At 30.5% G+C, this 57,671-nt stretch carries 43 protein-coding genes, 1 CRISPR repeat array, 1 riboswitch and 2 other annotated features (2 of these 47 running past the window's edge); of the genes, 6 read left to right on the plus strand and 37 right to left on the minus strand.

Annotated elements, in window-relative coordinates; all coding sequences use genetic code 11:
- Window positions 1–186, plus strand: the end of a protein-coding gene (locus AC4PG3_RS12300) for an IS256 family transposase (protein WP_492196920.1). It extends 1,035 nt beyond the left edge of the window; 186 of the gene's 1,221 nt are visible here — the last part of the coding sequence; the start codon falls outside the window, past its left edge; the stop codon is at window positions 184–186.
- A gap of 369 nt (window positions 187–555) precedes the next feature.
- Here AC4PG3_RS12300 and AC4PG3_RS12305 read toward each other — a convergent pair whose 3' ends face one another.
- From AC4PG3_RS12305 to AC4PG3_RS12365, 13 genes are all read right to left on the minus strand, one after another.
- Window positions 556–1,791: an anti-sigma factor domain-containing protein gene (locus tag AC4PG3_RS12305; protein WP_492196921.1), complete on the minus strand. Its 1,236-nt coding sequence runs from the start codon at window positions 1,789–1,791 to the stop codon at window positions 556–558.
- Window positions 1,784–2,458, minus strand: coding sequence for a hypothetical protein (locus tag AC4PG3_RS12310; protein ID WP_492196922.1), 675 nt, complete (start codon window positions 2,456–2,458; stop codon window positions 1,784–1,786). The genes AC4PG3_RS12305 and AC4PG3_RS12310 overlap by 8 nt, the downstream gene beginning before the upstream one ends.
- Before the next feature lie 317 nt (window positions 2,459–2,775).
- Window positions 2,776–5,325: direct repeats of the CRISPR family, unit length 36 nt; unit sequence GTTTTACAATAGCTTAAATCCTTAGAATACTAAAAC.
- A 23-nt stretch (window positions 5,326–5,348) separates the two neighbouring features.
- Entirely contained in the window at window positions 5,349–6,386 is a 1,038-nt protein-coding gene (gene csn2-St, locus AC4PG3_RS12315; protein WP_492196923.1) for a CRISPR-associated protein Csn2-St, read from the minus strand.
- Window positions 6,386–6,709 carry a CRISPR-associated endonuclease Cas2 gene (cas2, locus tag AC4PG3_RS12320; protein WP_492196924.1) on the minus strand — a complete coding sequence of 108 codons (324 nt, stop codon included), beginning with the start codon at window positions 6,707–6,709 and terminating at the stop codon, window positions 6,386–6,388. Before cas2 ends, csn2-St begins: the two co-directional genes overlap by 1 nt.
- 4 nt (window positions 6,710–6,713) lie before the next feature.
- On the minus strand, window positions 6,714–7,625 hold the full coding sequence (gene cas1, locus AC4PG3_RS12325) for a type II CRISPR-associated endonuclease Cas1 (RefSeq protein ID WP_492196925.1): 912 nt from the start codon (window positions 7,623–7,625) through the stop codon (window positions 6,714–6,716).
- 120 nt (window positions 7,626–7,745) lie between these two features.
- Window positions 7,746–11,036 (minus strand): type II CRISPR RNA-guided endonuclease Cas9, encoded by a 3,291-nt coding sequence (gene cas9 / locus AC4PG3_RS12330; RefSeq protein WP_492196926.1) that lies wholly within the window; start codon window positions 11,034–11,036, stop codon window positions 7,746–7,748.
- A 96-nt stretch (window positions 11,037–11,132) separates the two neighbouring features.
- Window positions 11,133–14,396: a type I restriction endonuclease subunit R gene (locus AC4PG3_RS12335; RefSeq protein WP_492196927.1), complete on the minus strand. Its 3,264-nt coding sequence runs from the start codon at window positions 14,394–14,396 to the stop codon at window positions 11,133–11,135.
- A 14-nt stretch (window positions 14,397–14,410) separates the two neighbouring features.
- Window positions 14,411–14,614 carry a hypothetical protein gene (locus AC4PG3_RS12340; protein ID WP_492196928.1) on the minus strand — a complete coding sequence of 68 codons (204 nt, stop codon included), beginning with the start codon at window positions 14,612–14,614 and terminating at the stop codon, window positions 14,411–14,413.
- A 93-nt stretch (window positions 14,615–14,707) separates the two neighbouring features.
- Window positions 14,708–16,054, minus strand: a complete 1,347-nt coding sequence (locus tag AC4PG3_RS12345; RefSeq protein WP_492196929.1) for a restriction endonuclease subunit S — start codon at window positions 16,052–16,054, stop codon at window positions 14,708–14,710.
- Between the two features lie 65 nt (window positions 16,055–16,119).
- The gene (locus tag AC4PG3_RS12350) at window positions 16,120–17,742 is read right to left on the minus strand and encodes a class I SAM-dependent DNA methyltransferase (protein WP_492196930.1); all 1,623 of its coding nucleotides are present in this window, start codon (window positions 17,740–17,742) and stop codon (window positions 16,120–16,122) included.
- A 75-nt stretch (window positions 17,743–17,817) separates the two neighbouring features.
- The gene (locus AC4PG3_RS12355) at window positions 17,818–18,411 is read right to left on the minus strand and encodes a helix-turn-helix domain-containing protein (RefSeq protein WP_492196931.1); all 594 of its coding nucleotides are present in this window, start codon (window positions 18,409–18,411) and stop codon (window positions 17,818–17,820) included.
- 156 nt (window positions 18,412–18,567) lie between these two features.
- Window positions 18,568–18,876 carry a DUF1801 domain-containing protein gene (locus AC4PG3_RS12360; protein ID WP_492196932.1) on the minus strand — a complete coding sequence of 103 codons (309 nt, stop codon included), beginning with the start codon at window positions 18,874–18,876 and terminating at the stop codon, window positions 18,568–18,570.
- A 163-nt stretch (window positions 18,877–19,039) separates the two neighbouring features.
- A complete protein-coding gene (locus AC4PG3_RS12365) occupies window positions 19,040–19,876 on the minus strand; it encodes a pirin family protein (protein WP_492196933.1) in 837 nt (278 codons plus the stop codon).
- Window positions 19,877–20,062: 186 nt separating this feature from the next.
- On the opposite strand from AC4PG3_RS12365, the gene AC4PG3_RS12370 reads away from it, so the two are divergent.
- Window positions 20,063–21,226, plus strand: a complete 1,164-nt coding sequence (locus AC4PG3_RS12370; protein ID WP_492196934.1) for a M20 family metallopeptidase — start codon at window positions 20,063–20,065, stop codon at window positions 21,224–21,226.
- 56 nt (window positions 21,227–21,282) lie between these two features.
- On the opposite strand, the gene AC4PG3_RS12375 is transcribed toward AC4PG3_RS12370, so the two are convergent.
- Window positions 21,283–23,055, minus strand: coding sequence for a sulfatase family protein (locus AC4PG3_RS12375; protein ID WP_492196935.1), 1,773 nt, complete (start codon window positions 23,053–23,055; stop codon window positions 21,283–21,285).
- 232 nt (window positions 23,056–23,287) lie between these two features.
- Here AC4PG3_RS12375 and AC4PG3_RS12380 point away from each other — a divergent pair, with 232 nt between their 5' ends.
- Together AC4PG3_RS12380 and AC4PG3_RS12385 are read left to right on the plus strand one after the other, a co-directional pair.
- Complete coding sequence (locus AC4PG3_RS12380; protein ID WP_492196936.1) at window positions 23,288–24,802, plus strand: AbgT family transporter; 1,515 nt, start codon at window positions 23,288–23,290, stop codon at window positions 24,800–24,802.
- Window positions 24,803–24,823: 21 nt separating this feature from the next.
- Window positions 24,824–26,005, plus strand: coding sequence for a M20 metallopeptidase family protein (locus AC4PG3_RS12385; protein ID WP_492196937.1), 1,182 nt, complete (start codon window positions 24,824–24,826; stop codon window positions 26,003–26,005).
- A gap of 45 nt (window positions 26,006–26,050) precedes the next feature.
- Here the strand turns inward: AC4PG3_RS12385 and AC4PG3_RS12390 are convergent, their stop codons facing one another.
- From AC4PG3_RS12390 to AC4PG3_RS12440, 11 genes are all read right to left on the minus strand, one after another.
- On the minus strand, window positions 26,051–27,298 hold the full coding sequence (locus AC4PG3_RS12390) for an amidohydrolase (protein WP_492196938.1): 1,248 nt from the start codon (window positions 27,296–27,298) through the stop codon (window positions 26,051–26,053).
- Window positions 27,299–27,361: 63 nt separating this feature from the next.
- On the minus strand, window positions 27,362–29,014 hold the full coding sequence (locus AC4PG3_RS12395; RefSeq protein WP_492196939.1) for a cobalamin B12-binding domain-containing protein: 1,653 nt from the start codon (window positions 29,012–29,014) through the stop codon (window positions 27,362–27,364).
- Window positions 29,014–30,132 (minus strand): NAD/NADP octopine/nopaline dehydrogenase family protein, encoded by a 1,119-nt coding sequence (locus AC4PG3_RS12400; RefSeq protein WP_492196940.1) that lies wholly within the window; start codon window positions 30,130–30,132, stop codon window positions 29,014–29,016. Before AC4PG3_RS12400 ends, AC4PG3_RS12395 begins: the two co-directional genes overlap by 1 nt.
- Before the next feature lie 98 nt (window positions 30,133–30,230).
- A riboswitch (cyclic di-AMP (ydaO/yuaA leader) is annotated at window positions 30,231–30,360 on the minus strand.
- 457 nt (window positions 30,361–30,817) lie between these two features.
- Entirely contained in the window at window positions 30,818–31,906 is a 1,089-nt protein-coding gene (locus AC4PG3_RS12405; RefSeq protein ID WP_492196941.1) for a dipeptide epimerase, read from the minus strand.
- A gap of 129 nt (window positions 31,907–32,035) precedes the next feature.
- Window positions 32,036–32,362 carry a DUF3870 domain-containing protein gene (locus AC4PG3_RS12410; RefSeq protein ID WP_492196942.1) on the minus strand — a complete coding sequence of 109 codons (327 nt, stop codon included), beginning with the start codon at window positions 32,360–32,362 and terminating at the stop codon, window positions 32,036–32,038.
- Window positions 32,363–32,390: 28 nt separating this feature from the next.
- Window positions 32,391–33,221: a serine hydrolase gene (locus AC4PG3_RS12415; protein ID WP_492196943.1), complete on the minus strand. Its 831-nt coding sequence runs from the start codon at window positions 33,219–33,221 to the stop codon at window positions 32,391–32,393.
- A 14-nt stretch (window positions 33,222–33,235) separates the two neighbouring features.
- Window positions 33,236–34,552, minus strand: coding sequence for a GntT/GntP/DsdX family permease (locus AC4PG3_RS12420; RefSeq protein WP_492196944.1), 1,317 nt, complete (start codon window positions 34,550–34,552; stop codon window positions 33,236–33,238).
- 133 nt (window positions 34,553–34,685) lie between these two features.
- Entirely contained in the window at window positions 34,686–36,260 is a 1,575-nt protein-coding gene (locus tag AC4PG3_RS12425) for an N-acyl-D-amino-acid deacylase family protein (RefSeq protein WP_492196945.1), read from the minus strand.
- A 129-nt stretch (window positions 36,261–36,389) separates the two neighbouring features.
- The gene (locus AC4PG3_RS12430) at window positions 36,390–37,913 is read right to left on the minus strand and encodes a copper amine oxidase N-terminal domain-containing protein (protein WP_492196946.1); all 1,524 of its coding nucleotides are present in this window, start codon (window positions 37,911–37,913) and stop codon (window positions 36,390–36,392) included.
- 592 nt (window positions 37,914–38,505) lie between these two features.
- Entirely contained in the window at window positions 38,506–39,462 is a 957-nt protein-coding gene (locus AC4PG3_RS12435; protein WP_492196947.1) for a threonine ammonia-lyase, read from the minus strand.
- A gap of 10 nt (window positions 39,463–39,472) precedes the next feature.
- Window positions 39,473–40,837, minus strand: a complete 1,365-nt coding sequence (locus AC4PG3_RS12440; protein ID WP_492196948.1) for a YjiH family protein — start codon at window positions 40,835–40,837, stop codon at window positions 39,473–39,475.
- Window positions 40,838–40,923: 86 nt separating this feature from the next.
- Window positions 40,924–41,163, minus strand: a binding site (T-box leader).
- 142 nt (window positions 41,164–41,305) lie between these two features.
- Between AC4PG3_RS12440 and AC4PG3_RS12445 the strand changes: the two genes are divergently transcribed.
- Window positions 41,306–42,646, plus strand: coding sequence for an ISNCY family transposase (locus tag AC4PG3_RS12445; protein ID WP_492196949.1), 1,341 nt, complete (start codon window positions 41,306–41,308; stop codon window positions 42,644–42,646).
- Between the two features lie 351 nt (window positions 42,647–42,997).
- On the opposite strand, the gene AC4PG3_RS12450 is transcribed toward AC4PG3_RS12445, so the two are convergent.
- Both AC4PG3_RS12450 and AC4PG3_RS12455 read right to left on the minus strand, forming a co-directional pair.
- On the minus strand, window positions 42,998–45,589 hold the full coding sequence (locus AC4PG3_RS12450; protein ID WP_492196950.1) for an FtsX-like permease family protein: 2,592 nt from the start codon (window positions 45,587–45,589) through the stop codon (window positions 42,998–43,000).
- Window positions 45,576–46,268: an ABC transporter ATP-binding protein gene (locus tag AC4PG3_RS12455; protein WP_492196951.1), complete on the minus strand. Its 693-nt coding sequence runs from the start codon at window positions 46,266–46,268 to the stop codon at window positions 45,576–45,578. Before AC4PG3_RS12455 ends, AC4PG3_RS12450 begins: the two co-directional genes overlap by 14 nt.
- A gap of 174 nt (window positions 46,269–46,442) precedes the next feature.
- Here AC4PG3_RS12455 and AC4PG3_RS12460 point away from each other — a divergent pair, with 174 nt between their 5' ends.
- The gene (locus tag AC4PG3_RS12460) at window positions 46,443–46,640 is read left to right on the plus strand and encodes a DUF378 domain-containing protein (protein ID WP_492196952.1); all 198 of its coding nucleotides are present in this window, start codon (window positions 46,443–46,445) and stop codon (window positions 46,638–46,640) included.
- 69 nt (window positions 46,641–46,709) lie between these two features.
- On the opposite strand, the gene AC4PG3_RS12465 is transcribed toward AC4PG3_RS12460, so the two are convergent.
- From AC4PG3_RS12465 to AC4PG3_RS12510, 10 genes are all read right to left on the minus strand, one after another.
- Window positions 46,710–47,654 (minus strand): IS3 family transposase, encoded by a 945-nt coding sequence (locus AC4PG3_RS12465; RefSeq protein WP_492198188.1) that lies wholly within the window; start codon window positions 47,652–47,654, stop codon window positions 46,710–46,712.
- Window positions 47,567–48,103 carry a helix-turn-helix domain-containing protein gene (locus AC4PG3_RS12470; protein ID WP_492196023.1) on the minus strand — a complete coding sequence of 179 codons (537 nt, stop codon included), beginning with the start codon at window positions 48,101–48,103 and terminating at the stop codon, window positions 47,567–47,569. Before AC4PG3_RS12470 ends, AC4PG3_RS12465 begins: the two co-directional genes overlap by 88 nt.
- Window positions 48,104–48,168: 65 nt before the next feature.
- A complete protein-coding gene (gatB, locus tag AC4PG3_RS12475; RefSeq protein WP_492196953.1) occupies window positions 48,169–49,593 on the minus strand; it encodes an Asp-tRNA(Asn)/Glu-tRNA(Gln) amidotransferase subunit GatB in 1,425 nt (474 codons plus the stop codon).
- Window positions 49,593–50,909, minus strand: a complete 1,317-nt coding sequence (locus AC4PG3_RS12480) for an amidase family protein (RefSeq protein ID WP_492196954.1) — start codon at window positions 50,907–50,909, stop codon at window positions 49,593–49,595. Before AC4PG3_RS12480 ends, gatB begins: the two co-directional genes overlap by 1 nt.
- A gap of 14 nt (window positions 50,910–50,923) precedes the next feature.
- On the minus strand, window positions 50,924–53,020 hold the full coding sequence (aspS, locus tag AC4PG3_RS12485) for an aspartate--tRNA ligase (protein WP_492196955.1): 2,097 nt from the start codon (window positions 53,018–53,020) through the stop codon (window positions 50,924–50,926).
- A gap of 47 nt (window positions 53,021–53,067) precedes the next feature.
- Window positions 53,068–53,318 (minus strand) — a binding site (T-box leader).
- 44 nt (window positions 53,319–53,362) lie between these two features.
- Complete coding sequence (locus AC4PG3_RS12490) at window positions 53,363–54,589, minus strand: HAMP domain-containing sensor histidine kinase (RefSeq protein ID WP_492196956.1); 1,227 nt, start codon at window positions 54,587–54,589, stop codon at window positions 53,363–53,365.
- Complete coding sequence (locus tag AC4PG3_RS12495) at window positions 54,589–55,281, minus strand: response regulator transcription factor (RefSeq protein WP_492196957.1); 693 nt, start codon at window positions 55,279–55,281, stop codon at window positions 54,589–54,591. Before AC4PG3_RS12495 ends, AC4PG3_RS12490 begins: the two co-directional genes overlap by 1 nt.
- A gap of 64 nt (window positions 55,282–55,345) precedes the next feature.
- Window positions 55,346–56,740, minus strand: a complete 1,395-nt coding sequence (locus AC4PG3_RS12500; protein ID WP_492196958.1) for an MATE family efflux transporter — start codon at window positions 56,738–56,740, stop codon at window positions 55,346–55,348.
- 69 nt (window positions 56,741–56,809) lie between these two features.
- Complete coding sequence (locus tag AC4PG3_RS12505) at window positions 56,810–57,142, minus strand: P-II family nitrogen regulator (protein WP_492196959.1); 333 nt, start codon at window positions 57,140–57,142, stop codon at window positions 56,810–56,812.
- A gap of 46 nt (window positions 57,143–57,188) precedes the next feature.
- On the minus strand, window positions 57,189–57,671 hold the 3' portion of the coding sequence (locus AC4PG3_RS12510; RefSeq protein WP_492196960.1) for a DUF1538 domain-containing protein. The gene runs 219 nt beyond the window's last position; only the last 483 of its 702 coding nucleotides appear in the window; its start codon lies off the right edge, out of view — the gene reads right to left on this strand; it ends in the stop codon at window positions 57,189–57,191.

Genomic DNA, 57,671 nt, shown 5'->3' on the forward strand with positions numbered 1-57,671 from the left:
AGACAGCTAAGAAAAGTAACCAAGACTAAAACTATGTTTCCATCTGATCAAGCTCTAGAAAAAATACTTTACCTAGCTAGTCAAAATACTATGAAAAAATGGACTCAAAGATATAAAAAATGGGATTTAATCATAAATCAGTTATCTATATTCTTTGAAGAACGAGTAAATATCTATCTTTCATAGAATTATATTAGTTCATGTATGAAAACCTTCTAAACTTGGAATTATGGGCCTTAAAATAGCCTGTAAGGCTGGTTTAAAGCCCATAATTACAAGTGAAAATAAAAAATCTTTTTGCAAAGGTAAGTCCAATATATGTTTACAAAAAGTCATAACATCACTTATATAAAATTATTGCCAAAACTATTGATTTTAATGCATAAAATAAAATAGTCTTGGCAAAGATAAAATTAAGATATTAATTTGTAAATTTTATCCATCTTAATATTTCGTGTCAGTTTAGAGATAAGTAGTTCTCTCTGAAGCACAAAGTTATTTACATTCTCTAACTAGGAAGCATTTTTTATATGAACTATTTCACAGTCTCAATATCTATTCGTCATCGTCGTCATAATCGTCATCATCTTGATCTTTATCTTCTTGTTTCTCTCTTCTCTCTTCTTCTTTTTCTCTTTTTTCTTCTTCTTTCTCTCTTAATTTTTCTTCTATCTCTTCTCTTTTCTCTCTAGCTTTTTCTTTAACTTCTTCTTGTCTTTCTTTTTCATCGTCGTCATCATCGTCATCGTCATCATCGTCATCATCGTCATCATCGTCATCGTCGCCGTAGTTGGCATCATATATATCTTCTATTACATCTTCTATTACATCTTCTATTTCATCTACCAAGTCCTCCATATCATCAAATAAATCTTCTGAATTTCCGCCCTTAATATTAGCTATTTTATCAGCTTCTTCTAATAGATCATCTAAATCCACATTTAAATTTCCTTTTTCTTTAATTTTAACTAATTCTTTTACTAATTTATCTAATTTGTCCCTTGTATTTAGAATTATATCGCCATTTTCCTCAAATATTTGTATATTTCTTTCATCCTCAAAGAATTTTTGTATTGATTCATAGTCATTTTCATCTACCTTATCTCTTAAAGCTTGAATTCCAAGAGGTATATTTTTATGCTCTTCACCTTTGTATGCTTCTTTCCTTATTTCCTTATATATTTCTTTTGTTATCCCATTCATTGCTATATTAACTTTTTTAAGAACTTTACTATTATCTGCTTTTGTCTGAATTTGTTTTTGTATTGTTTTATTTACTCCATTTTCATCGTCATCATTTTTAATTTTTTTATCTAAAACAACTGTAGTCACTAAAACATATGATGATTTATCCTCTTTTATAAATCCTTTTTCCTCTGCATGTTCTACTATAGCCTCTACAGCATCTTCTACTTCCATGCCTTTAAGATTTAAATCTTTTAAAGTTTTTCCATCTTCATTTAATGCATTTACCTTAATTACTTTGTAGTTTTCATCTAATCTTAATTCTATACTTGGATTTATATCTATTGTTGCTACTGCATATGCTTTATCACTAAAACTATATGATGCAAATACCGCTGAGAATATTAATGCTATTGCTACTGCTATTGCCATATATTTGTTTATACCTATTGCTTTTTTCTTTGTTTCCATTATTATATCCTCCTTAATGGCTATGATTTTTTTTCCCTCTTCCATAGCCCCTTTATTCTTTATTTTATAAAATTTCCCCTCTGATAAGATAATACTATGATTTTTCTTCACTTTAATTATTACGCCTTTAATCATTTGAGGTCCCCCCTAAGTTCATAAATTCCATGATATTAGATAAATTTTCATTAAAAACAATAATTACAGATATTAGAAAATTCCTGTGATATTTTAATTTCTTTTTTGTTGTTCTAAACTTTAGAATTATATCTGCCATAGGCAATTTCTTTGTTTTATATAGTTTATTTACTATTGGCTTTTCCTTTGAGATATTTTTGCCTAATTCTATATTTTCTTTTCTTGTTTTTTTATGAGTTGGAGATTCTTCTACTAGATTCTCAATATCTATATTAAATTGTTCTAATACTCTATTGAATTTATCTACTTCTTCTTTAAGTTGATTTTCTTCAAATTCAACTATCTCTCCAAATTCTTCATTTTCTTCAATAGGTACATTATATTCATAGTAGTCATTTTTTTTCAAAAAATCCTTTATCCTACTCCTAATAACTAAGGATGCCAAATTCGCAAATGAACCTTTATCTCTTTCATATCTATCAATAGCTTCATTAAATGCAACAAGTCCAACGGATAATTCTAGACTATTTTCATATGATACGTATCTTCCTGTTACTTTAGATATTTCTTTTATTATAAATGGCATATATTCTTCTATAAGTTTAGATCTAGAAATATTATCCTTACTTTTCCTAGATTCTATAAGTTTTTTATCTAATACTTCCATGGAACCTACCTCTCTTTTAATTTTTTTACAATTAAAATTGATTTTGAAATTTAAAATATTTGGTTTAGCTAATCCATTTCCCGGTTTCATTATAGTATACGAAAAAGATAATGGATTTTGGTACCTGATATGTAAAATTGTGTAAAAATATTTTTTATTTGTGTTAAATTCTATATTATATGAAGAAGTGGTGGGTGTAAAGTATGGAGGATTTTATGTAAGCAAACATATAAAAACTGAAGATCAGTAAATATATGACCTTCAGTTTTTATATTAATAAAATATTGTATTAGATTTGAAACAAAGATAATACAATGGCTTTACAATAGCTTGAGTCTTTAGAATACTAAAATAATAGAAACATACTAGAATGTAACTTAACTGTTTTACAATAGCTTAAATCCTTAGAATACTAAAACGATTTGAGCCTATAAGATACATAGAAGTATGTTTTACAATAGCTTAAATCCTTAGAATACTAAAACTTCCAATGGTTACATCAATTTTACTACCCGGTTTTACAATAGCTTAAATCCTTAGAATACTAAAACTAGTTCTTAATAAAACCGTTTCAGAAAATAGTTTTACAATAGCTTAAATCCTTAGAATACTAAAACATATACGTTCTATACATAATATAAGCTACAGTTTTACAATAGCTTAAATCCTTAGAATACTAAAACTGACCTGCTATTTGTGCTGCATAAAAAGCTGTTTTACAATAGCTTAAATCCTTAGAATACTAAAACAGTTTGGGTAATGCTAATTACACCATATTAGTTTTACAATAGCTTAAATCCTTAGAATACTAAAACTAAAAGCACCTACCTAAGTAAGTGCTATGTGTTTTACAATAGCTTAAATCCTTAGAATACTAAAACTTTACATTAGAAGAAGTAGTATCTGGTGAGGTTTTACAATAGCTTAAATCCTTAGAATACTAAAACTAAAAGCACCTACCTAAGTAAGTGCTATGTGTTTTACAATAGCTTAAATCCTTAGAATACTAAAACGCCACTTTGTTTTTTAACGCTGGTGTATCTGTTTTACAATAGCTTAAATCCTTAGAATACTAAAACATATGCTGTCACTTCTCTTCCAAGGGGGTAAGTTTTACAATAGCTTAAATCCTTAGAATACTAAAACACTCCATCTTTCCATTATGACCCAATAATAGTTTTACAATAGCTTAAATCCTTAGAATACTAAAACGGTATACGAATTTCAGTAACAGTAGTTTTAGTTTTACAATAGCTTAAATCCTTAGAATACTAAAACGTATGAAGAATATACAAAATTTTTAAATATGTTTTACAATAGCTTAAATCCTTAGAATACTAAAACTTCCAACACTCACTGTCTAAGATAGAGATAGTTTTACAATAGCTTAAATCCTTAGAATACTAAAACGTATGAAGAATATACAAAATTTTTAAATATGTTTTACAATAGCTTAAATCCTTAGAATACTAAAACCTAGCGATTGATCGATAACTGCAGATATATGTTTTACAATAGCTTAAATCCTTAGAATACTAAAACCTAGATTTAATCTATTGTAAATTCTTTATAGGTTTTACAATAGCTTAAATCCTTAGAATACTAAAACATTAATAGGAGATGTATATCCGAGGCTTGGGTTTTACAATAGCTTAAATCCTTAGAATACTAAAACCCTGCTACAATGCTACCAGTGACAACTTCTGTTTTACAATAGCTTAAATCCTTAGAATACTAAAACTAACGGACTTGGAACCGTTTGACTTTGTCAAGTTTTACAATAGCTTAAATCCTTAGAATACTAAAACCGGCAGAGCATGATAGATTAACCAACTCTAGTTTTACAATAGCTTAAATCCTTAGAATACTAAAACAGGAAGCAGAAAGAGAAGTAGAAAACTACAGTTTTACAATAGCTTAAATCCTTAGAATACTAAAACAGGCGACTTCTGTATTTCATACTTCTACAAGTTTTACAATAGCTTAAATCCTTAGAATACTAAAACCCATTGTTAATATCCTATTTGCCATAGGGGAGTTTTACAATAGCTTAAATCCTTAGAATACTAAAACCATCTACTAATAGTTCTGCTTCCACCACCGGTTTTACAATAGCTTAAATCCTTAGAATACTAAAACCCTAATTCATGACTACAAATATATCTTCTTGTTTTACAATAGCTTAAATCCTTAGAATACTAAAACGTAAGACAGGTAATAACTCTAAGATATATAGTTTTACAATAGCTTAAATCCTTAGAATACTAAAACCATAGGAAACTAGAGCCTGAGGAGTTTGATGTTTTACAATAGCTTAAATCCTTAGAATACTAAAACGAACCTTCAACACCGTTAAGTTCTTCTGCAGTTTTACAATAGCTTAAATCCTTAGAATACTAAAACATCTCAAAACTTCATCTAACTCCATTCCTAGTTTTACAATAGCTTAAATCCTTAGAATACTAAAACCCCTCTACTTGCGAATATGTTTTCATATGTTGTTTTACAATAGCTTAAATCCTTAGAATACTAAAACTTACTGAGTCTATGGCCACATTAAAGGTTTGTTTTACAATAGCTTAAATCCTTAGAATACTAAAACCACTTTTATACCTCCTAATCTATAGTCAGGTTTTACAATAGCTTAAATCCTTAGAATACTAAAACTTAGCTCTAATGTTTTAGAATATTCTATAAAGGTTTTACAATAGCTTAAATCCTTAGAATACTAAAACAGGCTACATGATAACTTTTGCTAGAACCATGTTTTACAATAGCTTAAATCCTTAGAATACTAAAACTATAAACCGTATTATAATTAATTGGATATCGTTTTACAATAGCTTAAATCCTTAGAATACTAAAACCTCAAATACATTATAATGTATAACTAAAAACTAGTCAAAAACTTAGATTCAAGAGCTGATAATTTAGTATTTTCAACCTTTATAGGGTCTTGATCTAATAATTTTAAAAAAATTTGAAGTATAATTACTTCTTTTGATTTAGAATAAATTTTATCTTTATTATGAAAAGCCATTAATCTTAATAATGATTCTAATACCTCTTCTTTTACTGGAAGATTATTATCCGGATAATTTCTACAGATAGAATCATATGTTGTCTGAAAATCACCTAGGATTATTGTCTCATCATTTAATATATAGGTATTATTAAATATTTTATAATTTATCATAACCCCATTTTTACTTTTAGGAACTAACCAGACCTTAAAATTTGAATTTTCTTCTGATAAAGTATAGAGTTTATTTATAAAATAATTATACTCTTCTACCCCTAATCTAATATCTAAACTATCCATTATAAAAGTAATATCCTTTTTATTTTTTATCAATAATTCTATAATACTTAAAAATAAATTTATTAATTCTATCTCCTTTAACAACCACAATGGTTTTCTCATATATTCTTGATTTATAAAGTTAATTTCAATAAAGGAAGTAACTATTTTTTTAAAATCAATTCCAGCAAATTCTGTTACTATTGATAAATTATCTATTAAAACATCTTTTTCTATATGTTTATCTAATTCTACAGTTAGGCTTAATAAGCTTTCTTCAACTTGTTCTAATGATTTAGTTACAGATATCTCATCATTTAAAGAAAGTAGATATTCTACAATAACAGACCCCTTTTTTACTTGCAATTCATCAAAAATATCTTGAACGCTAGAAATTCTAATTACTTTCATATCTTTTTTATTTAATACTTTGCCTTCTCTTTTTACTTCTGGATAGTAACCTTCCATAGCTTCCATATCTACATCTGAAAACTTATACCCATTAAATATCTTTAAATATATATTTATAATTAATCTCTTAAATTCTTCATTATTCCCAACTATTTGAATGAAGTTTTCATCTTTAAACTCAAATAAATTGCTTCCCTTAAAACTAATTTCTATCATTATATCACCACTAAATCATCAGATTCTAATATCTTTACTCTTTCTTTATCACTACACGTAATCCATTCCATATCTTCAAATTGTTTTTCAGTTATATTTAATAATTTGATATCTCCCTTCCTAGGTGCGTGTATCTTTATTTTTCTATAAAATTTATTAGCAAAGCTTCTATCAGGACAAGTTCTTATATATACTGAGAATTGTAGCATTTCAAAGCCATTTTTCAATAGAAACTTTCTAAAATCTCTATACGCTCTTTTTTCATTGTCTGTAATAACTGGTAAATCAAATATACATATAATCCTCACTGCTACATACCTCATCTCTTTATCCTCCAATACTAAGAATGTTTAAATTTTCTATCATTGAATTTTTTTCTTCATCTGGATCTAAAATATCAACACATTGAAGAACAAATTTATTTATTATAGTTGAAATCTTCTGATATTTATTATTAAAAAAACACCTCTTAGAAAGTATACCAATTAAATGTGATCTAATTTCTTGAGTTAAAAATTCTACTTCTTCATTCTTTTCCAAAAAAGAAATTACATGAGTATCCACAAGCGGTCTAAAAATTTCCAATATATCATCTGCTAAACAAAAAGAATTATATTCATTTTTATGGAAAATCCCCAGTCCTGGATTATACCCATATCCTATTATAGACCTGGCTATATAGGCTCGTACTATTGCATATCCATAATTCATCATAGCATTTTCAATGCAATCACAATCTCTGTAAAATCCATTTCCAAATAATGTATTAAAATAAACTTTTGCAGCATGTCCCTCTCGATTTGATTCATCACCATTTTTTACTTCTTTTATATATCCTTGTAATTGTAAGTATCTCTCTTCATTCTTAGTATGATGATACATAACTTTACTTTGATTATGAATTTTATATTTTATTATTTGTTTCCACAATTCTTCTTTTTCATTTTCTTTCCATCTAATCTGTTTATTTATTATTTTTACAGTTCGACTATGCTGATTAAAAGGTAGATACATTCCTGAAGGCAAATGTTTTTTATCACAAATTACTAATACTACATTATAAGAAGAACAAGCTGATAATAATCTAGTTGTGATACTCGTCATCATACCATCAAGTACAATTATTCCTATATCACTCAATGGTAAGGTGTATCTATTTTCATCTTTATATATTTCAATATTATCTAAATATACTTTGAGATGATCTCCATCATCTATCATTAAATTGCGCCAAGACATATTTACACCTCCATTTAAAAACGAAAAAAGCCCCTTAACGGGGCGTATTCGGCCTAAAGCCTTATTTTAGTAGGCTCTAAGGACTTAAGCTATTGTGTAAATATTTACAATATTATGATACTACATATTGTTAATATTGTCAACCGTAAACTGAAATTTTAGCTTTTCGTCCTTAACTTGAAATACATTCCCCAATATATCTGTATGATACTTATTGAATTTTAAAATTTTATTTCCTATTGTAGGTTGAGTTTGTTTTTCAAACTTATCTTTTTCTATAGGTTTTATCTCTATTCTATTTGGATTATCTGACCTAGAGGATAAAAATCTATATCTCTTTTCAATACTAGGATTTTCTTTATATACTATCCCTATTATCTCATTTTTGTGTAAAGAAAATAGAAATTTATATGAATTATCTATTTTAAGATTATCCTTCATCTTATTATAAAATCCTGTTTCAATGATATATTTCCCTTTTTCATATTTTAAGTCATTATACTTAATTCCTATATTTTTATATTTACCTGTTTTTTCATTATAATATACATCTGTTCTAAAAGGATTTAAGGAAAGCAATACTACTTTTTTATTATCACTTAAGTCTTCTGTCTTCTCTATTTTAACTGCTTGTCCTACCTTTTTAGATAAATATTTTATATCTTTTATAATTGGACCATTACCTTTTTTAGAATATTTGGTTATATAACCATGTTCCATTCTATACGCTTCAAAAGGATTTGGCTTTTCTCCTTCATACTCTTCTATAATCTTAACTAACTTTTCAAATGTTTTAGAATCATGTTTTCTCATTAGTATCATACTATTTTTTAAGTCTTCATATTTATCTAAATCATCTTTAATTTTTTTTATTACTTTTTTAGATGTTAGATTATCATAGATATTCTTATACTTTTCTACTATATAGTCATCTCCATCAATATTTCTAGTAGAATATAATGTAGCATCTGATATTTTCCTATTAACCTTTGTATCAATTTTATGAGAATATTTTATTTTATTTCTAGCATTATTTAAATCTTTAATAAAAGATTTCCAAGGTAAATCATATACCCCTTTATCATATTCTTTATTGCTAACTACTTTCCAAAAAGATTTATCGTATGTTCCAATTTTTTGTAAAAATGGATTTCTTATAGTATCTTCACTTTGACCTAACATATAAGAAACTGCAACGATTGTAGCATCTACTCCATGATGATTATGTGATTCATCTCTGTTCTTTTCTATCCCCCATCTTTTTCTTACTTGATAGGTAAACTTCCCTCTTATGACATGAATCTTTGTATCTTTATTTTTTTCCTTCATATATTCCTGAAGTCCATTTAAGACTGCTTTAGAAGCATATCTTGTATCATTTAAATTCCTACTAATAAATTTTTGTCTGATTTCATATTTATTGATATCTTCTTCAAATGTAAGTAAGTCATGTTTTGTTTTGCTTATCTTTTTGAGTTTTAACAATTTTGCTGCTCTTTCTTTTATATCATTATAATTTATATTATTTGAATTAATAGAGAAAGCCCTAAAAGGGGTCTTTTGACCTTTAATTTGATTCGCACTATTATAGCACAAAACTTTATTATTCAAACTATCATCTAAAGATATTGATTTCGGTATAATATGATCTATTTCAAACTTATTTGGATTGTCTATTAGGTCTTGGATAGAAATAACTCTACCTGTATATATGCATCTTCCATCTTGTTGATACCACAATCTTATTTTTGTCATCATTCCTTTTTGCCTATATAGTTGCTCTTCAGTAAACCCATATTCACTTCTAGCTCTGTTAAGCGCTTCATTTTTTTCTTTTTCATTTTCTGCTTGAATTTTTTCCAATTTCTTTTTTTGTTCTTCTGGATTTGTGTCCCTTGGCATTTCAATTATAATTGCTTCCAAATCACCATATTTTTTTATTATAGCATTTATAATCTTTATACTTTGATTGATAGATCTTTTTACAACTGGATTATATATTTCTTCATCTAAGAATCCTAAAGGGATATATTTGTATTTATTGAAGCTCCCTTTAATACTTTTCTTAATTCCTCTTTCTATTAATAAATTCATTTGATTTTTAGTACCTTTATATAGTTCTTCTCTCATTTCTCTCATGATTTTTAATGAAAATGAATGCCATCTAGAGTACAAAGATTTGTTTTTTTGAAGAAATGTGAATAATAAATCTATTTCTTCATCTTTAAACTCCAAAAAATTATTATTACAATTTTTAACTAAAGATTTATAATCCATACTTTTACTTAATACTATAGCTAATTTATCCTTGTCATTTATGCTGAAATCTTCATAATCTATACTTGTATCTTTTAAAAAACTACTAATTTTTCTTTCAATTTCAAAGGTATGTCCAAAAGTCATATTTCCATCTTTATCTATACTAGCACCTTTTATCTCATTTTTATCTTCTATACCAGTAACTTTCTTAAAAATTTTTATTATAGTAGTTATACCTAAACGACTTAAATTTAATATTTGGTTTATAATTTCTCTTTTTTCATCTTCACTTAACTTTCTACCTTTTACAGTAAGATTATTTAGATCATTTAACAAATTGAATTCTTGAGCTGTAAAGGAAGATGATGGTGCTCTTTGTTCATCCTTATATATGCTGCATTTTCCTATTAATTCTTCAAAGATACTATCTATTGTTCTACCATCTGTTTTATATCTTCCATAATTTGTCCTGTTATTCTCATCACCAGGTCCTATATAAAATTCTCTTTTTCTTGTAAGTATGTCTATATATTTTTCTATAAAAATTTTATTTATTTGTTTATAGTATTTACTTTGTTCCTTCAATATCTGCTCAGCTTCTCTTTTATACGAACTTGTTGTAAATACATTAACTAAAGTTTCAATACTCTCATCTTCTTTTTCTATTTCTATTATACCTCTTACCTTACCATATTTATTTAACCTATCTAATTGGATTTCACAAGGAAACTTTTCTTTTAATAAATTTCTGTTTAAATTTAAAGAATCATTCGTTATTTTCCCTTCTTCTTCTACCTCATCTAAATATGAAATTCCTCTTCTCTTTGATAAGTGGTAAAGTGCTGCATATAGTTGGTACTTATCTAACTTTTGTCTTAATCCCTTTACTCTTAATTCATATGGATTTAATTCAAGTTCTTTAGGTGGAAAAAAATCATTATCTTTAAGAAGCTCATCTATTGATTGTAGACGATAATTTTTTCTTCTTAAGTTTCTTCTAGCTCCCCTAGATTCTCTTCTAGCTTTGTTATTATCAGCATCTGCAGACTCAAATATACGAACTCCCATATTTACAATTTTTTCAGTATCAGTATCTATTAAACAGTGTCCAACACTTGCAATACCAATATCTAAACCTAGTACTTTCCCCATAATCAAATCTCCCCCTTTTTAAATATTGTTCCATAATATCTGTTATCCTACATATACTTTAAGGTTCCTTTTTATATAAGGCTTTTTTTCTAAAAATCATCTTATCAAATAATCCTGTCCACTTTCAGCGACCATATCCTGCTCTATATATTCACTATATACATTTCCACACATCTTTTCCGCTTGTCTCATTACTATATCTAATGCACTTTTCCTTTGCTTTGGAGGATAATCGTATTTAGCAAGAAGTCTTTTAATTATTCTTCTCATTCCTGCTTGAGCACTTTTTCTCTTGCTCCAGTCAATAGTTATGTTTTTTCTAATAGCTATAGTCAATTCTTGAGCTATTTTTTTCAATGTTTCATCTTCCATAAATTCCCTTACTATCTCATCCGCCGTAAGTGCATCATAAAAAGCTATTTCATCCTCGTTTAAACCTAGATTATTTTCTTCCTCACTTTCTTTTTTAATTTCATGAGCCATTTTTATAAGTTCTTCTATTACCTCGGCATTTGTTATAGCTTGATTTCTATATTTATTTAGAGCCTTTTTTAACTTTTCTGAGAATTTTTCAGACTTTACTACATTTCTTTTTTCTACTGTCTTTATATGTCCCTCTAAAAGTTTTTTTAGCATTTCTACAGCTAGATTTTTATGTTTTATGAATTTTACTTCTTCTAAAAAATCCTCTGATAGTATAGAAACATCAGGAGTTTTAAGTCCCATAGCATCAAATACATCTATTACTTCTTCTGAAATGATAGATCTCTCTAGCATTTGACTAACCCTTGCCTCTATCTCTCTCTTTGATTTTTTAGGAGCGTTTTTTTCTTGTAGTTTCGATAAACTTGCCTTTACTGCTTTGAAATAGCTTACTTCAAGTGCATATAGCTTGCCTTCATCTGTAGCTGCACAAAGTGAGTGAGCCTTAGCAAGTTCTACTGATATATTTTTAAATTCTTTTTGTTCTTCCTCTGATTTTCCTAGTATAAAATCCATACCACCTGTTATAGACCTTATTCTTTCGACTTGAGAAGTTCCCATATATTTAGAATAATCATAACCATACATCATACCTTGAAGTATTTCCAATTTTTCCATCATAATTGAAATAGCGACTGATGTATCAATTCCTGTATTTTTTCTATCTGAATCAGTGTACTGTTTTAAAGCCTTTTTTAAACTTTCAAGAATACCTATATAGTCTACTACCGCTCCACCTGCTTTATCTTTAAATACTCTATTTACTCTTGCAATTGCCTGCATTAGATTGTGACCCTTCATCGGCTTATCTATATACATAGTATGCATAGAAGGAACATCAAATCCTGTAAGCCACATATCTCGAACTATTACTATTTTAAGTTCGTCACTATTGTCTTTCATTCTTTTAGCCAATGTATCTCTTCTTATTTTTCCACCTACATGCTTCTGCATCTTTTCATTATCTGCAGCGGAACCTGTCATTACTACTTTGATTTTCCCCTTATCTATATCGTGACTATGCCAATCTGGTCTAAGACTTATTATTTCATCATAAAGTTTTACACATATTCTTCTACTCATACATACAACCATAGCCTTACCATCTATAGTCTTAGATTTTTCCTCATAATGACTTACTATATCTTCAGCTAATCTTTTTATTCTATTAGGAGACCCTACTAGAGCTTCAAGTCTAGACCATTTTGCTTTGTTTTTCTCTCTTTCAAATTCTTCTAGGCCTTCTGTTACCTCTTCAAACTCACTATCTATTTTTTCTAATTCCTCTTGATCTGCTTCTAGTTTTATAATTCTATTTTCATAGTATATCTTTACAGTATTTTCATCTTCAACGGATCTTGTCATATCATATATATCAATATAGTTCCCAAAAACTAAAGGTGTAGATTTGTCTTCAAATTCAATAGGAGTACCTGTAAATCCTATAAATGAAGCATTGGGAAGTGTATCTCTCAGGTGTTTAGCATAACCATAGTTTACTTGACCTGTCTTTAAATCAGTTTTAGCTTCTAAACCATATTGAGATCTATGAGCTTCATCTGCAATTATGATTACATTTTTTCTATCTGTAAGAACTGGCATATCTCCATCTTCTGGCTTAAACTTCTGAATAGTTGTAAATATGATTCCACCAGATTCCCTATTATTCAATAAATCATATAATCCATTTAATTCTCTTGAATTTTCTCCTAATTGTTGTGACTTTTGAGTTTCACTAAGCTTTCTAACATTAGCTTGCTTTGGGGTTTGCCTTAATATGTCTTGTGATTTTGAAAATGTTTCAAATAATTGATTGTCCAAATCATTTCTATCTGTAATCACTACAATAGTTGGATTGTTTAATTCTTTGATTAAACTAGCTGTATAAAACACCATAGAAAAGCTTTTCCCCGACCCTTGCGTGTGCCATATAACCCCTATTTTTCTATCTCCTTTAGAGCTTGTTGACTTTTTAGTTTCTTCTATAGCTTTTTTAACTGCGAAGTATTGATGATATGCAGCTAAAATTTTGATAATAGTCTTTCTAGAGCCTATTTTTTCTCCATCTACACCTTTTTCATCTTCAAATGATTCTTGAAATAATAGAAAGTTTTTTATGATATCTAGTAATCTATCTTTCCTTAGCATACCATTAAACAAAACCTCATACTGCGGACTTGATAATGGCTCTATAGCCTTTCCATCTATGCTTCTCCAATTCATAAATCTTTCTTCATTAGATGTAATAGTACCAGCCTTGGCATTTATTCCATCAGATAATATGCAAAAAGCGTTGTAATTAAATAATGAAGGTATATCCTCTTTATATGTTTGAATCTGATTATAAGCTTCTTCTATACCTACATTTTCATCACTAGCTGATTTGAGTTCAATTACTACTAATGGAATACCATTGATAAATAAAACAAGATCTGGCCTTCTCTCTTCTTTTTCTAGTATAGTAAACTGGTTTACTACTAAAAATTCATTGTTATTTTTATTTCCGTCCTTATCATCAAAATCAACTATCTGAACCCTTTTAGTTCTTATATGTTCTTTATCCATATAGGAAACTTCTATTCCTTCTGTTAAAAGCTTGTGAAAATTTCTATTGTTCTCAGTTAGACTTGGACTGTTAAAAGAAATAATCTTTCTATATGCATCTTCTAGGGCTTCAGATGGAATTCCCTTATTTATTCTAAATAGTGCATCTCTCACTCTACCCTCTAATATTACTTCTCTATAGCCTTTTCTCTCTGCATATTCTCCATCCGGAGATATATCTGGACCAAATACATACTCGTATCCCATTTGTTCTAAAATCTCTATAGAAGCTTCTTCTAAAAAGTCTTCTGTGAAATTTTCATATAAACTCAAGTCCCCACCTCCTGTTATTTAAAAAGTTTCTTTAATACTTTAAATATATCAAATGAAGTCTTATTGTAAACTTTGTTATATGCATACTTCTTAGGATTTCTAACCCATCCATATCCTTTAGGCATCTTAAGCCCTGCTCTGTGTACTATTTGTCTTTTTAGACTAGTTCTTGCAGATATACGCTTTTTAAGACTAGGTTTTCTTGGTCCAAACTTCATAAAAAAATCACTCCTTTTTTTTGAATTTAGAATGGATAATTGAAAATTGAGAATTATTTTGTACTTTTATTCTCCATTCTACATTTTAAATTATCAATTATCTAACGGTACTCTTATTTCTCCTGACATTAGTTTTGGTAAAAGTGTGTCTCGAAGACTTTTGAGAGTTTTGTTTTCAAAGATATATTTCCTTTTAAAAAGACTATTGATTATTTTAGAAAACTTACTTTGAATTTTTTGAGAAGGTACTATAACATACTCTTTTTCTATAAACTGAGTTAACTGGAAATTGGCTATGCCAGTAGATTGTACTTGATGTGTTTCCATAATCCCTATATCATATAAATATTGTAAATAAAAATATAAAATTTTAGAGTTAAGTAGTTCACCTGTTCTTAATACTCTACAAAAATTTGAAAATGACAATTCATCTTCATATTCATTACAAAGACCTTGATCTATAAATATGGTTCTACCCGTAGGCCTTCCTTTAGTTCCTCCAGAAATTTCTAATACAATGTCCCCGTTTTTTAACTTCCGTTTTCCCCAACTGTTTTCTTTTATATATCTTATTGGAATGTCTGCTCGATTTCCACTGTATATATCAGGAAAATCAGCACCTCTTATACAATAACACTTCTTATTATATATATTATTTTCTTCAGCCTTTCCCCAATCACCCCCAATAACAAAATCAAGAACATCCTTTATTTTTACAACATCCCATCCCTTAGGTATCATTCCAAATTCACTTTCAACCATTTCTCCACCACTAGATTTATAAGGTTTTACATCTTCATTTAGAAATTCAAAGTCTACAAACCAGTGTTTGAAAATAGTTTGTGCTATTTCTTCTAGTTTTTTATTAATTCGATTGTTAATTTCTATTTTTTCATCTAGTGTTGAAAGAATGTTTACTATTGCTTTTTGTTCTTTAATAGGTGGAGTTGGTATTTTAAATGATTCTATCATTCCTTTAGTTAAAGCAGCACGGGTTGCTCCCATTTTAGCTAACGATAGCATATATGCTTGCATGTTATCACTGACTAAGTAATATTTAAGAAAATTAGGATTCAATATTTCAACATGAGATCTAATAATAGCAACATGCTGATTTACTCTACCTCCAATGTATTTTCCCGGTAGCATTGTGCATCTAGCTACTGAGTCACCTGTAATATTTAATAAAATATCATTCTTATATAATTTAACATTGTTTAATTTACTAGCACTTTCTTCATTTATATAAACTATTCCATCTTTTAAAAACTTACAATTATATATGTTTTGACTTCTTATAAAAGGAATTCCTGATTGTAAATAAACCTTCTTGCCTCCTCGTGGAGTAGCTCCACTACCTATCTTTTGGACAAGATCCTTTAATTCATAAACATTCCATTCTTCAGGTATTCTTCCTACTTCAGTTTCCTTAAATCCCACAACTCTCACCCACTTCTAAATCAAATTTAGAATTCCTCAATTCTTCATTCTCAATTCTCCATTCCCTAAACCTCATAACCTATACCTCCTAGATTCTTCTTTATCTCTTCCTCTAGGTCTCTAGATTTTTGAAACAACTCACTTAACTCACTTGTCAAAGTTTCCATCTTCTCTTCAAAAGGGATGCCATCATCTTCTACTTCTTCTATACCTACATATCTTCCTGGGGTAAGTACATAATCATGTTTTCTTATTTCATCTAATTTAGCACTATATGAGAACCCTTTTATATCTTCGTATTTATCTGTGTTATATTGAGGTTCAGGTTCGGCAACTAAAGGTAAATCATATTGCTGTGTTTGAGATAAAGATTCTTCACTTTGTTCAGAATGACAATCTTCTTGTTCATTTTCTAAACTTCTCCATTTATGATAAGTATCTGCTATTTTATCTATATCTTCATCACTTAATTCTCTATGCCTTCTATCTATCATTTCTCCTAAGTTTCTAGCATCTATAAATAATACTTCTTTTTCTCTAATTCTAAACTGTGGATTGTTTTTCTTATTTCTGTTTAATATCCACAGCGACACTGGTATTCCTGTGGAGTAAAACAATTTATCAGGTAATGCTACTATTGCGTCTACTCTGTCTTTTTCTAGTAAATTCTTTCTTATCTCCCCTTCATTTGATGTATTTGAGCTAAGAGAGCCATTTGCAAGTACTATCCCTGCTACTCCATTTGGAGATAAATGATACATCATATGTTGTATCCATGCATAGTTTGCATTTCCCTCTGGTGGAGTACCATATTGCCATCTTGCATCATCAGAAAGACTAGCTCCTCCCCAGTCACTTATATTGAAAGGTGGGTTTGCTAGGATATAATCCGCCTTAAGTGTCTTGTGTAAATCATTATGAAATGTATCTCCATGATTAGGCCCCAAGTCTGACTCTAGTCCTCTAATTGCAAGATTCATTTTACAAAGCTTCCATGTAGTAGAATTAAGCTCTTGTCCATATATTGATAGATTTTCTACTCTTCCCTGATGTTTTTTTACAAACTTTTCACTTTGTACAAACATACCTCCACTACCACAACAAGGGTCATATATTCTTCCTTTATAGGGTTCTATCATCTTTACAAGAGTTTTAACTACTGAAGTTGGAGTATAGAATTCTCCCCCACTTTTTCCTTCGCTGCTTGCAAATTGACCTAAGAAATATTCATATACTCTTCCTAGTAAATCTTTTTCTTCATTGCTATGAAGTTTAATTGTAGAGATAAGGTCTATTAGCTCCCCTAGTCTCCTCTTATCTAATTCTGGTCTGGCATATCTTTTATCTAATACTCCTTTTAGACTTGGATTTTCTTTTTCTATTGCTATCATGGAATCATCTATGTATTGTCCTATTTTAGGGTCTTTTGCATTATCTTTTATAAAATCCCATCTAGCTTCTTTTGGTACCCAAAATATATTTTCATATGTATATTCATCTCTATCCTCTTCAAATCCTGCTCCTTCTTCTACTAGTTCTTGATGTTTTGTTTCAAATTTATCAGAAATATATTTCAAGAATATTAATCCTAATACCACATGCTTATATTCAGATGCGTCCATGCTTCCTCTTAGTTTATCCGCTGATTTCCACAGTGTTTCTTCAAATCCTATCTTGGCTGTTGACATCTTTTTATCTCCTTTTATTTAATTTCAAATACAAGATTATTCATTACATTCAGAATGACAAAATTCTCTACAATTCTAAAAATTGTGATCGTCAAACACTTCAAATATTTCTTCTTCAAATTCATCTTGTCCTGGACTACTTGATATCCAATTTGGTAATAGATTGTAGTAATGGGCTAGGGCTTCAATTGTCTTATGAACTATTACTTCTTGTTGAGCATTTTCTAGTAGCTCCATCATTAGTCTATAAGTATCCATATATGGATTATTGTCTACTATATCTAACATTTCTTTAAATCTTGAAACTAGTTTTGCCTTTTCTATATCTCTTTCTATTGTATTTATTTCTTCTTTATCATATATAGGAACTTCCACAATATCGTTTATTTCTCCAACTTTAAATTCTCTTTCATGTTTTTTTATTATAGGCTTTAAGTCTCTTTTTAATTTTTCTTTTTGGATTTCAAGCTTTTCTATTTCTGTTAATTCTTTAATAAAATATTCTTTATTTAACCCAAATAACTCCTCTAAAACAGGAAAATATTTTTTAGGAATATTCTGTTTTCTCTTAATCCACATATTTATATTTTGTTTTTTTATACCTAATCTATCGGCTAATTCTATATGTTGCATATTATAAATACCTAGAATATATTCTAATCCTATCAAATATCCATCCTCCAAATCTACTATCTATTACCTTTGTTACTTATACTATACTTCATTTTATTGTCTTAGTCAATAAATGCTTTTAATTAGCTATAGTTATATTAAAGTTATCTAAATGAAAAAGATGCATCTCAGTGCATCTCCTCATTACAAATTTCATTTATTAACCTCATTTTCATATTTATCCACATAATCTTTAAGACTCATCTTTCTACATAGTTCTCCTATTAAATCATATGGTATGTTTTTTACATTTCTAAATCTAATACAGCTCTTTCCCATATCTAATTTTGTTTTCATATGTTTTGTATATTCTTTTTTAAACCATTCTAATACATCACAAAACATATATATTCCCATATGATAAATATCAATATGATTCTTTTGTGAACCAATACTTATAAATGGTAATGGCTCATTTGGAGTTACATAATACCTAGAAGGATAAATCCTAACAGGAAACAACTATGCTATCATATTATATAACATAGTTTCTTCAAAATCCTTTTTAATATTTTCACTTATAGTTACTCTTAATTTTCCAAGAGCGTCTTTTCTATCCTCAAGTAATTTATCCAAATACTCTTAAAGGGTTGGACCTTTGTATATCCTATAAGATTGTTCCAATCTATTTTATAAATTTATCTTCCTTTAGCTCTCTAAAGGCTAAATCTAACTCTTCTTTAGTATTCATAACTATAGGACCACCCCATGCTATAGGCTCATTTAAAGGTTTGCCCATTAAAAGGAAAATTCTTGCTTTCTTTTCTCCTGTATTTATCTTTATTTTTTCTCCTTCTTCATACAATACTCCCATAGGCGCAGAAATCATTTCTCCTTTTTCGATGTTGAAATCTGCTTCTCCTTCTACTAAGAAGGAAAATACCTTATATTCTCTTTGTGTTTCTAATATAAACTCATTATTTTCTTCAAGTTCTATATCTAAAAATGTTGGATCTGTTTCTACTACCTCTAATGGTCCTTTTTCTCCCTTATAATTCCCTGCTATTATATGGACTTTTTTCCCCTTTTCTTCATATACAGGTATTGTATCTTTTCTTATATCTCTATATTTTGGTTCAGTCATTTTATCTTTATTAGGAAGATTTAACCATATTTGAGTTCCCAACATTCTTTTTGAAGGTTTTGGCATCTCTTGATGAAGTATACCAGAGCCTGCTGTCATCCACTGACAGTCTCCATCATTTATAACTCCTTCATTTCCAATGCTATCACCATGCTCTATTTCACCTGATATAAGATAAGTAACTGTTTCTATTCCTCTATGTGGATGCCAAGGAAATCCTTTTATATAATCATCTGGATTCGTAGAGTCAAAAAAATCCATCATTAGGAATGGGTCCAATTCCTCTGCTTCAATTTTTCCAAAGACCCTTCTTAAACTTACCCCTGCTCCATCAGAAGTTTTCATACATTCAATATATCTTTTTATTTTTCTATGCATATTTTTCATCTCCTTTAAGTGTCTAAGTATTTTATACCCTGCTTTAGTTGGGTTATTCTTTTTAGATAATAAATTTGAAATAAGTACAATTTACTTAGAAATTTTATAATATATTTCCATACACATATACATTTTCCTAATTTTCTGATATACTTTAAAATAAAATTTATTAGCGGAGGAATAAAGATGAAAGTAAAAGAATTAGCAAAAAAATATCATGATTATGCTGTTAAAATGAGAAGAGAATTTCATATGAATCCTGAGCCAAGCATGAAAGAGTATAATACTCAAAAAAGAGTAATGGAAGAATTAGAAAAAATGGGACTAGACCCTATTAAATGTGGTGGAACTGGAGTAGTTGCTATTATAAAAGGAAAAGGTGAAGGAAAGACCATAGCTTTAAGAGCTGATATGGATGCACTTGAAGTTCCTGAATCAAATGATGTACCTTACAAATCTAAGGTTGATGGAATAATGCATGCTTGTGGTCATGATGCTCACACGGCTGGACTTTTAACAGCTGCAAAGATATTAATGGATAAAAAAAATGAATTTAACGGAAATGTTAAACTTCTTTTCCAACCAGGAGAGGAAGTTGCTCAAGGTGCACTTGCAATGATTAAAGATGGGGCTTTAGAAGGTGTTGATGGTGCTTTCGGAATCCATATCTGGAATGATTGTGAAGTTGGGAAGGTGTCTATAGAATCTGGCCCAAGAATGGCTTCAGCTGGTATGTTTAAAATATATGTAACAGGAAAAGGTGGACATGGATCTATGCCTCATCAAACTATAGATGCTACTGTAGTTACTTCTGCAATCCTTATAAACCTACAGACTATAGTTAGTAGAGAAATCTCTCCACTAGACCCTGCTGTTGTAACTGTAGGTATGATAAAATCAGGTACAAGATGGAATGTAATAGCAGGTGAAGGATATATGGAGGGAACTACTAGATGCTTTAGTAGAGAAGTAAATGAACAGTTTGAAGATCAGATTAGAAGAGTTGCAGAAAATACTGCTAAAAACTATAGAGCTGATGTTAAAGTAGAGTATACTCAAATGGTTATGCCTACAATAAATGATCCCCTAATGTCCGAAATCGGAGAAGGTGCAGTTAGAGAAATAGCAGGTGAAGATGGCTTAATTAAATTTGAAAAGACTACAGGGGGAGAAGACTTTGGATTCTTTGCAGATCATTGCCCAACTGCATTTGCATTTGTAGGTTCTAAAAACGAGGAAAAACTTCCATGCTACCCACATCACCATCCTAAATTCGATATAGATGAAGATGCTATGATTACATCTGCAAGCTTATATGCTCAGTATGCAATCGACTTTTTAAATAAATAAACCAAACCATAAAATCCATTAGTAAAAATAAGACTCTCTAAATTAGAGAGTCTTATTTACTTATAAATCAAATCAGGTGAGCAAAATGGACAATTGGGTTTTCCTGGAACATCACCACTAGATGGATATAGACGCTTTTGTCTACATTGTTCTTCTAACATATTGGCTAATACCACTTGAACAATTTTACTCTCAGGTGTTTGAAAATTAGAGTGGGCTAAATTTTTAGTTTCTAAGGGATCATTTGTTAGATTATACATTTCAAATTCATCTGAAGTAGGTTTAGTTTTAATACTTTTTAAACACCAACAGTATTCTACTCCATCAATAGGATATTTTGGACATTCTTCTACTGTAGTTTCATCTTCACACCCAGGAGAACTCCAGAATTGGGGATTATCAAAATATCTAGAATACTTCCATATTTCCTCTTTATTATTACTTCCTGTTTTCAATTTAGCAATAACAGTTTCAACATGATTCGGCTGAACTACAGACTGATAGGGTTCCCCTAAAACAGTATTTTGATCAAGACCTTTTGTTACATCATCATCAGTCATAAAATATATAGGCTCATTGATACCTTCAAACTCTCTATTGTGAACAATCATAGGAGATAAATCTCTCCCCACTAAAGGATGGACCTCTGTATGACTTCTTTTTAGCTCTTCTTGAACTTTTTTAGTATCTACATCAGCAAGACCAAGTATTGTAGGTAGAATGTCAACATGACTAGTTAATACATTTGTTTGCTTAGGTTTATTAAATAAATTAGGATTATGAATTATTAAAGGAACATGAATAGTTTCTTCATATGCTTGATACCATTTTTGATATAATCCTCCATGAGCTCCAAGCATCTCTCCATGATCAGATGTAAATATTACTATAGTGTTCTCATAAAAGGGTGAATTGACAAGAGCTTTTAAAACCTTATCCATTTCTCTATCTACTTGTAATTGTAGTGAATAGTACAGCCTACGATAAAATTCTGTGTCTATAAGTGGTTGTAGTGCTTTTGGATAAACTTCTCTATAACTTCTTTGAGCTATAGGCTTTGTATCTAGATTTTCATTAGAAGTGAGGGCTTTGGGAACCATAGGTACTGAATCATCAACCTTAAAATTAAATAAAGGGTCAAGTTTTGAAATTTCTCCATAAAGAGCAATATCATGAGGATTGACAAAGGAACAAACTATTGCCCAGGGTTTGTCATCTAAATTTCGAATTAAATTAACTACTTGGTGAGAATATACTTCATCCCGTCCATCTATACCAATTGCTGCAGACGATCCAGAATTATGTGGTTGACTTCCAAAGGGTTCTGGACCTATCCAATCATCAAAACCATATTCATTAAGCCGATTAGCATTAAGATATATTTTTTCTTTTTCCCCTTCTGGTAAGCCATTTACACTATTGTAGCTAAGAAAAGAATCATGGGTGTCGGGAATTAATATATCAGCTTGAGAAGCATGCCACTTTCCCTTCCAAAAAGTTTTATATCCTGCCTTAACTAAATAATCCCCAATTGTAGGCACTGTATTTCTATCTAACCAAAACATATCATTATCAAAGTCTCCTTTGGCTACTCCAGATGTTTGACTTACTCCATGTAAGGATGGATACTGTCCAGTATATAATGTGCCTCTACTTGGAGAACATGCAGTACTTCCAGTGTAGTGATTATTAAATTCTAAACCATTTTGCCTCAAGAAATTTTGTGCCTTTAGATATTTTCTACGCCAAGTTTTTATTTCTTCATTTTCATAAATAGGTGGAAATCTTTCTTCATCTACTATAATGATTAAAAAATTAGGCTTCTCCATTCCATCACCTTCTTAAAATAATATTTATGTTTTTATTATATGAATTCAAACTATAAATTGTTAGGTTGAATATTGTAAAATAACTTGAATTGAGTTATAATTTTATATGACAATCATTTGCAAAAATTTTCAAAATTATTGAAACTACAAGTAGAAGGTGGTGAATATTGTTTGTTTATGGCAAATATTGTTTATTTGTAGTTAAAATTAAATTAAAAGGAGGATTAATTTAATGAATTCAAAAACAAAAAGTCAAAACACAGGATTTTTAGCTTGGGTAGAAAGAGTGGGAAACAAACTTCCACATCCCTTTATAATGTTTGCTTGGTTAATAGCAATTGTTGCTGTAGTATCACTTATTGCCAACAAAACTGGACTATCAGTTGAAAATCCAACTACTGGTGAAATGGTACTAGCTAATAATTTGCTATCTGGTGAAGGCCTTAACTTTGCACTATCTACAGCCGTCAAAAACTTTACTGGCTTTGCTCCTTTAGGACTTGTACTTACTATGGCTTTAGGTATAGGCTTAGCTGAACAAGTTGGACTTATGTCTTCTTTTATGAGAAAGACAATTCTTGGAGCATCACCAAAGCTAATTACAATTATGATTATGTTAATTGGTATTAATGGTAATATAGCCTCTGATGCGGCAATAGTTATAATACCCGCTATATCTGCTATAATATTTTTATCTATTGGAAGAAACCCTCTAGCAGGTGTAGCTCTAGGCTATGCTGCTACTACAGCAGGATTTAGTGCAAACTTTTTTATAGCTGGTACAGATGCCCTTTTATCCGGTATTACAAATGAAGCTTCTAAAATAGTAGGAGCTCCTGAAATATCTGTTACTTCAAACTGGTATTTCATGATTGTATCTACTATTGTACTATCTATAATAGGTATGCTAGTTTCAGAAAAAATTGTAGAACCTAGATTAGGAGAATATAAAGGTAGTAAAGAAATAACTAGCGAAGAAGTATCACCTGAAGAAAATAAAGCTTTAAAAGCTGCTGGAATCGGATTACTTATATATGTAATTGTTGTGTTTATATTAGCTTTCCCCCAAACCAGTTTTCTAAGAAATCCTGAGACTGGATCTTTAATAAACAGATCACCACTTCTTAAAGGAATTATTCCACTGCTTTTAATCTTATTTATGGCAACTTCTATACCTTTTGGTATATCTATAGGTAAAATTAAATCTAGTGCAGATGTACCTAAATACATGACTATGGCTATCCAAGGAATGAGTTCATTTATAGTGTTAGCATTTATAATTGGTCAATTTATAGCCTACTTTAATTGGACAAACCTAGGTCTTATATTAGCAGTATCTGGTGCTAATATATTAGAGGCAACTGGATTTACAGGTATTCCTCTATTTATAGGTTTCATAATTCTTTGTTCTTTTGTAAACCTATTTATTGGTAGTGGTTCTGCTAAATGGGCATTACTTGCCCCTATATTTGTTCCAATGTTAGCTTTACTAAATTATAGTCCTGCACTTACTCAAATGCTTTATAGAATAGGAGATTCAACTACAAATATAATCTCACCACTGTTCCCTTATTTTCCAATAGTACTAGGATTATTAAATGAATATGATGAAGAAGCTGGAGTAGGTACTCTCTTATCACTTATGATTCCATATAGCCTTGTAATGCTTGCTGCATGGATTGTATTATCTGTAGTCTGGTACTTTACAGGAATGCCATTGGGACCAGGTGGAACTTTGTTCTTATAATAAGGAGGAAAAGACAAAATTATGAAGGAAAAATTAGACAAAATTATAGACAAACATTTAGATGACATTATTAAAATAAGAAGAGACATACATGCAAATCCTGAAATAGGTATGAAAGAAATTAGAACCAGTGGAATTGTAAAGAATGAACTTTTAAAACTTGGACTTGAAGTAGAAGATAAAGTAGGTAAGATGGGTGTAGTTGGTGTTTTGAAGGGTAAAGAAGAAGGAAAGACAATACTCTTAAGGGCTGATATGGATTGTCTACCTATGGATGAACTTACAGATTTAGATTTTAAATCAAAGGTTCCTGGAATGATGCATGCATGTGGCCATGATGTGCATACCTCTATATTGCTAGGTGTAGCTAGAGTATTAAGTGAATTAAAAGATAATATAAAAGGAAATGTAAAATTTGTATTTCAACCTGCAGAGGAGTCAAATCCTACAGGTGGAGCAAGATATATGATAGAAGATGGAGTTTTAGAAAATCCTAAAGTAGATGCTGCCATGGCACTTCATGTATGGAATGCTCCCCTTGGCAAAATCGCAGTTAGAAAAGATACTATGATGGCTCAATCTGATAGAATATATATTACAGTAAAAGGAAAGTCATCCCATGCATCTCAACCTCAAGCAGGTACAGATGCAATTGTAGCAGCAGGTCATATCATCACTGCTTTACAAACTATAATCAGTAGAAATGTGGACCCTATGGAAAATGCAGTAGTTACTGTGGGTACAATTCATGGAGGTAGTAGATACAATGTAGTCTGTGATAAGGTAGTTTTAGAAGGTACAGTTAGAACCTTTAAGCCTGAGATATCAGCACTCATGCCTGAGAGAATAAAAGAAATCGCAACAAATGTAGCAAAAGGACTAGGTTGTGAATGTGATGTAGAGTATATTAAAGGATATTCTGCAGTAATAAATGATAAAGACTTAGCTAATCAAGCTATAAATAGCTTTATAGATGTTTTAGGAGAGGAAAATGTTATAATTGCTGAAAACCCTGCATCTGGAGCTGAAGATTTTTCCGAGTTTACTAAAGTAGTCCCTTCTGTATATTATTGGTTGGGAATTGAATCAGATTTAAATAAGGGTAAAACTACTCTTCATAATCCAAATCTAATTATAGATGAAAGAAGTATACCAATAGGTATAAAAACAATGTCAGCTGCATCATTAGACTTCTTGAAATAGATAAAACCCCCATTTTCTTTGGGGGTTTTATCTATTTCATTATTTTCATTTTATTAAAAGTTTTATTGTGTTTGTTAAAGCATCAAAGGCCATATCAAGTGTTTCCTCTTCAAAGTCAAATTTATTATTGTGATGAGCTGCTGCTAGTGTGGTCCCAAATCCAAAATGTATAGACTTTCCACCTTTTTCTTCTACTCTATTCATCATATACGTTACATCTTCTGACCCACCTAGAGATCTTGCTATATCTATATTAAATCCTTTTTCTCTTAAGTCCTTTGCTATCATTTCTACAAACTCTTTATCATATTTATTGTAGGCAGGAGCACCTCCCTCTTCTACTATTTCATATTCTACATCAAAGGTCTTTGCAGAACCTTCCACAACATCTTTAACTTTTTTATCTAGTTCTTTAGTTATTTTTTCATTTTCTCCTCTAATCTCTATTTTCATAGTAGCTTCACTTGGAACTATATTTCTAGCTGTTCCTGCGTTTAAAATCCCCACATTTAATCTAGTCATTCCAGATGCAAATTGAGTTAGAGTATGAAGATTTAATGAACAACTCGCCGCAGCAAGTAAGGCATTTTTACCTAATTCTGGAGCTGCTCCAGCATGAGAAGATACACCTTTAAAGTTAATATCCATTTTAGAAGTAGATAAAAATCCTATAGTTCCAAGTCCTAATAATCCACTTTCTACTCCAAGACCTATATGTCCTGCAAGAAAATAGTCCACTTCATCTAATACCCCTTTTTCAACCATTCCTTTTGCTCCTCTTACCCCTTCTTCTGCAGGTTGAAATATCAATATAAACTTCCCCTTTAGATTATCTTTTTCTTCCATAATCCATTTAGCCATAGAAATCCCTATAGCTATATGCCCATCATGACCACAGGCATGCATAGCAAAATCATTTTCAGATCTAAAGTTTTCCCTATTTGGAATATGATCATTATCAAGAGATTCTTTTATTTCATTTGCATCTATATCAAATCTCATACCTATAGCGGGACCTTTTTTTCCAGTATCTAAAGTTGCCACAGCCCCAGTAAAGCCCTCTAGAATTTCAGATATATCATAGTCTACATCTATATCTAATTTATCTATATATTCTCTTCTCTGTTTTTCTGTAGGAAGTCCCATTCTATTTTCGCTATGGATTTCTTTTCCATATTTTATCTCATATCCATAGAATTTTAGGTAATTTATTATCTTGATGGTAGTTTGTATCTCTAACCAACCTGGTTCTGCTATTTTATGAAATTCTCTTCTCAAAGCCTTGATATCCATATAAATCCCCCTAATAAAAATAATAGTACGAATATTTAAATATCCATACTATTACTATATCACTTATTTATTTTTATTTCTCATCAATCTATGATTAGATAAAATCTTTTCTATTCTCTCTTTTTCAGGAATAATCCTAGCTTCTTTCTCATCATAAGGATAAAGAGCGCCACTAACCATTCTAGTTTTTAATTCTCCTCTTGCAATCTTGCTTCCCTTGAGTTGAGGAGCATCTAGTATGCCTATTCTTACTGCTTCTACCAAAGTATCTGGATCAGCTAATGGGTCTTGTACATCCCCTAGAGATTTGATAGCTTCTATTATGACTTTTGCATCTTGGATTAATTCTTTTTTCCTATTTTGTACATTTTCATCCTTAGTTAAGTCAATAGAACCTAAAAATTCATTTTTAAATATTCCCCTTACAATCTTACAAGACTCTATTACATCTTCTGCCTTAGCTGCATGGTGTGCCTCGCAGAATCCTACTACATGATAGATATGTGGCTTTATTGCCATAGCTAAATATGCTGATGCTGCCAATTGTCCCTTAGCTTGATCTAAATCTGCTGGGAAACTTGCAAGACCTGCCCTAGCTTGACGATAAACCTTAAAATTATCATCTACGAGACTTTCTATTAGCTCCACTTTTGCAAGCATCTTACCTAAGTCATTTTCAGGTGAAATATTTGCAGGTACATTGAACATAAACTGAGCTATATAGTCCTTTACACCCATCTTCTTAGCATTATACGCTACTATATATGCATCTGCAACTGCTATAGCATCATGGGCATCTCTAAGACTCCAATGATGAGGATCATTTACTTCTACTGGTATATTTCTACTTCCATGCCATTTCATTAAATTTTGATTTTCTATTATGGCATCCTTTAGCTTCCTAGGACCTCTCTTATCTAATTCTGAATACCAAAATAATGGTACTGCACACCAAGCATTATCTATACTATCTTTTAAAACCTGTGCAAATTTTTCAAGATTTTTAGTTCCACTATAGGATCTTAAAAGTGGATAATTCCCTCTTTCTGTAGCTTTAGAAAGAATTTTCAAATCCTCTTTCGTTCTTACTGGTACTCCTCCAGCTCCATCTAGACTTTTATCCATATTTTCTTGATCAAAGAAAAATTCTTGAGCATTTTGATCTGGAGCTACAGATATTATATCTAACACCTTTTTATCCGCAATTTTTTCTATAGCTTCTACTGTTTCTTCTATAGAATTAAGACCTAGATGATGTCTTAAAACTGGATAAGGATACTTTGAACTTATTCTATCAACTATATTTTTAGGATATTTTTCATCTTCAAGTCCCTCTTCTCCCTTTAGATAAGAGATGACTTCATCTATATCTTCATTTCCATAAAATATTTTAGTAAATATATCATATTTTTCTGCTACAATACTCGTGGGTTCAGTTCCACCAAATAACCATACTTTATCTTTTAATTCTTTATCCTTTTCTATTTTTGTCTTTAATTCTTTCAATATATTATTTAAAGGTTCAGGTGTTAATCTATAGGAAAGTCCTATTATATCTGGATCCTTTTCTTTAATTAATTCTATTAAATTATCTATACTTAAACCAATTCCTAGAAATTCAACCTCATATCCTTCATTTTCTGCTAAATTTAAATAGCTCATAACTCCTGCTACATGGACGCAATTTCCTATGGTAGCACCTATCATTTTTTTCATTAAACTACCTCCTCTAAATCTCGTTTAACTATAACACCATTTCTTGCAAGCATGTGCATTTCTGTAATAGAAAGCCCTTCTAGTCCTAATCTATCTGCAGTTCTTCCCTCTGTTCTAAAGTTTGCATTTGTCATTAATTCAGCTATATTTATAAGTGAAGTTATAGCTGGAGTGCTTAATCCTACAGCCTTTGCCATAGATTCCATAGGCACTAAGCTATATGGAACATCTTCATAAATATATCTTATAAATAGTCCTTTTGGAGCCTGTAAACCTCTATAGGCAGGATTATTTTGAACTGCTTGAAAAATAGAATTTCCCTCAGCGCCATAACTTTCGTATAGCCATTCTCTAGCAGAAATTGTGCTCACTTGAAGTATTTTTCCAAGTTCTATTCTTTCTCTATCTATTTTTTCTAAAAAATTACCTATTGATGGGGTTATTCCCTCTGTGTAGTACTCAAATGGTGCTCCTCTTTCTATATGTCCACTATTTAAAAGTGTGGGGCCTGGATGAAATATTGCACCGTAGTTGTTTATACTTGTTTCTAGTATATCTTTAGCAGATATGAATTGAGGATAAGCCTCGTTGATAAGTTGTAATACGTAGTTTGTCTTTGTGGCTGGTATTGCTGCTAAGCTTACTTCTTTTTTTGATTTATATATATGTGAATGGTTAGAACTCATAGCTCTTGCTGCATAGATAAATGTTTGAGCTTCTGCCACTATTATATTATTTCTTTTTCTTTCTCTTAATAAAGTTTCATATACTTCTAATGCTCCTCCAGTTCTTCCTGGGTTTAAGATTATAATTTGTCCATCTCTTAGATGTGGAGCCATTTGTTTTGCCATATTATAATGTCCCATAGCCGGTATAGTTATCATTATTATGTCTACATCTCTTATTGCTAATTCTATGTCGTCCGTAACTATATTTAATTTGCCAAAGCCATCTTCTTCTCCAGTTAAGTAAATAATCGGGTCTTTTATTAAAGATAAAAGCTTATCTCTGCTTCTATTATATAGGTTTACTGAATACCCGCACATAGCAAGATACCCGGCCATGGCAAGACCTCCATTTCCAGCACCTATAACACAATATTTAAGTTCTTTTTTCAATGCTATCATCCTCTCCAAATAAAATTTACTCTATATGCAAATCAAAATTTGGGGCAAAAAAAGAACCATGGAGTCCACAGTTCTGCTATTAGCATGATTACTCCCCTTTTGTTAACTTACGAGGTTAGCTGTCGGATTAGGACTAAGGGTATAGCCCTTCCTAGATTTAGGATTCATCCCTAATAATTGGGTCCCCCGCTTCTTTTCAGAATTCAGTATTATTTATTTTTCCATTTTAGAGTATAAATGTTCTTTATTAGTATATCATAGATCGACTTAGATTGTAAAGGGATAATATTTATTTTATTGCTTTTATCTGGAGAAGTCAAACATTTGTGACACAACCTCTAAAAATTTGCTCTAAACAATACTTTACTTTTCTAAATTGCTTAATGATTATTTTGTCAAATTTTAAAGAATTTAAGATTAAGACTATGAATTTAAAAACAGGATAGTTATGCCCTCAATATGTGTATATATTCCACAAATACTGAAGAACTTGTAAAAGACTTACATAGTATTTACTATAAATCCCACGCCTTTGAAGAGGTTGGACTTATAACAGAGTATAGTCATATAGAAGAAATTCTAGGAAATAATAGACCTTTATTATATTAATAAAAGAATACTCTTATTAGGCTTTAAAATTATTATAATTTTTACCCAAAAGAGCATTCTTTTTCATTTAAATATATCTAACACCATGAATTTGTTTAATTCCAAAACCTGGTTCATTGCTTAATATAATCTTTGATTCTTCAAAGATTGAACCTCCATCTATTGGATCTTCACTACATAAAATAGGTCCGTCTAAATCTATCTTTGTTATTATTTTCTTGGCAGCTGCAAGATGAACTGCAGCATTTACACTAACCTTTGCTTCAAGCATACATCCAATCATACACTCAATACCATATACTTCTGCAATATTACATATCTTTAGTGCATTGTGAATGCCACCTGTTTTCATTAGCTTAATATTTATATAATCCGCTGCTCGCATTTCCATGATTTTCATAGCATCCCTAGGGGAAAATACACTTTCATCTGCCATAACAGGAATACTTACATTGTCAGTTACTAACTTTAATCCTTCAAAATCTTGTCCTGGTACAGGTTGCTCTACTAATTCAATATTTAGTCCAGCATCCTCCATTTTTCTTAAAGTATATATTGCTTCTTTATAACTCCATCCCTGATTAGCATCAATTCTTAAATCTATATCATAACCTACAGCCTTTCTAATAGCCTTCATTCTTTCAATATCTTTTTTAGAATCATTACCTACTTTTATTTTTAAAGTTTTATATCCTCTGTTTATGGCATCTATACTATCTTTAGCCATCTCCTCTGGTTCGTTTACACTTATAGTTATATCTGTAATAATTTCTTTACGATATCCCCCCAATAATTTGTGTACAGGCGCATTATATAGCTGTCCATATAAATCATATATACCAATATCAATACCTGCTTTGGCGCTTGTATTTCCTACTATTGACTTATCTAATCTATCCATTATTCCCTCTATATTTTCTATATCCATTCCGATTAAAGCCTTTTTAATATGGCTTTCTATTGCTCCTATTATTGCTCCAGTTGTATCTCCAGTTATCACTCCTGTAGGTGGAACTTCACCATATCCTATATTTCCTGTATCAGTTTCTATTCTAATTATAATATCTTCTACACTATCTACAGTCCTTAAAGCAGTTTTAAATGGTGTCCTAAGAGGCACCGAGATATGTCCTATTTTAATATCTATAATTTTCATCTGTAAATCCTCCCTTTCAAAATAAAAATCCAGTAAAAGCGCACTATAAACTCGCTTCTACTGGATTTAAATCATGTAATATATTACTTAATTATCTTTCATAATATATTTATAAAATTTAAGCAGTATCTAATAATATTTGCTTTTAACTTCCCTATATTTCTTTAAAGCATCTTTGTAAGCTATTATTATGGCTTTTTGAGAAGTCCCAAAGTATCTTCTAAACACTTCTTCTTCTAATTCTTCCCTGTACCTATCAAATTTAAGCCCTACAAATATAGATGCAATAAACTCTTGTGTAATAGGTATCGTGGCTGAACATGAAAGATCTACTACTTCATCATTTTCAGTATCTACAACAAAACCTATGAAAAATATCTTAAATTGTTCTGTGATAGCATTTTCAGTACTAGTCTTTCCATGACCTATTACATAAACAGTATCTTTATGGTACATTTAATCACCTACATAATTTAAAATTAATTTAAGCATCTTTCATACCATCATATACTACCTTTGATAGATTTGCAATTATTTTAACTCCATCATTATCTGAAGAAAGATCACTTGTATATATAGCAAGTACATACCTTCTATTATTTGGTAAAATGAATATTCCAACATCATGTTGGGCCTTCCATAGTTCTCCAGTTTTATGAGCTACTATTACAGCTCCTTCTTCAACTACAGTACTATAAACTGCAGGATCATCAGGTTCTAGTGCTGGTATTAGGTATGGTAGCTTTTGATTTAATTGCTGTGCTTTCATTATATCCACTAGCATGTTAGATACTTCTTTTGAATACATTTCACCATTAGCTAACAAAGTTAACAGTTTACCCATATCATTTGGTGTAGTAAAATTATCTCTACCTAACTCAAGTGATTTTAAATCCATCATTTTTCTTTGCAATTTTGTATTTAACATACCTATATCATTACAAAACTTATTAACCTTATCTGCTCCCCCTACTAAATCAATTAATTGATTTGTAGCAGCGTTATCACTTAATATTATAGTTAATTTAGCTAAATCCATAACAGTAGGTTTGTAATTATTATCTAATTCCTTAATTACTCCAGAGCCACCTATCCTATTAACTTCATCCATTTCAACTTGATCATTTAAATTAATTATCCCTTGTTTTGCTTGAATTAATAAAAGTGCAACAAGAGGAATTTTTATAGTACTTGCAGCGGAAAATCTAGTCTCTGGGTTTATACATATCTTTTTACCAGTACTAAGATCTTCAAAATATAATCCTACTGTTCCCTCAAATTCACTAAGAATCGTAAATATATTTTTTTCCAACAATTAAATCCCCCCTTTTAGAGTATTAAAGATAAGACTACTATAAGTAACAACAATACAATTATGATAGCATAACCAAGTTTTAGCATTGATTTTACGTCTTTAGATTGTGCAAGTCCCATAGCTCCAAGCATATCTCCACCAGGATAAGCAAATGATGTAATTTGACTTCCAATTAATAATACAGCTGCCCAGAGTCCCATGTGAATACCTAAATCACTTGCCATAGCTCCAAATAGACCATTCATCAGTATTGATTGTGCAACTGCAGCACCGCTAACTCCAAATACACCGATCATACTTGTTACTAAAGCAAATATTATTTGACCACTACTTGAAATAAGTGGTTGTAATAAATCAAATAATGCATCAAACGCACCTGATTGTTCAACGAACATTAAAAATGGTTCAAACAATATGAACATTACAAATAGCCAAATTAATCTTGACATCCCCTCAAAAAAAGCATCTACAATGTCTCCTATCTTTAAACCCGCTGCAACGCCTGTAACAACAGCAACTGTTATCATTATTAAAACTGCATATGAAGCTCCACCTTTTGTTGCTATACCGTATATAATAAGCAGTAAAAATGTTATCAAAAATGCTGCTGTTGCTCTCTTAGTTTCAGTGGTTGCAACATACTCTTTATTAGTATCCTTATCATCAATAGAAAAGGAATATTTTCCTAATGTTTTTTTCTGAACATGCTTAGCCATAAAATAAGTAACTACCCACATACATATTGAAACAGGTAAACCAGCATATAATAATATTTTACCATAAGACATACCTGTTAACTCCATAAGAGTTACCATAGGAGGGCTAAAAGGTCCAAGGAAGAGTCCCGTTTGACCTGCACCCTGAAATATAAGCCCAAGGGTACTTGGTGTTATACCCATTGTAGCAATTAAAGGAATTACTATAGGTGCTATTATTGCATTAGCACCAGCCATAGTTCCTAGTAAGGTAACTAATAATGCTGATGTTGCCATAGTTCCAATTATAGCTTTTCTTTCAGTATTTATTCCAATTTTATCCATCATCAAATGAACCAGATTCTCTGCAACTCCAGCTTTATTTAAAACTGCACCTAGCCCTGAACCTAAAATTATAATAAACCCGATAAGAGCTAAAAATGATCCCATTGACCCTGCAATAACAGAACCTAACTCAAGAATAGGTTGTTTTACAATAATTGCTCCAATCAATACACATATTGCTACGTTTACAACTGGATTTGATTCCTCTCTAAAGGACAAAATAATGTAGATAATCAATGGTAATAACCCTAAAATTGGTGGTAAGTTGAAAATTAATTCGCTAGTTTCCATTTTTAAGTTCCCCCTTTATATTTTTAAAATTCATATTAATACACTAAATAACATATTAAATTTAATACTCACCTCCAATTATTAAATTTAATTTATTCTATTCATATATTAATATTCTATAGTAATGCATCAATTACAATATTCGCCCTGGTCTATTATTAGTAAGTTCTCCATTTAACACAACAGGTTCTCCCGATACTATCACATGATTTAATCCAATTGGCTTTTGAAATGGATTTTCATATGTAGCTATATCTTCGAATTTATCCCAGTCAAAAATTGTAATATCTGCATAGTTATCTTCTATAAGAGTACCAACTTTCTTTAAATTAAAATATTTAGCAGGTAATCCTGTAATTCTTTTAATAATGTTTTCTTTGTTACCAAATTTAAGATCCCTGCATAATTTTATAAATCTAGGAAAAGTGCCGAAACTCCTAGGATGGGGCACTCCATTACTATTCTTATTGGAGTAATCTAGTCCATAACCATCACTTCCAACAATTATGCTTTCCTGTGATAAAATATATTCAACATCCTCGTCAGCCATTGCAAAATACACTGCATTTACTTTGCCTTTTGTTTCATTTAGAATCTTAATTATTGTTTTAGCGGGAGTTAAATTCATTATCTGAGATAGTTCCGAAAGAAATAAACCCTCATATTCTGTCTTATTTCCATATGTATAAGAAATTTTAATTCTATCAGCACCACCTCTTTTGTTAACAAGCTCTGTGATTTGTGGTTCTATTTCATTAGATTTCCCATTCAATCTATCTAGCATTTTATTTATTCCTCCTTCATGTGCCCATGAAGGTACTAAAGCTGTAAGTGTAGTACTTGATGCATTATATGGATATTGATCACATGTAATATTAAGACCTCTACCATTAGCTGTTTCAATTAAGTCCAATAATTTCTTTGCTTTCCCCCAATTTTTCTTTCCTATGATCTTTAAATGAGATATATGAACATGAACTTTTGTAGCTTCTGCAATATCTACCATTTCTCTAATAGATTCAAATATATTCTCATTTTCATCTCTAATATGTGCGGTTAATATGCCATTATGTTTTTTTATAACTTTAGCTAATTCAATAAGCTCCTCTTTAAGGGCAAAACTCCCTGGAGGATATATAAGTCCCAAGGACATTCCCAATGCACCATTTTCTAATTCATAGTCTAGTAATTCTTTCATTATTTCAATTTCATTAGTAGTAGGGATTCTATCTTCAAAACCTAAAGCACAAATCCTTATTGTTCCATGACCAATCAAAACTCCACAGTTAATGGTATTTCTAACATCATTAAAAGTTATCTTATAATCATTAATATTTCTAATTTTAATTTTTGTTTTATCTACACCTACTAAAAGACCAGAACAATATTTCTCAAAAGGATCATAATAATCTTCTTCTGGTAGTGGAAATAAGGATATTCCACAATTGCCAATAACTTCTGTTGTTACTCCCTGAAAAACTTTGCTTTCTAATCTGTTATCAAGAATAAAATTAGTATCTGAATGAGTATGGGGATCTATGAAACCCGGAGATACTACTAAACCTTCAGCATCAATAATTTTTCTACCAACAATTCTTTTAGTACCTATATATTTAATCTTCTGTTCCTTTATTCCTATATTACTCATATAAGGACTAGTTCCAGTTCCATCAATAATTAACCCATTATTAATCACTAGATCATACATTGGAGCTCATCTCCTCTTTTATAAAAATAATTCATGTTAACATGTAAAGATAGATTTCGTAATTTTTTGAATTTCGTGATTAGTTAGCGTGTAAAAGGCCTATAAGAGTATTTTTATAGTACTCAATTCTTATTTATAAGATTTTATTTCTTTCTTAATTTCTTGAATAGATTTATCTGTCCAATCCTCAACATTTATTTCTATTTTCTCATCAGCAGCATCTATTAATTTATAAATTAAATTTAACTTTCCTGGAGTAATTCCAAGTTCAGTAGCTTTTTCAACCATATCATTGCCTTTAAATTTTATATTTTCATTAAAGAGATCCTTTAAAATTTCTTCCGCTGGCATTTCTGCATAACCATCAGGATCTAGTAATCCAGTTTCATCTAAATTCCATGAGAACTTCCCGGTATAATTATTTGGCATATCAGTGTAGATATCATAAGATTTAAATATTGCTGGATATCTACTGCTCCATTCAGAAAAATAACGTTCCATATATTCTTGTGCAAGAACATAAGCTTCACAGTCTTCACTTTCACCAATACCGCTTATTTGAACGCCACCTCCAGGATTGCCACTATAACTATCAGATGGTGTAGAGTGCAATATTACCAAACTACCATCATCACATACACCTAAACAAATCCAAACATGACCTGCCATACTAAAAATATCTCCTGGTTTAAAGTCATAGCTTGTAAAGTCTTGAGTATAAGTTCCATAATTATGGGTTTCAGAAAATGTTCTAGCCATTGTGCTAGCAGGCTCTACAAATCCTTCTCCACCGTTTTTATTATTCATTATATTGTACATTGCCCAACCAACATATCCTGAACAGTCCATTCCAGCATAATAATACTGAATATATCTATTATGTGGATAATAGCTCTTAGCATAATCATTATTATTTCTATAAGTGAAGGTACCATCATTTGATTGGAAGAAATCTATCCAGGTTTGAGATAGTCCAATTGTAGTTGCTTGATTGCTAGAACCTACATCCTGCCAATCCCAAGCACCACCATAAATATATAAAGCTATTCCTACTGGCTCCATAGCAGTTGCTAGAAAGTTCTTGAGCGTACGGTGACCAGCAGTGCCACTTACCGGTGTTTTATATGATTCTGCAACAAAAGTTAGATACACAACATCTGCTGGATCACCGTATACTTTTACAGTTTTACCTACTTCTAAAGATGCTTGCTTAACTTTTGCACCACCAGGCATAGTAGTAATTTCGTATACATCAGTACCATCACCAACCTTAATGTTAACACCATCTACTTTTATTTTATTATTATTAACTGCTTCAATAGTACCAATTGCTGATGGTTCAGGTATTCTGACATCCACAATTGTATTATTCTCATCAACAGATAAATCAAATACATATCCTTCGGCTAATAAATTATTAATAGCATAGTCATTTTTATTAGATATCTTAAAAATCACTTCATCTCCATCTACACTAAATCGATGTTCAAAGTTATCCTTATAATCAGAATCTACAGTATTGTAGCCTACAACACCAAGGTAAACTGCATTGAAAATCTTCCCTGTCATAGCATTGCCCATTGCAAAAAGTGGTGTAGATAGTGGTATAAACAAAGCTAATATTAAAAATATGGATAGAAATCTTTTTTTCATTTTGGTTCCTCCATTATTTTTTATAATTCTTTGTAATCCTAAGATTAAATTAAACATACCTTAGACATATATTTTCTATTATCCCCCTCCCTTAATATCTAAGATTTTTATCCAGTTACATAACCTTACAACCCCTATTAATACATTTTTATGTAGGTATTAAGCATAAAAAAATAAGGCCATAAAAATGTCTTCACATTTCATTGGCCTTGTTATCGACGATGTTTATCCACCTGAAACAACAAGTGCGAACAATTATATAAATGATTTGTTAGTTTTGCAATTTATCATCCTAAACTTATTTTAGCATATCTTCCTAAAATTTACAAGAACTTTTTTAGATTAGTTTGAAAATTATAAATTATACTGTATAGCACCCTCATTTTTATCATAACCTATCTAATCACTAAAACTTCCTTAATTTTTTAGTAAATAATTAGACATTAAATTATAGAACCTTGTAGTTTTAATTAATACAATGGATATTTTTTGTTAAATTAGATAGAAATTGACTATCCAAATCAATATAGTAAAAGAGATTTTAGATTAAAAAGCTAGGAAGATTTTTTCTTCCTAGCTCTTGTCTTTCCTTTTATTTTTCGTATAATAATTCCAATATTAATTCTTCATCTATATTTCCTCCAGTGAGTACCACAGCTACATTTTTCCCTTTAAACATTTCTGGATTTTTCAAAACTGCTGCTACGCCTATAGCTCCTGAAGGTTCTGCTATTGTCTTTTCTTTTTTAATTAAAAACTTTACTGCCTCTTTTATATCCTGTTCTTCTACGACTATAATATCATCTATATATTCCTCTGCCATTTCATAAGGGAGCTCTCCTACTCCTCCTATTAGGGCATCACATATGGACTCTTCATTTGGATAAGTCTCATAGAATTTTTTATCCCTTAGAGCAGCTACCATTGCAGGGCAGGCTGCAGTTTGCAATCCTATGACTTTTATGTCTTTATTAATCCCTTTTGCCCCTATACTTATCCCTGTAGAAATCCCCCCTCCACCGATTGGAGCTAGAATTACATCTATATCAGGTTGTTCTTCTAGGATTTCTAAGGCTATAGTTCCTTGACCTGCTATTACAACAGGGTCAGAACATGGATCTATAAAAACTTGGCCACTTCTTTTTATCTTTTCATCTGCCATTACATGGGCTTCATCATAATTTTTACCTATTTTTTCCACATCCGCCCCATAAAAGGCTATTTTCTCCACTTTACTACTGGGAGTAGTTTCCGGCACATATACTTTTGAATTTTTTATTTCAAGTAGCATACTAGCATAACTTACTGCAGCTCCATGATTTCCCGAAGAAACTGCGACTACACCCTTTTCTCTTTCTTCTTCACTCAAACTTGTAATCTTACTTAAGGCCCCTCTAAGCTTTGCACATTTTAACTTTTGTTGATTTTCTAATTTAAGATATATATTTGTATTTTCATCACTTAAATCAATAGATTTCTGCAAAGGAGTATGATAGACATACTCCTGTATCCTATTTTTTGCTGCTTTTACATCTTCTAGATTCACCATTTTTTACCTCCTAAAATATTATGTGAGCTACTAAGACGATTATCGGTAAAGTAATCAATGTTCTTTCAATATATATGATGAATAAATCCAATGGTGATATATCAATTTTCGAACCTAAAATTACTGCCCCAGCTTCTGATAAATATACAAGTTGTGTAACTGATAAAGTTGCTACTACAAATCTAGTTAATTCACTTGGAATACTTGCCCCTATTACTGATGGCAAGAACATATCTGCAAATCCTACCATTACTGTTTGAGATGCTTCAACTGCATATGGAACTTGTAATAATTTTAATAGTGGTATAAATGGCATTCCCAACCAAGCAAATACCGGTGTAAACTCTGCTATTATAAGAGCTATGGTTCCAAAGGCCATTATAGCTGGTAATACTCCAAACCACATATCCAATACTGTCTTTATTCCATTTGTTAGAAATCCCTTTACATTTCCACTTTTTTCTGCTTTTTTAATAGCTAAATGTAATCCCCATTGACCATTTGTATAACCATCAGGTACAATCTCACCTATTTCTGCTTTTTTTCCATTATAATAGTCATTACTTTTATTAGATAATGGTGGAATCTTCGGCATAATAATTGCTGCTACTATTCCAGTTAAAAGTATTGTTAAATAATATGGACCAAATAAGTGAACAAGATCTACTTGACTTAAAACTACTAGACAAAATGTAATAGATACTGCTGAAAAAGTAGTTGCTATAACTGCTGATTCTTTCCCTGTATAATATCCTTCTGTATATTGTCTATTAGTTAAAGCTACACCTATCGTTCCATCACCTATCCATGAAGCCACACAGTCTATTGATGATCTACCTGGTAGACCAAATAAAGGTCTCATTACTGGTGTTAAAAGTACCCCTACAAATTCCAAAAGTCCAAAATCTGTTAAGAATGGTAATAAAAATCCTGCAAATAAAAACATTGTAAAAAGTGTTAAAATCAAATCATGTAAAATAAGTCCTCCTGTAAACTCTGCCCATACATACTCTGGTCCTAATTCAAAAAATACCATAGTAGTTAATACAAATCCTACAATTCTAACTCCTACCCAAAATGGTGAAACATCAAATAATCCTGTTAAAAACTGGCTATTTTTTATAAAACTTGGTTGAAACAGCTTATAGGATATAGTTGCCACTGCAGTAAGTGCTACAAATCCAAGCACCACTGCTGGTAATATTCCTGATAGTGCTGAAGTCATTTTACTTGCTAAAAGAGCTACTACTATAGTAGTCCCACCATCATATTGGAATGGCACCATCAATAGAAGTACACCTAGTATTGATGGAATTATAAATTTTAAATAATCTCCTATCGAATAATTTTTTTTGTTTGTGTTTACATTTTCCATAATCTTACCTCCATTTAGTTTTATTTATTTTAAATCTTTCTTTTGTCCTTAGGAATTAAAAAAACTCCCATTCCTAAGAAATTAATCTTAGGAACGAGAGTTACTCTTCGCGTTGCCATCCTATTTTATCTATATTTCGCAATATAGACCTCTTTAGGTACATATAAATATACCCTATCACTATAACGGGTGAGCCCGTTGCAGCCTAATCAACTTCGGTGCAAAACTCTAAGGTCCTCTTCACTTTAATCTACTTTGTTCCCTTTCACCTACTGGAACTCGCTGTAAAAGCTTTTCAAAGCTACTTTCCTTTTCTAAGTTTTTATTATCTGTTTTAAATTAATACTTATTATATACTATATGTTTTAAAATGTAAAGTGTTTTAAAAAATTAATGTAGTTATTCTATGATAATGTCATATTAAAATTATTCTGATAAAATGTCAGTATGAGAAAGGAAATATTTAATATGACACAAAAAGAAATCTCTAGGCTTAGAGTCATCAATCAAACTATTGATGAAGTATTAACTATTCGTGAAGCTGCTGAACTTTTGAACTTAAGTGAACGGCAAGTATTAAGGTTAAAGAAGGGAGTTAAGAGTGAAGGACCTGGGTTCATTATCCATAAAAATAGAGGTAGAAAGCCAAAGCATGCTACAACGGATGATATTAAGAATTTAATTGTTAAACTGAAACAAACAAAGTACAAAGAAGCTAATTTTAATCATTTTCATGAGTTAATAGAAGAACATGAAAGTATAATAATTAGTTATCCTACTGTGCATAGAATTTTAACTAAGGCTGGTATTAAAAGCCCTAAAAAACATCGTAAGCGAAGGGTTCACTATCGCAGAAAAAGAAAACCTCAAAAAGGAATGTTGGTTCAAATTGATGCTTCGCCACATAAGTGGATTATTGGTGGTGATTCTTTTGATATTCATGGTGCTATTGATGATGCTACTGGCGAAATTCTAGCTCTTTATTTTACTCCTAATGAGTGTATGGAAGGGTATTTTGAGATAGTTAGACAAATAGTTTCTAATCATGGTATTCCTACTAGTCTTTATTGCGATCGTCATGCAGTATTTGTGCCTCGTAATTATGATAAATTATCTATTGAGGATCAATTAGAAGGAAAAACTGTTAATTTAACTCAGTTTGGTAGGGCTATGGAGGAGTTAGGTATTAATACTATCAAGGCATATTCTCCACAAGCTAAGGGCCGAATTGAAAGGCTATGGGGTACTCTTCAAAGTAGATTACCTGTAGAATTTAAAATACATGGTATTAAAACTATTGAACAGGCTAATTCTTTTTTATCTGAGTTTATGATTAAGTACAACAAAAAATTTGGGGTTTCTCCTGAAGATAGTACTTCTGCATTTAGAAGTTTAGATTCTAGTATTAATCTTGATTATATTCTTTGTATTAAACAAGAGCGCACTATTATTGAAGGTTCTGCTTTTTCTTATGGTGGAAAGTATTATCAAATTGTGAAAAATGATAAAAAATCTAGTGCATTACCAAAAGCTAAATTAACCGTTTTGACTAGCGATAAAATTGGAGTGAAAGCTATGTATTCAGGTCTAGTTTACGATACAAGAGAGTTGAAGGAACGACCTAAAAAGGCAATTTCTCATCATCCTAAGGAAAAGATTTGTAAAGCTAAACCATCTAAAAATCATCCTTGGAGGGTAGATTTAGATAAAAAAACCATACCCTATAGAGAGAACAGTCTGTATGAACCAGATACAGAGATCGATGAGATCTTAAAAGGATTGTTCAACTCCACTAGGGCATGGGGGTAAAGAGATTTACTCTTTAGAATATCATACTTCATTTTAAGGCTCTTTTTCAAGGGTTTATTTTCTTATGCCTATTTTAAATTGGAAATTCATAAATACAAGTATTTAATCGTTTATGCCGCGAAAGCCTATTGATATGGGGTAGACCCCTCTGGTAAAATCTTGAGGCGGAAATACCGACTGCTACAGATTATTTTCGACATAGATGGGTGTCCAGAGGGGTTAGGGGCCCCATGTCAATAGGAGCGTGGAATAAATGCGATTCTTCTAAATACTAATAGTGACATTTTCATTGAATAAAGCTTTATACTTTTAGGTGACATTTTCACTGACTATTGACAGTGTTTTAAAAAATTAATTTTCTTTTTTCATATTTTCTACTATTATTTTATCATTTATCCTCTTTAGAGGATATACTCCTGAAAGTAGAGCTATTAATATTGCACCAAGACAAGCTATTAACACATTTTGCCAGGGAAGTTGATATTCAAATTCACTTATTCCACCTACTATTCTAAACAATATATATGAAAGTCCAACTCCAATTATACCTCCAAATATACTAGCATATATCCCATAAAAAATCCCCTCAAATGCAATCATCTTCTCTATTCCTCTATTGGTCATACCTACTGCTTTTACCATAGATATTTCTCTTGTTCGTAACATAATATTTGTGCTTATTGTATTTATTATATTTATAGAACTTATTATAGATATTATAGCTACAAATCCATATAAGAATATACTCATTATAATACTCATATTCCTATTTCCCTCTGCCATTTTAGCATAATCTATAAAATTAAGCCCTGGATCTTCCTTATTTATATCTTTTAGAAGCTCTACAATTTTCTCTTTATCTCCATCTTCAGACTTTTGTATATACATAGTTATATACTTATCTGATGAGTTTTCTCTCTCATAAACTTCTTTGAATACTTTTTCAGTAGTTATTATGTTTATACTGCTATTTTCACCATACTCTGTGCTTAATATACCTTTTTCTAGAACGCCTAATACCTTTAGATCTTTATAATTATTTTCTTCATCTTCATGCCTATAGTTGAAAAACGGAATCTCATCCTCCACCTTTAAATTATATCCCTTCATTAAAACTGTAGAATTAGAATCCTCTTTTGTTGCTCTAGTATTGTTTATAACTAATACACCATTTTCTTCATTTAATTTATCTACATCTACAGTTCCCTGAACTAATAAATCTTCAAGTATCTCAAGGTTTTCATCCCCAATAGTATAGATTGTTACATTTGGAACTTGAATATCTCCATTTTCGTTTTCCTGGAACATATACGGGGCTAAATCTATCATAGTTTTATTTATTTTATTAGGATTAAGAACAACTTCTCCATTTGTACCTTCAATTTTATAAACTCTTTCTATATTTTCATCATTAGCTAATTTTTGATAGATATCTTCTTCTTTTCCTTCCACATTTCCATATAGTTGAAAGTCTGTTCTCTCCCCTAAATCTACTATCCCAGATTTAAACATAAAGTCTGAAAATGTGGAAAATGTGATAAATAAAGCTATGCTTAAGACCATAGAAAATACAGTTATAACAAATCTCTTTTTGTTTCTATTTAAGTTTTTATAGGCAATTTCGCCTTCAATCCCTAGCATCTTTCTTATTATAGATGTATTTTTTGTTCTTTTAATCTTTTCTTTTTTTATATCTTCTATATTTCTAACAGCTTCTAAAGGAGATATTTTTGCTGCTCTTCTTGCTGGTCCTCTTGCAGATAAAAATATAGTAAATACTCCGACTATACTACTTATTAAAAAGACAATTGGCGAAATCATTATTGTCATGTCTTTAAATAAAACTACATCTGCACTTATACCAGCTATTACCCATAAGACAACCTTCATAGCAAATACTCCCGAAAATAGTCCTAAAGGTATAGCTATAATACTTAAGATAGCTGCCTCTTTAAATATTATCCCCTTTATCTGGTTTGGAGTTGCCCCTATGGACCTTAATAATCCAAATTGTGATATTCTCTCTATTACAGATATATTAAAAGCATTATATATTACTGCTACTGTAGATACCACTATTAAAATTACTATAAATAAGATTAAAGCTCCTAGAGAATTATTTAACTTACTGCTTATACTTTCTCCAGATAATCTTAAGAGATTATTGTTATATGATATATGCTCTTCACTTACTCCTACATCATCAGCTATACCTTGTACCTTTTCATAGGCATTTTTTACATTATCTAATTTAAAATAAATATTATAATCTCCATCATCATTTGTATGGTCAAAGCCTGTGATCCCTTGAGTAACTAAAAGTCCTCTCCATACATATCTTGGCTCTGTAAGTCCTACTAATTTAAACTGTTTTTCTCCAGTCTTTTTGAAAGTTTCTTTTGTCATTTGTTCTGTAGAATCATCTTCCATGACTAATCTTTCTCCTACAGGAAAGCTTATCATATCTCCTAATTTTATTTCTTTGTCAAAGTAATCCAGTAGCCAATATTCTATTGCTATTTCATCTGGGGTTTCTGGCAATCTTCCTTCCTTTATATTTATTGGATTCATATCTATTGCATTTTTATCATACTCAGAAACTTCTATATATCTATATGGTATATCTGTTCCATAGTTATCTCTTTCGATTTCTGTAGTTTCCTTAATAGGAATTGATCCTACATCTTTGCTTATACCATAATCATCTACATCTACATGATTTATAACTTTGTCTTTAGTTTGTCTATCTATATCTATAAAGGAAGTATGAAAAGAACCTGATTCTCTCATTGCCTCTTTTATTAAAGCTCCTCTAACAGAGACTATCATAGTTCCTATTGCAGTTACCAAGGCTACAGACAATATTATACCAATTATGGTGAGTAGGGTTCTATTTTTTTGTCCCTTTAAATATCTATATGTCATTTCCTTATAGTTCTTCATTATTACTCACCTTCTCTTCTATGAGTATTCCATCTTCCATAGTAAATACCCTATCAGCTGTAGCTGCAATTTCTAAATCATGAGTTATTAGTATTAGAGTTTGATTATATTTTTTTACAGAAAACCTTAAAAGATCCATAATTTCTTTACTATTTTTGCTATCTAAATTACCAGTAGGTTCATCTGCAAGGACTATAGATGGATTATAAGCTAATGCCCTACCTATGGAAACTCTTTGTTGTTGACCTCCAGATAATTGATTTGGAAGATGATCTTTTCTATCCTCTAACCCAAGGATGTGGATTAATTCTTTAAAATGCTTTTTATCTACTTTTTTACTATCTAAAAGCATTGGTAACAACATATTTTCCTCAGCTGTTAAGACTGGTACTAAATTATAAAATTGAAATATAAATCCTATTTTTCTTCTTCTAAATATTGCAAGCTCTCTTTCATTTAAACTATAGATGTCTTCTCCATCTATGTTTACCTTACCACTTGTAGGCTTATCTACTCCACCCAAAAGATGTAATAGAGTAGATTTGCCTGAGCCACTTGCCCCTACTACAGAAATAAATTCTCCTTGATTTATTTTTAAATTTATATTTTTTAAGGCATCTACTTTCGTCTCGCCCTTTCCATATGATTTATTTAGATTTTCAACTCTTACTATTTCCATTTATATGCCTCCTATTTCTTATTAACTCAATTATACAGTGTAATCCTTACAAATTGGTGAATATCTACATTACATTTTAGTAAGATAAGTTAAATCTATAATTTGATTATTTTTTTATTATTTGGAAATACTAAAAAGGAATAAAAATTTATTATTAAGAAAGGAGATTTTAAAATGGATATAACAGCTTTAGTACTTGTGATAATAGGTGCTCTAAATTGGGGACTTATAGCTCTTTTTAATTTTGATTTAGTGGCTACTTTGTTTGGAGGATCTACTACACTACTTAGTAGAATAGTATATGGTTTAGTGGGTCTTGCAGGATTGTACTCTATAAAGTTTATATTTGATAGAACAAAAGTGGCAGAATAGACACATTTTTAAAAAACCAAGGTGATAATGATGTGAACCCTTTAATCCGGACTTTCGGATAATATTTAATTATGCGGCTTGTTGCCTATACTCAATAGGTGACAGGCCGTTTAATTTCTTCTTTATTCTTTTGTTATTATACCAGTTAATATATTCTGTAATCTTTTTCTCTAACTTCTTAATGGATGTAAATTTTTCTCCATAGTACATTTCTTGTTTCAATATCCCAAAGAAATTTTCCATTGGAGAGTTATCTATACAATTTCCTCTTCTAGACATACTTTGTTCAATATTTCTCTTTTTTAATCTTTTCACCCATTGAGCATGCTGATAATGAAAGCCTTGGTCAGAGTGAATTGTTAATTGATGCTTCTTAGGAAGCTTTTTAAGAGCATTATCTAAGGCATCCGTTGTAAATTTTACTGTAGGAGCTGTAGATAGATTAAATGAAATTATTTCGTTGTTAAAAAGATCCATAATAGGTGATAGATACAGTTTTTGATTACTGCCTTGGATTTTGAATTCAGTTACATCTGTAACCCATACTTTATTAGGAACTGTTACTTGGAATTGCCTATTTAATTTATTCTCTGCTATCTTTCCAACTTCACCTTTAAAAGAACTATAACCTCTAGATCTTCTGGAAAATTTTATGCACTTCATATCATTCTCTTTCATGATTCTATATACTCTTTTATGGTTTATCTTTAAGTCCTTTTGTTTTAGAGCAATGGTAATTCTTCTGTATCCATAAGTTTCATTTGATTCTTCAAATATATTTCTAATAATATTTATCAATTTTAACTCTTCTTTGTTAACTGTTTCTAGTTTTTCTACCCATTCATAGAATGAACTTTTGGGCAAGTTAGCTATCTTAAGCCAGATTCTCAATTTGATTGAAGGGAATTTCTGCCTTAATTCCATTATTACTTTCGTTTTTTCCTTGTTTTTTGCTCTCTTTTTTGGACTAAGGCTTTTAGCTTTTTTTCGTATGCTAAGCTCGCTCTCAGAAATTCATTTTCTTCTCTTAATTTAATTAATTCTTCTTTATCGCTTTTGGTGAGATTTAAAGCATCTTTTTTCTTCTTGTTTTCAGACATAGTACTAGGCCTCCCAATCGACTTATTAAGCCCTTCGAAGCCTTCATCTAAGTATTGCCTTTGCCAATTAGCAATCGTACCCTGATTGCTAATACCAAAGTGGTTAGCAGCTTCTCTGTAAGAGCAATTATGGTATTGCCTATATTGTAATACACGTAGCTTAAATTCTCCAGAGTAAAAAGTTTTTGTAGATTTTATTTTTAGTCCTTCTTCTCCGTAGCTTTCATAATTTTTAACCCAATCCCTAACTCGACTAAAATTTGTTATAGCGTATTTTTTTGCTATAGATTCATAACCACCTGTTTCTCCACTTAAATAATCTTTCACTACTTCTAACTTAAACTTAAATGAATATTTAGACATGATAAAACCCCCTAAATCCGTGTCCGGATTTGGGGGGTAACATCATAATCACCTTGGTTCTAGTTTTATTCTTTTATTTTTTTGTGAATTAATTCTATTGTAAGCCCTGGATTTGCTTTTCCCTTAGTCTTACCCATTACCTTACCCACTATTGATTGTAATGCCTTTTCCTTTCCAGATTTATATTCTTCTACTGCTTTTTTACTTGATTTTATAGCTTCATCTACTATAGGAGATAAAATTTCCTCATCATTTATCTGTTCTAAATCATATTCTGTTATTATTTCATCTGGTGATTTTTCTTCTTTAAACATTTTTTCAATTATCTTTTTACCAGCAGATATACTCACTCTACCAGAGTATATAAAGTTTACCAATTCACTTAAGGCTTCGGGAGAAAATGGTACATCAAATTCATCTGCTGATACAAGCCTAAATACCTCTGAAATAAGAAGGTTTGCTAATATCTTAGTGTCATTTGAAAGCTTTGCAGCCCTTTCAAAGTAGTCTGCCAACTCTATAGAAGATATAAGTTGTTCTGCATCATAACTGCTTAAACCATATTCTTTCATATATTTTTCTTTTCTAGTATCAGGTAGTTCTGGCAAGTTGTTTTTCAATTCTTCTATCCATTCTTCTTCTATTCTAATATTCATAAGATCTGGATCAGGAAGATATCTATAGTCATGGGCATCTTCTTTCTGTCTCATGGAATAAGTTTTGCCTGTATTTTGATCAAACCTTCTAGTCTCTTGAATTAATTTTTCTCCTGCTTTTATAGCTTTAAACTGTCTTTCAGATTCATAGTCTATAGCTCTCATTATAGATTGGAAAGAATTTAGGTTTTTCATCTCTACTCTGACTCCAAATTCTTTTTCACCTTTTTTTCTAATAGAAAGATTTACATCTGCCCTCATAGATCCTTCATTCATCTTACAATCAGATACATCTATATATCTTAAAATCGCCCTAAGCTTTTGAAGATAAGCTATAACTTCTTCTTTAGATCTTAAGTCCGGCTCTGATACTATTTCTGTTAGAGGCATACCTGCTCTATTGTTGTCAATTAAAGTTCCTACGCCTTCTTTGTGTACCAGTTTTCCTGCATCTTCTTCTATATGAATTCTAGTGATACCTATTGTCTTTTTACCACCTTCTACTTCAATATCTAAATGTCCATCATGGCAAATCGGAAGACCATCTTGAGATATTTGATATGCCTTTCCCAAGTCTGGATAAAAATAATGCTTACGATCCTGCCTACCAAGTCTTGTAATCTCACAATTTGTAGCAAGTCCAGCTTTAACTGCATATTCCACTACCTTTTCATTTAATACTGGAAGGCTTCCAGGAAGTCCTAAACACACAGGACAGCAGTGACTGTTTGGCTCTCCACCAAATTCTGTGGAACAATTACAAAATATTTTAGTATTTATCTTTAATTCTACATGAACTTCTAGTCCCATTACTATTTCATAATCCTTATCCATTATTTAGTACCTCCTACTTCTAATATTTCTCTTTCATAACTATATGCAAAGTTTAACAATTTTTCTTCTTTAAATTTATCTCCAATAATTTGGAAACCTACAGAATCTTCCATATCCCTTTGATAAGGAATAGACATAGATGGTAATCCTGCCAAGTTTGAGCTTAGTGTTGACTCATTATCCATTTTAGTAAGGATTAAATCAAACTCTTTAAATTGCTCTGCAAATTCTTCTTTTAATTTAGTTCTCAATCTCTGAGCATTTTCATAGTAGTCCTCATAATTCTCTTTACTAACTACAAAGTTACCAAATAGAATTTTTTCTTTTACTTCTAAACCAAAACCTTCAGTTCTAGTATTTTTATAGAGTTCTTCTACATTTTCATATTCTTTTGTTCTATATCCATAGCTTATTCCATCATATCTTGCCAAATTAGATGTAAATTCTGCACTAGAGATTATCTCATAACAAGCCTTAGCATATTCTACAGATGGGATATCTATATATTCTATTTTAGCTCCTAATTCCTTTAGATTTTTGATCAAAAGATTAAATTCTTCATGTTTTTCAGCTTCATATTCTTTTAGTATTCCTATTTTAATATCTTTTATTTCTTCTTTAAAATCTTCATAGTTTTTATTTTCTACAGCTACTGATGCAGAGTCTCTTTCATCCTTATCTACTATTTTGTTTAAGATAAGTCCCAAGTCTTCCACATTTTTAGAAACAACCCCTATTTGATCTAAAGAAGATGCACGGGCTATGATTCCATGTCTAGATATTAGTCCATAGGTAGGTCTAAATCCAAATACTCCATATTTAGATGCAGCTAATCTAACCTCACCCTTTGTATCTGTCATTATTCCAAATATTGCTTCATTGTCCTTTACAGCCTTCGCAGTTTTAAAGGAGTCCTCAGAAGAATTAATCTCAAATTCTCCCATCTTCCCTTTACCGATCAATATAGCATCTTCATCATATAACTTTTCTATAACTGCTGCATCAAATACAGGAATATATCCTTCTAATATTTTAGAGCCTGATTGGGTTAAAATCTCCCTTGTAGATATACTGTCTTCTACTGCTACAGGAATTCCTGCTAAACTTTTTAGGTTTTTCTCTTCTTTTTTGTCTTCTTTTTTCTTTTCATCTACTTCTTTAGCTACTTCTAAGGCCATTTGGTTTAACACGCTATAATTTTCATATTTATTTTGTTTTACTTTTTCTAAAATTCCCTTTGTTAGATCTTCACTTGTGATCTCACCACTATTTAATAGTAAGCTTATTTCTGAAATTTTTTTACCATATATATCCACGGTACACCCTCCTTTTATTCCATTATCATTGGAACTAATATAAATGTATCTTCTCTAGTCTTTGCACTTGATACTAGTTCTAAAGCTGTAAACTCATTTTCCACTTTATCTTCTCTAAATATATTTTCATGCTCAAAGGTATTTATAGTTGGAGAATATTTCTTTACATCAGCTTCTTTTATAATTGAAGTAAATTGAATCAACTCTTTTAAATCTTCTTCAATTTTTTCTTTATCTTCTTCTAAATATATTTGGGATAGATCAGCTAGTTTTTCTATGTCTAAGTCAATTTGATTTTCTCTTTTACTTTCCATATCTTTAGCCCTTTCTTCAATTTCTCCATTTAAACAAATCTCTAATTCTTCTAGTTGAGAACTTGCAACAGTACTTGGAGCTTCACTAAGGGGACAATAGGCTTCTTTAGTCTTTGGAAATGCTATTACATCTCTTATACTACTAGCTCCCGCCATCATCATTACTAGTCTATCTAGACCAAAGGCAAATCCACCATGAGGAGGTGTCCCGTATGAAAAAGCATCTATTATAAACCCAAATCTATTTCTTATCTCTTCATCACTAAATCCTAAGAGTTCAAACATCTTTTGTTGTATATCACTTCTATGAATACGAATACTTCCACTTCCCAGTTCTGTACCATTTAGGACTATATCATAAGACTTTGCCCTAACTTTTGAAGGATCAGATTCAAGTAATTCTAAATCCTCATCTGCTGCCATAGTAAATGGATGGTGCATAGCAATATATCTATTTTCCTCTTCTGACCACTCTAAAAGAGGGAAATCCGTTACTATTAAAAACTTGAATTCATCTTTTTTCCTAAGTCCTAATTTATCTCCTATATCAAGTCTTAAATTTCCAAGAGTCTTACATACTATTTCTTCTTTATCTGCACTAAATATAATTAAATCTCCAGGCTGTCCATTTACCTTTTCTATTATTTCTTCTACTTCTTCATCTTTTAAAAACTTAGTAATTACTGATCTTAATTCTCCACTTGGCTCTATTCCTATCCAAGCCATTCCCTTTGCTCCATAGGAAATTGCCTTTTGAGTTAAATCTTCTATTTCAGTTCTAGTAAAGCTATTTCCACCTTTAATATTTATGGCTCTAACTGCTCCACCACTATCCATAGCTCCTCTAAATACTTTAAAGTCACAATTTCTTGCAATATCACTTAAATCTACAATCTCCATTCCAAATCTTAGATCTGGCTTATCACTTCCATAAAATGCCATGGCCTGTTTATATGTCAATCTTTTAAAATCTTCTTTAAAATCTATATCCATTACTTCTTTAAATACATGCTTAAACATATCTTCCAAATAAGATAGTACATCCTCTTGATCTACAAAGGAAAGCTCCATATCTACTTGGGTAAACTCTGGTTGCCTATCAGCTCTAAGATCTTCATCTCTAAAACACTTTGCTATTTGATAGTATTTATCTACTCCAGATACCATAAGAAGTTGCTTAAATATCTGAGGTGATTGAGGAAGAGCATAAAAATCACCTGGATGCACACGACTAGGAACTAAGTAGTCTCTTGCTCCTTCTGGAGTACTTTTTGTAAGTATAGGGGTTTCTACTTCTAGAAAATCCTTATCCTCCAAATATCTTCTAATAGTTTTTACAGTATTGTGTCTTAATTTTAAATTATTATATATTTCTGGCCTTCTTATATCTAAATATCTATGTTTTAATCTTAAGTCTTCTCTTACATTTATCTTATCTTCTATAGGAAATGGAACGGTTTTAGATCTGGATAATATCTTTAAAACTTTTCCCCTTAATTCTACAGTTCCAGTTGGAATTTTAGGATTGTATGTCTCTTCATCTCTTTCTTCTATTTTTCCATTTACAGCTATTACATCTTCATTTCGTAGAGATTCCACTAGATTAAATGTTGTAGAATCTAAATCTTTGGCATCAAATACTACCTGTAGAATTCCTTTTTTATCTCTAAGGTCTAAAAATATGATTCCACCCATATCTCTAGTTCTTTGAACCCAACCTGTTGCAGTTATCTCTTTGCCTTTATCCTCTTCTTTTATCTCTCCGCAATAATGGCTTCTCTTTAAAGCTGTGCTCATATTATCCCTCCTATTTATTTTTCCAATTAAAAAAACCTCTCATCCTCTAAAGGGACGAAAGGTCTATATTCGCGGTACCACCCAGTTTGATTATTTAAAATAATCCACTCATATTTCAATACAGGCTAAAAGCCGATATCTACTGTCATAACGTGGCAGCTACGTCTACACTTACTTGCATATGCTTTCAGCTAGAGACTCCCAGAAGTTTTTCAATTAAAAATCCGTACTGGACTCTCACTATCACCAGTTCGCTTTGACTACCATTTTAATCTACTCGTCTGTTCCTAGTCTTTATTTATTTTTTGCTTGAGAAAATCATATACTACTTGTTTTATTTTGTCAAGTAGTTTTATTTAAAAATGTAATTATAAACTTTGTGTATTCGCCTTTTTTACTCTTCACAGATATATTTCCATTTTGAGATTCTATTATGAGTTTAGATAGATTTAATCCTATCCCTATACTCTCTGGCTTTACTTCACTACTTACCTTGTAAAATCTTTTAAATATATTTTTCAAATGTTTTTTATCTATACCTTCTCCATTGTCTTTGACTTCAATTCTACTAAATAGGGGAGTTTGTGAAAAAATTATATCTATTTTGTCTCCTCCATGTTCTATGGCATTTTTGACTATATTTATGATTGCCTCTGATGTCCAGTTCTTATCTCCATAAAAGTACCCATCTTTTTCTCCAAGACTATTTATTTTTTGATCTTTTAATTTGATTTCTAAACTTTTATTTATTATATCCAAAATTTCCTTAAAATATACTTTTTCTCTTTTAAAGTCTATGGCTCCTGCTTCTATTCTAGCTACTTTAAGTAAATTTATAATCAGCCATTCCATTCTATTTATCTGACTTTCCATCTTTTCTAAAAAATCTTTTTTTACTACATCATCCATAGAATTGTCATGTAATAGGATATCATTTATCATTATTAATGAGGAAAGAGGTGTTTTAAGTTGATGAGATATATCTGCCATTGTATCTTTTAAAAAGATTTTTTCTTTACTTAAACCCTCTATACTATTTTCTAATCTATTGGCCATTTGATTGAATTGATGATTTAATATATGAAAATCTCCTTCATCTTGTTCAGAAAGTCTCTCAGAAAAATTCCCCTCTACTATTTTTTCCGACATAAATGATATTTTTCTTATCCTCTTATAAATTTTTTTATACTCAATTGTTATTAAAAATAACAAAGGTAATAGAAATAATATTATAGAAAACGATATATACATAGGCATATTTTTATTATGTTTTAAAATAGGATGATTTTTATCCTTCAAAGAAATATTATAGCCATAATCTTTCAAAGTATTTTCCCCAATTTTAAAATTTTCTTCTTCTATTTCTTTAGTTATATAGGGTACTATATCTTTTTCTAATTCTGGATTATCCTTTAATATATTCCCAACTAAAGAAATATCTCTCTTTATCACATCTTTTGTAATATCTTTAATAGTAAAATTTACAAATAAAAATATCATTATAGCAAATATAGATTGCATAATTATAAGCTTTATAATTATAGATTTAAACTCTTTATTTCTAAACATCACTCACCTCTAACACTTACGTCCCATCTGTATCCTACACCTCTTATGGTTTTAATATACTCTGGGTTAGATGAATCATCTTCAATTTTCTCTCTAAGCCTTCTTATATATACAGATAAAGAATTATCATCTACAAAATTCCCTTCTATATCCCATAGGTTCTCTAAGATACACCTTCTAGATAAAACCTTATCCCAATTATTTAAAAGAATTAAAAGCAATTTATACTCTGAAGGTGTGAGTTGGATAAGTTCATCTTTTAAATAGACCTTAGAGTCCAGCAAATTTACTCTTATATCCTTAGATATAAGAGTATTATCTACTGGATTTTCTACTAATCTTCTAAGTATTGCCTTTATCCTAGATAATAGCTCTCTTATCCTAAAGGGCTTAGTTATATAGTCATCTGCCCCTATATCAAGACCCCTTACTATATTTACTTCTTCATCTTGAGCTGTTAAAAATATTACAGGTGTAGTCTGAAATTTTCTTATATATTCACATAATTCAAATCCGGACCCATCAGGAAGTCCTACATCTAGTATTATTAAATCATATTTGTTTTTATATATAGAATCTTTTCCTTCAATAAAACTGTTTTTTATATCTACTATGTACCCTTCTGATTTTAAAGTATATTCTATACCATCGGCTAAAGTTCTATCATCTTCCACTAAAAGAATATTTACCATGTTTTCACCTCAAAATAAAAATAAGTAAGTTACCTTACTTATTTTTATACCCTAATTTATTATTTTAATCTAAGACAAATTCTTTTTTCAAATTTGTCTTCTTGCTTTGCTTTTTTATCTTTAAATTGAGTTTTAAACTTTCATTTCTAATCAAAATAAATGAACCTACAGATGCTAAAAAGTCACTTATTGGATAAGATAGCCAAACTCCAGTAGCACCTAAATTAAACCATTTTACTAATACAATAGATAGAGGTAGCATAATTACTAATTGTCTAAATACGGCAATCCCCAGAGATATTTTCCCTCTGCCCATGGCCTGAAAATAAAATATACTTACATAATATATGCTTATAAAGGGAAATAGAGAAATCATAATTCTAAAAGCATGCACTGATTCTCTTATAATAACTGCATCATCTATAAATAGGGAAATAAATGTAGAAGGAAAAATCATTGCAATCCCCCACATAACTCCTGTTGTCAAACTTGCAAACAAAATAGTTTTTTGCATTATAGATTTTAATCTTTTAAAGTTCTTCGCTCCTATATTATATGCAGCTATAGGTTGCATAGCAGATGCTATTCCAAACATAGTTATAAATAAAAACATATATATTTTACTTATAACACCTAGTACTACTATTCCACTATCTCCAACACTATCTAATAATAGATTGTTGAAAACCGCCATTACGATTCCGTCCTCTGCCTCTACTACAAATGCAGAAAGACCTATCAATATTATTGATATAATTATCTTTCTATCTAGATAAAATCCTGATGCTATATTTTGCTGTTTTTTTATCTTTGAATAATTATAGTATGCAAATAAAAATCCTGCAATTTGAGAGCTTACTGTGGCTATACCTGCTCCAGTTACTCCCATGTTTAAATTTACAACCAATATATAATCTAATATGATATTTAAAATAGCCCCTATACTATTACTTTTAATGGCTATTTTATTATTTCCAAGAGATATCATTACATTTGAAATAAATATGGTGGAGCTCAAAAATAAACTTCCAAATATGATTATACTTAAATACTCTTTAGCAAAAGGTAATATATCACTACTTGCTCCTAAAGCTAAAAGTATTTTTTCTCTAAATAAAAATATACAAGTAGTAATAATTGTCATAATCAAAAAGACTAAAGAAAATCCAGTCTTTATTATCTTCTCTGACTTATCAAAGGTCTTTTCTCCATTTGACCTAGAAAATGAAGTAGAAGTTCCTATGGCTATCATCATACTTATTGCAATTATAATCCTTTGTATTGGAAATACTAATACAAGAGCACCTATTCCAGCTTTACCTACATTTCTCCCTATAAAAAATGTATCTACCATATTATAAAGTTCCGAAATTAAAATTGAAATTATTATTGGAATGGAAAATCGGAACAATAATTTACTAATCTTTTCCTCTCCAAATATCTTGCTTCCGCGTCCCACAAATAAAACCTCCATTATGATACTATATATAATACCACATTTATAGATTTATTGCACCATCAAAAGCTACTATGATATATCTTCGAATTCTAGTCTATGATGTAAACCTATAAGATTGTCGATAGGTATAGTAAATATAATACCTGTACCCGGTTTTTTTAAATCCCCAGCAATTATCATGGCCTTCATTATATCTTTTAATTTTTCTTTTTCGCTTAGAATCAGTATTATTTCCTTTGAGGCTTCAATATTTACCTTCAAAAATTTCTTTACTTCTGATTCTCCTGTCCCTCTTCCATAAAATATAGTTGCACCAGTAGCACCAGATTTTTTTCCAGCATCTACAATTTTATCTGCCTTGCCTCTCTCTACTATTGCAACAATACACTTAATATCAAACACATAATCACCCTTTATAACAATATTTCAATAGATATTTTCCACTAATTTATAGTTTAGTCAATATCCCTAGTATGAGTACAGATACCATCGCTCCCACAGAGGTGAGACCTATTATCCCAAATCCTGATAAAAGTGGGTCAACCCCTTCTATTATACTTGCAAGTCCTACAGCAAGAGCCATATTTAAGGGAATATTTACAGGCCCTGTAGTAGCACTAGCTGAGTCCATAGCTATAGAGATATAAGGTTCTGGTGTGAAAAATATTAAAACTACAACTATTACAAGTAATGGAATTATAATTTTTATATAAGGTGTACTTGAGATGATCTTATATAATCCTATACTCATTCCCATTCCAAATCCTGCAGCTACTCCATGTAATAAAACTTTATGATTTATTGCCCCTACTGATAATTCTTCTACTTCTAGCGCCAAAGTTCTAAGGGCAGGCTCTACAAGAGTAGCAAAGTAACCAAGTACAAATCCTAAAAGAATAATAGCCCATTTACTATCTAATACATGTAGGCT

The organism is Tissierella sp. QWL-11 (assembly GCF_058683765.1).

What these genes read in the sequence shown, in the direction of transcription:
- AC4PG3_RS12375 (WP_492196935.1), bottom strand. Translation starts at nt 23,055, where the DNA reads ATGGAGAAGCCTAATTTTTTAATCATTATAGTAGATGAAGAAAGATTT.
- AC4PG3_RS12495 (WP_492196957.1), bottom strand. Translation starts at nt 55,281, where the DNA reads ATGGTAAATATTCTTTTAGTGGAAGATGATAGAACTTTAGCCGATGGT.
- cas2 (WP_492196924.1), bottom strand. Translation starts at nt 6,709, where the DNA reads ATGAGGTATGTAGCAGTGAGGATTATATGTATATTTGATTTACCAGTT.
- AC4PG3_RS12455 (WP_492196951.1), bottom strand. Translation starts at nt 46,268, where the DNA reads ATGGAAATAGTAAGAGTTGAAAATCTAAATAAATCATATGGAAAGGGC.
- AC4PG3_RS12365 (WP_492196933.1), bottom strand. Translation starts at nt 19,876, where the DNA reads ATGCATAGAAAAATAAAAAGATATATTGAATGTATGAAAACTTCTGAT.
- AC4PG3_RS12390 (WP_492196938.1), bottom strand. Translation starts at nt 27,298, where the DNA reads ATGGATATCAAGGCTTTGAGAAGAGAATTTCATAAAATAGCAGAACCA.
- cas1 (WP_492196925.1), bottom strand. Translation starts at nt 7,625, where the DNA reads ATGTCTTGGCGCAATTTAATGATAGATGATGGAGATCATCTCAAAGTA.
- AC4PG3_RS12490 (WP_492196956.1), bottom strand. Translation starts at nt 54,589, where the DNA reads ATGTTTAGAAATAAAGAGTTTAAATCTATAATTATAAAGCTTATAATT.
- AC4PG3_RS12310 (WP_492196922.1), bottom strand. Translation starts at nt 2,458, where the DNA reads ATGGAAGTATTAGATAAAAAACTTATAGAATCTAGGAAAAGTAAGGAT.
- aspS (WP_492196955.1), bottom strand. Translation starts at nt 53,020, where the DNA reads ATGAGCACAGCTTTAAAGAGAAGCCATTATTGCGGAGAGATAAAAGAA.
- AC4PG3_RS12430 (WP_492196946.1), bottom strand. Translation starts at nt 37,913, where the DNA reads ATGAAAAAAAGATTTCTATCCATATTTTTAATATTAGCTTTGTTTATA.
- AC4PG3_RS12450 (WP_492196950.1), bottom strand. Translation starts at nt 45,589, where the DNA reads ATGAAGAACTATAAGGAAATGACATATAGATATTTAAAGGGACAAAAA.
- cas9 (WP_492196926.1), bottom strand. Translation starts at nt 11,036, where the DNA reads ATGGGGAAAGTACTAGGTTTAGATATTGGTATTGCAAGTGTTGGACAC.
- AC4PG3_RS12460 (WP_492196952.1), top strand. Translation starts at nt 46,443, where the DNA reads ATGGATATAACAGCTTTAGTACTTGTGATAATAGGTGCTCTAAATTGG.
- AC4PG3_RS12350 (WP_492196930.1), bottom strand. Translation starts at nt 17,742, where the DNA reads ATGTCAACAGCCAAGATAGGATTTGAAGAAACACTGTGGAAATCAGCG.
- AC4PG3_RS12385 (WP_492196937.1), top strand. Translation starts at nt 24,824, where the DNA reads ATGAAGGAAAAATTAGACAAAATTATAGACAAACATTTAGATGACATT.
- AC4PG3_RS12420 (WP_492196944.1), bottom strand. Translation starts at nt 34,552, where the DNA reads ATGGAAACTAGCGAATTAATTTTCAACTTACCACCAATTTTAGGGTTA.
- AC4PG3_RS12410 (WP_492196942.1), bottom strand. Translation starts at nt 32,362, where the DNA reads ATGTACCATAAAGATACTGTTTATGTAATAGGTCATGGAAAGACTAGT.
- AC4PG3_RS12405 (WP_492196941.1), bottom strand. Translation starts at nt 31,906, where the DNA reads ATGAAAATTATAGATATTAAAATAGGACATATCTCGGTGCCTCTTAGG.
- AC4PG3_RS12445 (WP_492196949.1), top strand. Translation starts at nt 41,306, where the DNA reads ATGACACAAAAAGAAATCTCTAGGCTTAGAGTCATCAATCAAACTATT.
- AC4PG3_RS12340 (WP_492196928.1), bottom strand. Translation starts at nt 14,614, where the DNA reads ATGAAGTTTGGACCAAGAAAACCTAGTCTTAAAAAGCGTATATCTGCA.
- csn2-St (WP_492196923.1), bottom strand. Translation starts at nt 6,386, where the DNA reads ATGATAGAAATTAGTTTTAAGGGAAGCAATTTATTTGAGTTTAAAGAT.
- AC4PG3_RS12435 (WP_492196947.1), bottom strand. Translation starts at nt 39,462, where the DNA reads ATGGTGAATCTAGAAGATGTAAAAGCAGCAAAAAATAGGATACAGGAG.
- AC4PG3_RS12470 (WP_492196023.1), bottom strand. Translation starts at nt 48,103, where the DNA reads ATGTCTAAATATTCATTTAAGTTTAAGTTAGAAGTAGTGAAAGATTAT.
- AC4PG3_RS12395 (WP_492196939.1), bottom strand. Translation starts at nt 29,014, where the DNA reads ATGAAAAAAATGATAGGTGCTACCATAGGAAATTGCGTCCATGTAGCA.
- AC4PG3_RS12305 (WP_492196921.1), bottom strand. Translation starts at nt 1,791, where the DNA reads ATGATTAAAGGCGTAATAATTAAAGTGAAGAAAAATCATAGTATTATC.
- AC4PG3_RS12370 (WP_492196934.1), top strand. Translation starts at nt 20,063, where the DNA reads ATGAAAGTAAAAGAATTAGCAAAAAAATATCATGATTATGCTGTTAAA.
- AC4PG3_RS12425 (WP_492196945.1), bottom strand. Translation starts at nt 36,260, where the DNA reads ATGTATGATCTAGTGATTAATAATGGGTTAATTATTGATGGAACTGGA.
- gatB (WP_492196953.1), bottom strand. Translation starts at nt 49,593, where the DNA reads ATGGATAAGGATTATGAAATAGTAATGGGACTAGAAGTTCATGTAGAA.
- AC4PG3_RS12380 (WP_492196936.1), top strand. Translation starts at nt 23,288, where the DNA reads ATGAATTCAAAAACAAAAAGTCAAAACACAGGATTTTTAGCTTGGGTA.
- AC4PG3_RS12440 (WP_492196948.1), bottom strand. Translation starts at nt 40,837, where the DNA reads ATGGAAAATGTAAACACAAACAAAAAAAATTATTCGATAGGAGATTAT.